Below are 54,111 nucleotides of genomic sequence, written 5' to 3' on the forward strand. Positions count from 1 at the left end.
GCGAAGCGTCGAACCTCCCGACGTACGCGCAACCGACCCAGACGATTAGCGGCGTCAACTTCACGACGACCCAACCGGGCCTCGGCGAGTCGTTCATCGAAGTCACCGGGTCTCACGACGGCAACAGCGACTTCGTCGGCGGGACGCCCATCGGCATCCAGCTCGGCGGCCAGACGGACGCCATCGAGAACATCCGACTGCCGCCATCGGCCACGAGCGGACAGACGTTCTCGCTCGGCTACAACATCACGCAGGCGGGTTCCTACACGGTCACGCTAGTCAATCGGCTGACTGGTAGTCAACTGGCCCAGCAGACCATCACGGTCCAACCCGGCGACCTCGTCGCCCAGTACACCGACCCGGGCGACGACGGCCTCGGTGCGGGCTACGGGTTCCCAGAGAGTCAGATGGGGTCGACGTTCCGGGACGGCGCGTTCGACCTCAAGCAGTTCACTATCTATCAGGACGAGACGAAGTACTACTTCCAGTACGACGTCGGGAACCTCTACGACGTGTTCGGCGGGGACTTCTCGCCGCACTACTTCGTGCTGTGGGTCCGCGACGGAACCCGCACTGGGGGGAGTCTCACGGAGAACGGCGACCTCGGCCTGCAGGCGAACTTCGCCTCGGCGTGGCACTATCGCATCGCAGTCAGCGGGTTCGGTTCCAGCGCCATCGACAGCGACGGGAACGACCTGACCACCGGAAGCGGTACGGTCAGCGTCGACCCGTTCGTCAATCGCGACAGCAACACCGTCATCCTCCCCGTGGAGAAGGCGGCTTTCGACGACCTCAACGCCGCAGACATTGAAGTCCTGCCAGTTGTCGGGTCCGAGCGGTTCGGCGGCTTCCGACCGGTCGTCAACAGCGTCGACGACGTCGGCTTCAGCGACCCCATCGTGGGGGCGAAAGACGGTGCCGTCGACAACGCACCTCGAGTCATGGACGTACTCGTTCCGCCGCGTTCGGACGAGACCCAGTCCGACCTTCTCTATTACGACGAGGAGACCCGCGCGACCCTACCGTTCACGCAGGTGTACCGCGCCGAACTCGGGACCAGCACAGAGCGAATCGCCACGCTGGAGGACGCCAGCGGCGACCCCTACGGGCCAGCGACGGCCGCCGACGGGACGAACGCGTTCACCTACCCTTCGACGAGTGACATCACGCCGGACGACTACGACATGGAACGGGTCCACGTCTACGACGACGGGACGAACTACCGCTTCCACGTCCACCTCCCGCAGGTACGCGACCCGTGGGGCGGCGACTACGGTTACTCCATCCAGCACATCCAGATATACCTCCGAGACACGGCCGCGAGCGGTGCCAACACCTACAGTCGAGAGGGCGTTCACGCGTCCGGCAGTGCGGAGAACGTCTTCGCAGAGAACTACCACCGCCGCATCGTCGCGCACGGCTACGCCACAGACACGAGCGTTCCGAACAGCACCGCGACGTTTCCGACCGTCGAGGATGGGAGTTGGAACGTAATCGCGGACGCCGACAGCGGCGCGAGCACCCGGGCGGTGGACGCGTTCAGCGCCATCGAAATCGTCGTCCCGAAGACGTCGATTCCATCCGGCATCCGCGAGTCGGACATCGTCCCGATGATGTTCAGTTACGACGGCTACGGCACCGCGGGCATTCGTCAAGTGCAGTCTAGTAGCGGCAGTTACGCGTTCGGCGGCGGGTCCAACGGAGACCACAACAACATCCTCGACATCGTCCTACCCGACGGCGTCTCGCAGGCCACCGTCCTCGACCCGACTGCCGAGGACATCACCGGGAACGACGACTACGACGGCTACGACATCCCGTTCGTCGACGGAACGACGGCCGCGAACAGCATCCGGGAGGCGCTGGCCGGCGCCGACGACGCACCGGTCTCCGTCGTCCACTTCGAGGCGGTGCAAGACGCCTACGACACCAACAGCGCCGTGCCCGGCACGGACGGGGTGGTTCCGGATTACGCTGACCTTCGCGAGTTCGCGCGGGAGGTGAACCAATGAGCGACGCTTCAGGGCGAGCGCTACTGGCGCTCGTACTTGCGGTGCTGACTGTCGCCGCGGCCCCCGCGGGACTGGTCGGGACGGTCGCCGCCTCCCACACCGGTAATGCCGGGAACACCGCCACGTGGTCCAGCTATCAGGCAGACACGAGCAACACCGGGAACACGACGTCGTCTACCCAGTTCGGCGGCCTCAACCCCGAATGGGGGACAGACAGCAGCGCCGGAACGGACATCGCGTCCGGTCCCGCCGTGGTCGACGGCACGGCCTACGTCGGTGACGACGGCGAGGTGCGCGCATACAGCACTGCCGACGGGTCCGTGACGTGGTCCGCGAGCGTCGACGGACAGGTGTACGGCACGCCCGCCGTACACGACGGTACCGTCTACGTGGCCACGGACGCGGGGAGCGTGTACAGCCTCGACGCCAGCGACGGCTCCGAAAACTGGCAGACGACCGACCCCGGCGGCGCCATCTACGGGTCGCCGGTCGTCGCCAGCGACGGGACCATCTACGTCGCCAGCAACGACGGGTCCGCGTACGCGTTCGGCTCCGGCGGGTCGGTGAGTTGGTCCACTGCCCTCGGTAGCCCCGCCGGGCGGACGACCCCCGCCCTCGACGAGTCCACCGGCACCCTGTTCGTCGGTGACCGGAGCGGGACGCTCCATCGCCTCGCCACTGCTGACGGCCGTCAGCAGTGGGAGGACGACGTGGCGAGCGGAGCTATCAACGCGCCAGCCGTCCACGACGATACTGAGACGGTGATAGTCACCGCGACCGACGGGACGGTCGCGGCCTACGACTTCGACGGCACCCAACAGTGGAGCGATACATCCACCTACGACGGCGTCTTCTCTAGCCCCGCTCTCCACAAGGGCATGGCAGTCGTCGGGTCTCAAAACGGGACCGTAGCGGCTCACGACATCGACTCCGGAGGCGCGACCGAGTGGTGGGCGGACTACGACACCGCCGGAACGCTCGGCATCTCGGTGACGACGGCGAACGAGACTGTGTTCGCCGCCGCCGACAACGGGAACCTGAGCGTCGTCGATGCGGAGAACGGTGGCCGACTGTTCGTCGTGAACCGGCAAGACGACGCCATCGCGACCGCACCCACCGTCGTCGGCACCGACGCGTACGTCGGCGCTGGAGACGGGACTCTCACGAAGTTCGCGGCACTCCGCGTGACTGGCATCAGCGTGCCCTCGAACGCGGACCAAGGCGAGACGGTGACCGTAGAAGCCACGATAGAGAACACGGGTTCGACGTCCGCGAATCCGTACTACAGCGTTCGAGTCGGAACCGGAACGGCGGACACAAAGACGGTTACCATCGACGCCGACGCGACGAGGACTGTCTCGTTCGACGCCACGTTCAACGGGTCCGGCGACACCACAGTCGGTGTCGGTCGACAGTCCGAGACGGTCAGCGTCGAACCGAAGCCGCTGTTCAGCGTGACCAGCGTCTCGGGGCCCGGAAATGTCCCGGAGGGCGACGACGCGACCATCACGGCCGACGTGCGGAACCGCGGTGACGCCGACGGCACTTACACCGCCGAACTGCGCGTCAACGGTACGCTCGTCGACTCGCAGGACGTCGCCGTCTCCGCAACGAGCACGGAGACGGTGACGTTCGAACACGCCTTCGAGTACGTCCGTGACAATCGGGTCAGCGTCGGGTCCCAGAGCATCATCGTCACTGTCACCGACAGCGGTGGGAGCAGTGGCGGTGCGACCGGTGGCAGTAGCACCGGTGACGACGCCGGCAGCGCCGTGACCGACACCGAGACTGAGACGGAGACAGAGACCGACTCCGAGACGGAGACCGAAAACACGGACGCCGAAACGGAGACGCAGACCGGGAACGCGGACACCGAAACGGACGCACCGTCCGAGACGGACACGGAGTCGGAGGACAGCACGACGGAAAGCGGCGACAGCGGAAGCGACGAAACAGAGACAGCCACCTCGGGCGACGGGCCCGGCTTCACCGCCGCCGGCGCTCTGCTCGCGGTCGTCGCCGCCGCACTAGTCGCAGCGCGACGCGACTAACGGGCGAGGGTCCCCTTCTTACCGTTCGGCTTTCTTTGCGCGCTCGTCGGGTGAGCGGCAGCTAGCACGATACGACCCCGGAATTTCGACGTCACGTGCAGTGACAGAGGCGTTCTATACACGAAAGTGTGGGCGACACGGACCGGACCGGCCACGTTTCCCTGTTATCGCCCGAGCGAAGGCCCGACGACGGCGACCAGTAGCGCCGCTTCGCCGCCGCGAGGGACCCACCCGTAGACGTGGTTCAACATGACGTACGTGACCAGTCCGAGAAAGAGGCTCAGCCCCCACGCGGCGACGGCGATGCGGCCGACGCGAGCGTGCGCGGTCTCGCGGAGCTCCGCGACGGAGTGGGAGAGACCGAGGACGACGGCGTGGACGACGACGGGGACGGAGATAGCCGACAGCAGGATGTGGACCGCCAGCATCACGATGTAGGCTCCCCAGACGAGCCCCTCGGCCTGAATCTCCTTCTCGAAGCCACCGCCGACCTTCAGGAGGTACATGACGAGGAAGCCGAGGATGAGGGCGAACGCCGTCAACATCGCCGCTCGATGCTTCCGAATCTGGTCGGTCTTGATGAAGTAGACGCCGGCGACGATGGCGCTCAACGCGGCGGCGTTGACGACGGCGATGGCGTCCGAGAGGAGGATGACGGTCTGGTCGCTGATACTCGGGAACGGGAGCACGCCCCCGAAGGTGGCGAACACCAGCGCGTATCCGACGACGGAGACGGCGGCGGTGACGAGCCTCGGCGACGCACGGGCGCGCGACTGGAGTCTGTCTGCGACGGCCATACAACCACTGAGAAAGCGAGCGGTTTCCGTGTTCTGGAAGCGAGCGGGACGTCGTCAGGCGAAGGTCCGAGAGACGTCCTCGTCCTCGGCCTCTTCCTGCTGAATCTTCTCCCACGCGGCGAGGAAGTCCCGCATCGTCACCTCGGTCCGGTCGTCGCGGATGGCGAACATCCCGGCCTCGGTACAGACGGCCTTCACGTCCGCCCCCGAAGCCTCTTCGACGTCTTCCGCGAGCGCCTCGAAGTCGACGTCGTCGGCGACGTTCATGCCGCGGGTGTGAATCTTGAATATCTCCTTGCGGCCCTCGAAGTCGGGGTTGGGCACTTCGATGAGACGGTCGAACCGGCCCGGGCGCAGGATGGCGCGGTCGAGCATGTCGAAGCGGTTCGTGGCCGCGATGATGCGAATCTCGCCCCGGTCGTCGAACCCGTCCATCTCCGAGAGCAGTTGCATCATCGTCCGCTGGACTTCGGCGTCTCCGCTGGTCTTCGACTCCGTGCGTTTGGCCGCGATGGCGTCTATCTCGTCGATGAAGACGACGGCGGGTTCCTCCTGCCGGGCGAGTTCGAACAGGTCGCGGACGAGTTTCGCGCCCTCGCCGATGAACTTGTGGACGAGTTCGGACCCGGCCATCTTGATGAAGGTGGCGTCGGTCTCGTTGGCGACGGCCTTCGCCAGCATCGTCTTCCCCGTCCCCGGCGGGCCGTGCAACAGGACGCCGCTCGGCGGGTCGATGCCGACTTCCTCGAACATCTCGGGGCTGACGAGTGGCATCTCCACCGTCTCGCGGACCTCCTCCATCTGCTCTTCGATGCCCCCGATGTCGCCGAAGGTGACGTCCGGCGACTGGTCGACCTGCATGACGCGAGCGCGAACGTCGGTTTCGTCGTCCAGTTGCTTGACGATAGAGAGAGAGTTGTTGACCGCGACACGGTCGTCCGGTTCGAGGCCGTCGCGCATCTCGTCGGTGACCTCGGTCAGCGCCTCCTGGTTGTTGCCGTGCTGTTTGATGATGACGCCGTCTTCGCTGAGTTCCTGCACCGTGGCGACGAACAGCGGGGACTGCTTGAGTTTCTTGTTCTCGTGGGTCAGTCGTTCGAGTTTCTGCTGGTACTTGTTGTTCTCGGCGTTGGCGTCCAGCAGTTTGTCGCGCATCTCCTCGTTCTGTGCTTCGAGCACCTCGAGTCGCTCCTGCAACGCCTCGATTTTCTTCTGCTGTGAGGCGTCCTCGTCGTAGGGCAGGTCCACCTCGTCGACGGTGTCGGTCATTACGCCGTCTCTAGTGGGTGAATCATTATGAGGCTTCGGGTAGTGCCAGCTACATAGACGGCACGTACAACACCCCTACGTGCGGTTCTCGGCCAGATGGCGGCGTCACTCCGAACCGGCAGGTTTCTGTTTCGGGGGGAGCAACCGCCGCCCATGTCCGAAGACCCGGAGTCCGTGGTCGTCGTCGGCGGCGGCGTCGCCGGCCTCTCCGCGGCGATTTACACCGCTCGTGCCGGCGTTTCGACCCGAATCGTCTCGACGGGAGAGTCTATCCTGAACCGCAACGCCCACCTAGAGAACTATCCCGGCTTTCCGGCCGGCGTCAACCCACGCCTCCTGTTGGAACTCGTCCGCGCACAGGCCCGGCGTGCGGGCGCGTGGTTCGTGGACGGCCGAGTCCAGCGAGTCACCGAGACCGAAGACGGGTTCGAGACGACTGTCGCCGACGGCGAGACGTTCGAGTCGGACTACGTCGTCGCCGCATCGTGGGCCGACGCGACGTACCTCGACGGCCTCGACGTGGACCTCGTCGATAGGGGAACCAAGGAGTTCGTCGGTGTCGACGACTGCGGCCGGACCGCCGTCGACGGCCTCTACGCTGCGGGCCGATTGGCCGAACAGCACCACCAGACCATCGTCGCCGCCGGCCACGGCGCGCAGGTCGGTCTGACGCTCATCGAGGACAGCGACGTGGACTTCTACCACGACTGGACCGCCCCGGAGGGGTACTTCACCGACCGCGACCGCGAGGTGCCACCCGGCTGTGAGGAAATCGACGAGGAGGAGCGCAAGCGTCGCGAGCAGGAGTCTCTGGAGGTGATGCGTCGGTACTTCGAGGAACCGATGCCCGGCGAACCGACGATGCATCCGAGCGTCGCCGACGACGAGTAGCTAGAGGTCGCCCGCCACGTCGCCCAGTCGTTCGATTCGCTCCGTCGTCGGCGGGTGCGAGCGCGTCTCGACGTAGAACTCGTCTTTCTCCGCTCCGTCCTCGAACCCGTGCGGGAGGAAACAGAGGCCGCGAACCCCGTCGTAGGCGGCCCGCTTGTCCGTCTCAGGGGTCGGCGTCGCGTCGGCGTCGAGCGTCTGGAGCGCCCGGACGAGCGCCGCCGGATTGCCCGTGAGTTTCGCGGCGCTCCGGTCGGCGGCGAACTCGCGGGCCCGGGAGAGCGAGCGTGCCAACACCACTACGGGAGCAGTGAAGACGCCGAGGACGACCCCCCCGAGAGTGACCGTGAGGCCGAACAGCACCAGAAATCCGGCGGTGAACGAGACGGACCCGAACGGGGCGTCGAGGAAGCGGGCGCTGAGGACGTAGGCCACCGCGACGCCGGCGGCCCCGACGAGGAGGCGACTCCCGCGGTCGCCCGGAAGCGCGTCGTCGATGGGCCCGTACTCCCCGTTGGTCAGCGCCGGCAGGAAACTGGCGAGCGTCATCACCGTGGCGTCGCGGTTCGCCACGTGCATCAGCTCGTGGGCCAGCACCGCGTCGAGTTCCGCCCCGTCGAGCGCCGCGAGGAGGCCCTCGCTGACGACGACGGTGGCGCTGCCGAGCGTCCCGACGGCGAAGCTGTTTGGGACGTCGCTGTCGGCCACCGCGAGAGTGGGCATCGCCACGTCGGCCTGCTGAGAGAGGCGTTGCACCCGGTCGTGGAGTTCGCGGTACTCCTCGCGAGTGACTTCTCGGGCGTCCGCCTCCGCGAGGGTCTGGGTGCGGGTGTAGCGCAACTGCGCCCAGACGAACGTCAGGACGGCTGGCAGGACGACGGCGACCCACCACGCGACGGTGGCGTCGACCGGGAGCGTCGCGGCGAGAGCGTCGCGGACCGGCGAGAGCCACGGGGTGAGGAGGTACGCTACCGTCGCGACAACGGCGACGTCGACGGCGAGCAACAGCGAGAGGGTCAGGAGGATTCGGCGTGTGAGGGTCCCCATAGGGCGTACGTCGAAATTGCTGTCAACGCGGCAAAATACTTCTGGTGAGTGAAGCGACGACCGGAGTAAGGACAATACTTTAGACTGGTTGGCATGAACTCGTTGGTAGTGCCTTCCAGCCTCATCCGCGCCGCTCTGGCCCTCCTCTGTGCCGGTGCCGTCATCTACGCGACGGCGCTGTTCCCCGCTGCGCTGGACGTCGACCTCCAGCAACGGGCCCCGGTCGAAGGGACGACACCGGCACCCACCCCGACGCCGGCACGCGATACGCCGGCCCAGACGCCGACCCAGACACCGACGCCGACGCCCACGGCGACACCTGCGCCACCCCCGGACCGCGGGGGCGGTTTCGGCGGGCTACCCGACCTGTCGTTCCTCCCCGCCTTCGTGGCGCTCCTCGGTCTCACCGCCGTCGGCTACGTCGGCGTCGTCCTCGTCCGAGCCGCCGAGGGCTACGACGCCACGAGCATCCACCTCCCGTGGCTCGGCCGCCTCTCGCTCCCCTTGGCCGGGGTAATCCAGCGGATTCCGCAGGTGACGACGGCCCTCCTCCTCACCGGGTCGGCGGGACTCGCACGGGTGGCGGCCGGTGTCGGGAGCGTCGTCCGGAGCGTGGGTACCGGCCTCTCGGCCGGTCTCGGTCCCTTCAGTCGGATGGCCGGCCGGTCGCTCGCCGCGCTCCCGAGGGCCCTCGGGCGGGTCGCCACCGCCCCGTTCCGGTCGCTCGCCGCGCTGACCGGTGGCGGTCTGATCACGTCCGTCGGCGGATTCGACCGCCCCGGGTTCCTCGAACCCGACGACCCGACGACAGAGGACGCCCGGTCGGCGTCCGACGGTCCGTCGACGGCGGGGTCGGACGACGACCCCGACCCGCCGTCGATACGCGAGGCGTGGGAGCGGCTGACAGACGCCGTGCCAGTTCCCAATCCCGCCGCGACGACTCCCGGGGAGTACGCACGCAAGGCCGTCGACATGGGTCTCCCGGCCGCCCCCGTGTGGCGATTGACGGACCTGTTCCGAGCCGTCGCGTACGGCGGGGAGTCGCCGTCGACCGACCGCACCGAGGCCGCGCGGGAGGCTCTCGACGGCATCTTCGGCGGAGGTGACGACTCGTGAGCGAGACGATGGCCGAGTCGACAGACGAGGACGTGACGGTCCCCGTCAGGAGGGTCGAGGAGACCGAATCGTCCGTGAGCGCGGCACAGACAGCCCGTGCGACCGTCGACACACGGACCGACGTGACCGGGCCGTCCCACGGGTGGCGCGTGTTCGTCGGCGTCGGTCTGGCGTCGCTCGCCGCCGCCGTCGTCGTCGCCACGGTGCCCGGCCTCGTCGATTCGGTGGCCGGTCCGGACCTCACGGAGACGCTCCGGACTGCCGTTCTCCCGGCGGCCGCCATCCTCGCGGTGGTGGGGCTCTACGGCGTCGTCGGTCGAGACGACACAGACGAGGAAGCCCCCGAGGACCCGGTCGAACTGCCGGCGACGAACCCCGAGACGGTACGCGGCCCCGGACAGACCGTCGTCGGCGACGACGTGGACGACCTGTTGGCCCGCATCGACGGGCGGGTCGACCCCTACGACGGCCTCGAAGCGAGTTACGCCGCCGACGTCCGCCGTCGCCTCCGAGAGACGGTCCACCGAACCCTCGTCCGGAACACCGACATGGGGGCGGAAGCGGCCCACGCCGCCGTCGAGCAGGGGACGTGGACCGACGACCGCCGCGCGGCGTCGTTCGTCGGCGGGGACGGCGTCCCCGACCCGCCGCTGGGCCTGCAGATACGCGACTGGGCGAGCGGCGAGGGATTCGACCGCAAGGTCGAGGCGACGCTCGACGAGGTGCGACGCGTCCGAGGAGGTGAGTCGACGTGACGGAGCGGCGACGCGCCCGCCGGGCGGTGGGCCTCTCGGTGGCGCTGGTGACCGGCGCCGTCGGCCTCGCGACCGGCAACGCCGCCGTCTTCGTCGCCTCGACGGTCGGGTTGGTCTACGCGGCCTACGAGAGTGCCACGCGGGACCCGGAACCGGAGCTGACGGTCGAGCGAACGCTCGAACCGGCCGCCCCGCTCCCCGGGGACGAGGTTGCCGTGACCGTGACGGTCCGCAACGACGGCCGCACCTACCTCCCCGACGTGCGCGTCGTCGACGGTGTCCCCGACCGCCTGGGGGTCGTCGAGGAGTCGCCGCGGTTCGGGACGAGCCTGGAAGCCGACGACGAGGCGTCGTTCACCTACACCGTCAGAGCACGTCGCGGCGAACATCACTTCGGCGAGACGACGGTGGTCTGCCGTGACCTCGCCGGGACCAGCGAGTGTCGGGAGACAGTGGGCGTCGAGACGACAATCGACTGTAGCGCGGACGTCGAATCCCTGCCGCTGACGGCGCGAAACCTCCGTCAGACGGGTCGGGTGAGGACGCAGGCCGGCGGGGACGGCGTCTCGTTCTACGGCATCCGCGAGTACCAGTCGGCCGACCCGATGCGACGCATCGACTGGAACCGTCTCGCCCGCACGAACGAACTGGCGACGGTCGAGTATCAGGAGACGGCGGCCGCGAGCGTCGTCCTACTGGTGGACACTCGCCACCCGGTCGCCCCCAAGGTTCGCGACCCGACGGCGGTCCAGTACTGCACCTACGCGGCGGAGCAACTGGCACGAACGCTACTGGCGGAGAACAACCGCGTCGGCGGTGCCACGTTCGACGCCTGTGCGTACCTCCGGCCGAGTACCGAGCGTGACCAGTTCCGGCGGCTTCGCGCGTTCCTCCTCGATGCATCGGGCGACGACGTATCGAGGGGGGCCGGCGAGTTCTCCGGCGACGCGAACGCCCATCGCCTGTTTCGGTCCGTCGCCGGACCGGACGGCGGCGGGGCGGTGGCCGACGGCGGCGACACGGTCCAGACGCTCGACCGTCGGTTCCCCGACGCCGCGCAAGTGGTCTTCTGCACGCCGCTGCTCGACGACCGGGCGGCCGACGCGGCGAAGCGCCTCTCCGCGCACGGCCACGACGTCACCGTCGTAAGCCCCGACGTGACAGACACGGGCACGCCGGGAGGAACCCTCGCCGGCTTCGACCGGGACGAACGCGTCCACGGCCTCCGGGGAACGGTCCGTATCGTCGACTGGACGCTGACCGCCCCGCTCGCCAAATCGCTCGCCCGCGCTACGGAGCGGTGGTCGGCGTGACCGCAGTCGACCGGCGTCCCGTCGAGCCGACGGCGGCCGTCGCCGGCACCGTCGCGGTGCTGGTCGCCCTCGTCGTCGGCCTCGGGGTGGGCGACCCGCTCCCGGCTCTGGCCGCGGTCGTCGGCGGGCTGACGGTCGCGGGCGGCGCGTGGGCGCTCGGTGGGGAATCGAACGGGCGCGTGGCCGCGGGGAGCGTCGCACTGCTCCTCGGCACGCTCTGTGTCGGCGCGGCGCTCTTTTTCGGCCTCCGGAGCTACGCTCTGCCGGTGTACGTGGGCGTTAGCACCGCCGTCGCCGTGGTCGCCGTCGACGCCACCACCGGACTCGCCGAGAGCGAGTCCCTCGGGACGGCGCTGCGCGAGAGCGGGAACGCCCTCCTCGTCGGCATCGTCCTCGCCGTCCTCCTGAACCTCAACGCGGAGTTCGGTCTCCTCACGAACCTGTTCGGTGCCGCCCTCGCCGTCGCCGTCGCGGACCCGCTCGGTGCGTTCGTCACGCTCCAGCTAGGGGTACTGGCCGTCCTCGCCCTGCTGACCCGCGTCGTGCCGATACTGGACGGCTGGCTCGCCGACACCGGCGGCGACGGGCCACTCGACGCCCTCGGGGACGTGGCCGTGCCGGTCCGCGACCTCCCTCGGTCCGTCTGGGCCGTCCTCGGCGTCGAGTTCCTCGTCGCGCTGACTCCCGCGGGCCGGGCGCTGTTCGCCCTGTTCCTCGACAGCGTGCCGGTCGTCGGACCGATGCTGGAGTTCGCGCTCAGTTGGCCGCTCCACCTCCTCGTCGGCCTCGTCGGCGTGGGGCTCTCCTGTGTGCTCCTCGCAGACGGCCTCCGACACTGGGTGGCCGATTGGCTGGGCGACGACCCCGCGCGGACGCTCGCCCTGCAGACCGGCGGCCTGCTGACCGTGGGCGTGACGCTCCTCGTGACGGCCCTCGGGTCGCTGCTCGGAACGCCGCTCGTCGCCGCAGGCGGGACGGACCTCTCGGCGGTCGTCGGGCCGGCCGCAGTCGTCCTCGGCGGGACCGTCTCCCTCTTGTTCGCCGTCGCCATCGTCCTTCGTGGTCCCGCGTTGCTGTCCGCGTACGGCCTCCTCGAGTCGTCCACGGCCGGGTTCGCCGTCGGGAGCGCGCTCCTGTTCGCGACGACGCTGGTCGCGGCCGAACTCGGTCTCGGAACGCCGCTGGTCGTCCTCGGCGTCGCGGGGTCGATACTCGTCTGGGATGCGGGCGCGCACGCGAGCAGTATCGGCCGCCAACTCGGTCGCGCCGCCGAGTCGACGGACAGCCAGTTCGTCCACGTCACAGGGAGCGCACTCGTCCTCGGCGGGGCCGCCGTCCTCGCCGTCGGCGCGCGCTACTTGCTGGTCCCGTTCCTCGCGCCGCCCGCCTCCTCCGCTGCAGCGCTCCGGTCGGCCGTCGCGCTCGGGTTGGTCATCGTCGCCCTGCTTGCGTTCGGGGCGGCCCTCACCCGCCGCGAACGCCCTCCGGCGACCGACTGAGGACGGACACTTTTAGTGGGTGACGGCGAAGGGCGAGCCATGTTGCAGGGAGTCAACGTCGTGCTGGGGGTTTCGGGCTCCATCGCCGCCGTCAAGACGGTGGAACTGGCCCACGAGCTACGCCGGCAGAGTGCGTCGGTCCGGGCAGTGATGACCGACGCGGCGACGGGCATCGTCCACCCGTGGGCCGTCGAGTTCGCCACCGAGGACGACGTGGTGACGGAACTGACCGGTCGCGTCGAACACGTCGACCTCTGCGGCGTCGACGGCTGGGGTGACGTTCTCTTGCTCGCGCCCGCGACGGCCAACACCGTCGGGAAAGTCGCGGCCGCGATAGACGACACGCCGGTGACGACGTGCGCGACGACGGCGCTCGGTGCCGGCCTGCCGGTGGTCGTCGCGCCGGCGATGCACGAACCGATGTACGACCATCCGGGCGTGTTAGACGCCATCGAGCGCGTCGAGTCGTGGGGCGTCGAGTTCGTCGACCCGCGGGTCGAGGAGGGGAAAGCGAAGATAGCCACCGAGGAGGCCATCGTGACTGCCGTGGCGCGGGCCGCCGGCGAACGGCCGCTGGACGGCCGCCACGTCGTCGTCACCGCCGGTGCCACCACCGAGTCCATCGACCCCGTCCGGACCCTCTCGAACCGGGCGTCGGGACGGACCGGCAGAGCGGTGGCCCAGGCCTGTTACGTCCGCGGCGCGGACGTGACGCTGGTCCACGACGGCCCCGACGTGCCCTACGCGAGCGTCGAACAGGTCGAGTCCGCCGCCGAGATGACCGCGGCCGTCTCGGCGGTGGCCGGCGACGCCGACGCTCTCGTCTCCGCGGCGGCCATCTCGGACTACACCGTCGAGCGCGCCGACGAGAAGATAAAGAGCGGGCAGGAAGACCTGACGCTGACCCTCGAAGGGACGCCGAAGCTCATCGACACCGTCCGCGCTGACCACCCCGACCTCCCCATCGTCGGGTTCAAAGTCGAGTCCGACGGCGACGACGAGACGCTCGTATCGCGGGCCCGCGAACTGCTCGACAGGGCTGGTCTGGCGTTCGTCGTCGCCAACGACGCGAGCGTCATGGGCGCGGCCGACGCCCGGGCGCTCGTGGTCCGGGCCGACGAGACGAGCGAGTACGTCGGCGACAAGCAGGGACTGGGGCTTCGAGTGGCGAGCGAACTCGCGGCCGTGTTGTCGGACCGAGACTGACGACGGCGTCCTAGAGGTATATCGTCTGTTCCATCGACCGGGTCTGCCCCAGCGGGATGCCGGTCTCGAACTGACTCTCGAAGACCACCTCGCCGGTGGCGTCCTTCGGAACCGCCGCCTCGAACGCGACGAAGTGCCCGGCCGAAGTCCCGCTACAGACGTTGACGCCGTGGGTGATTCGGTCCTCGCCCGTCGTCTGCTCGCCGTCCCACGCGTCGCAGTTCCCGGCCATCGTGTCGTAGATGTCGAGGAGGGTGATGACCGTCCCGGCCGTCCCGGCAAGTTTGCCGAGGCCCTTCGACATGTACGGTGCCCAGCGGCTCACCCAGTCCTCGTCGGTGAGTTTGTCGAGGACGAACCCCTCGGGCGTCTCCGGCGGCGCGAACAGAGCCTCCACCGTGGCGTCCGCGAGCGACGTCCGTTCGTCCGGGTCCTGCGTGGCGATGTCGCCGAACGTCCACAGGTCCGACTGCCGGGTGAAGGCATGGTGATGTGAGGACGGTCGGAGCGTCACGTCGCCCGTCGCGCGGACCGAGTACCGGTGGCCGGTGACGACGGCCGCCGGTACGTGGAGCGGGTACTCCTTCTCCAGAGCGACGTGTCCGTCGGGGTACTGACTCTCCATCACCTCGTAGTAGTGGCGACCGTTGCTGTCGAGGGCGTCCTTCCGGGCGCCCAGCACGTGGCCCCCGACGCGGAACTCGTGGCGGTAGTAGTCGCCCATGTCGTACTCGTTGGCCCAGATGACGTTCTGGGTCGCCGTCGCGTTGTACCGCCAGTCCGGGTCGCCCCACTGGGTCGTCTCGGTTCCGGGCTGACGCGACCCGTAGTACTCGACCGGGTCGTAGGCCATCGAGTCGGTGAGGTTGAGAATCGAGCCGTCGTCGTCACTGCCGCCGGACGGGTCGTCGGCGACGGCGGCGTCGGCCTCGCCGGTGGCGCTCGTGAACAGCGCCCCGCCGCCCACGATACCGAGTCCGGTCGAACCGAGCGACCTGAGGACGCTCCGGCGGTCACACGTTCGTGAGTCTGGACACCTGTCGCTCTGGCTGGAGGGGACGTCGCGCATCGGGGACACCTAGGTCGGCGGTTCTCGGAGGGCCTATAAATCCCTTCTGGCGACTCGCATCACTCACTCGGGCCGGGCGTACCACGACGGTCACCGGACTGCGACCGAGTGATTGCGAAATAGTTTTGCGTATCCCGTTGCTCGCTTTCCCTAACGACCGTATCGCACGTCAACCACCCCGATACAGGATTCTCACAAACTACCGTGACTGCATCCGACGCCCACCGCCTACTGGTGCCGGTCGACGACTCCGTGACGCTGAGGAACACCGTAGCGTACGTCGTCGAGGAAGCCGAGACGGCGGCCACAGACGGACCGGTCGAACTCCACTTCGTGGACGTGGCCAGTACACGTTCGGTCGACCCGGACGCACCGGAGGAACTCGGCGAAGCCACCGACCTCCTCGAACGCGTCGAACTGTGGGTCGAGGAGGACTTCGCCGAGGAGCGCCCGTCGAACGTCACCGTCGAGACGGCCGTCATCGGTGCCGACCGGTACCTCTTCAGCCCCGGCGACTACGCCGACGCGATACTCGAATACGCCAACGAACACGGGGTCGACCGAATCGTCTTGGACCCAGAGTACAGCCCCAGCGGCGCAACGCCGATGTTGCGACCGCTCCAGATGGAACTGACGCGCTCCGACATCGACGTGGAGGAGGCGCCCGTCGAGCGCCGGACGGAGACGACCGTCCTGACGCGGGCGGCCTCGCTCCCGAAGTACCTCACCGTCTTCGGCGCGTCGTACCTGTTCTACATGCTGTTGAGCGCGTGGAAACCGCTCGACTTCTTCACGGGCTTTCTCACCGCCACGCTCGTAGCGGTACTGCTGGCACCCATCGCTTTCAGCCAGCAGCCCTCTGTCGCTCGTGTGGGCAAACAACTCGCGCGACTGTTGCTGTTCGTCCCGTATCTCCTCAAGGAAATCGCCGTCGCCAATATCGAGATAGCGTACGTCGTCCTCCACCCGAATCTGCCCATCGACCCGGAAATCGTCGAACTCCGGGCGGCGGTGTGGGGCGACGCACCGGTGACGACGCTCGCGAACAGCATCACGCTCACACCGGGGACGCTGACCGTCAGCGTCTCCGACCGAGCGTTCGACATCCACTCGCTGACCGCCGGGTCCCGCGAGGACCTGTTCGACGGGGGGCTCGAACGCGCGGTCCGGTTCGTCTTCTACGGCCGCGAGGCGGCCGCCATCGCGTCGCCCCGCGAGCGCGGGGACGACGGGGAGGGACAGGATGGTTGAGTTCGCGACGGCGCTGCTAGCCATCGCGGCTGCCTTCGTCGTCTTCGCCGTCGTGGCCCTCTATCGGGTGGTGGTCGGTCCGACCATCCACGACCGGGTCATCGCGGTCAACGTCATGGGGACTAACACCGTCATCGCCATCGCCCTCGTGGCGGCGGCCTTCGAGGAGTCGGTGTTCTTAGACGTGGCACTCGTCTACGCCCTGCTGAACTTCCTGCTCTCGATAGCGTTCTCGAAGTTCAACGTCGAGCACGGGGGTGTGCTATGACGCCGCTGGAGTGGGGTATCGTCGGACTGGGGCTTCTGGGCGCTTTCTTCGGCGGCGTCGCGGCGCTGGGCATCGTCCGCCTGCCGGACGTCTACACGCGCGCCCACGCCGCCTCGAAGAGCGACACGCTGGGAGCCGTCCTCACCGTCGGCGCGGCCGCACTGGCATTGCAGTCCGACATCTCGACGGTGAAAGCCGTCTTCCTGCTGACGTTCATGTTCCTCACGAACCCGACGGCCGCCCACGCCATCACCCGGGCGGCACAGGACCAAGGCATCGACCCGTGGACCACCGACGACGGGGAGGGAGAGGCATGACCCTGTCACTACTGGAAGGGGCGTTGCTCCTCTTCGTCGTCGGCTGTGCCCTCGGGGCGGCAATGCTCCGGGACACGCTGGCCGCGGTGATGTCCTTCGCCGCCTATAGTCTCGGCGTCTCCATCCTGTGGCTCATCCTGCAAGCGCCCGACGTGGGCCTGACCGAAGCGGCGGTCGGTGCAGGCATCATGACCATCCTGTTCTTGATAGCGCTCGCGAACACGGTCACGCCGGACGCCGACCGACTGCTCGAACCGGTCAACTTCCGAACGCTGGCACTCGTCGCCGGGTTCGTCCTCGTCATGGGGGCGACGGTGCCCGCACTGCCGGCCATCGGTGACCCGAGTTCGCCCGTCGTTGCGGGCGAAGTGACGCAGTTCTACCTCGACAACGCCTACAAGCAGACCGACGTGAAAAACGCCGTCACCGCAGTGCTGGCGGCCTACCGCGGGTTCGACACGCTCGGCGAGGCCGTCGTGGTGTTCGCCGCGGGTGTCGCCGCACTGACGGTCCTCCGTCGGGAGGTGTTCGCATGAGCGTCGACGACCAGCCCGGTCTGTACGTCGAGAGTACCATCATCATGACGACGGTCCGGGTCGTCGCCCCGTTCGTCCTGACGTTCGCGCTGTTCATCATGTTCCACGGCGCAGACACACCCGGTGGCGGGTTCCAAGGTGGCGTCATCGCTGGCTCTGTGGTGATGATGCTCGCGTTCGCGTACGGCATCGAGTCCACGCGCCAGTGGGTAGACGTGCGTGTACTCGTGGCACTGGCCGCCGGTGGCGTCCTCACGTTCGCAAGCATCGGCTTGGGCGCCATACTGCTGGGCGGACAGTTCCTCCAGTACACCGAGTACGAGGTGCTGCTCTCACACGCCAGTAAGTACGGTATCGAACTGGTCGAACTGGGAATCGGCGCTATCGTCGCCAGCGTGGCAATCGGCCTGTTCTTCCTGCTTGCCGCTGGCTTCGGTCACGCCGTCGACGAGGAGGGCGGGACATGACTGGACCACTCCAACTGGACCTGTTGACGACGCACTACAACTACTACGCCGTCGTCTTGCTGCTCGGCATCGGCCTGTACATGCTCATCGAGTCCTCGAACCTCGTGAAGAAGGTCATCGGGATGAACATCTTCCAGACGGGTATCTTCCTGTTCTTCATCACGCTGGCCTTCCGCAGAGGTGGAAACCCCCCCGTCATTACCGACGGCGGCGGGCCCTACGTCAGCCCGCTTCCCCACGTCCTCATCCTGACGGCCATCGTCGTCGGGGTGAGTCTGACGGCAGTGGCGCTGGCGCTCATCGTCCGTATCTACTCGGAGTACGGAACACTCGACGAAGACAGACTGGAGCAACTCTACTATGATTGAACATCTGCCCGTCTTGCTGGTCGTGTTGCCTATCGTCGCTGGGAGTATCCCGCTGGTCGTGAGTCTGTTCACCGACCGGGGCGGGTGGTCACTCGCGACGCTGGCGGTACTGGGCCACACCGCACTGTCCGGCCTCCTCGGCTGGATAGTCTGGACCGACGGGGTCGTCTCCTACGCCGTCGGCGGGTTCGCCGCGCCGTACGGCATCGAACTCGTCGTCGACGGCCTCTCTGCGGCCGTCGTCGTCCTGATCAGCCTCGTCTCGCTGGGCGTCCTCGTCTACGCCCGACACGCCGGCCCCCACTCGAACGCCTTCTACAGCCAGTTCCTCCTGTTAATTACCGGCCTCACGGGTATGACCGTCACCGGCGACGTGTTCAACCTCTACGTATTCCTCGAAATCACGGGGCTGGCCGCCTACGGCCTCGTCGCCAGCGGGCGCGAAGCGAGTTCGGCCGTCGCGGCCCTGAAGTACCTCGTCATCGGCACCGTCGGCGCCTCGCTGTACCTTCTCGGGGTGGGCTACGCGCTGGCGGCGACGGGGACGCTGAACATGGCCGACCTCTCGGAGAAACTGGCGACGGTCGGCTACGACTCGACGCTCGTCCTGACCGCGTTCGGTCTGATGGTCGGCGGTCTCACGGTGAAGGTGGCGCTGTTCCCCCTCCACACGTGGCAACCGGACGCCTACGCGAACGCGCCCGACAGCGTCAGCGCGTTCATCTCCGCGCTCGTCTCGACGGTGTCGGCCTACGCGCTCGCTCGACTGCTGTTCTCGGTGTTCACCGTCGACTTCCTCGAGGCGGTGCCCGGCGCTCGGTGGGCACTGCTGGCCCTCGCCTCCGTGAGCATCGTCGCCGGGAGCACGCTCGCCGTCTCGCAGAACAGCGTTCAACGGATGCTCGCGTACTCGTCGGTCTCGCAGTTCGGCCTCGTCGTCGCCGGGTTCACCATCGCGACGCCCATCGCCGTCGTCGGCGCGACGGTCCACCTGCTGGGGCACGCCGTGATGAAGGGCGGCCTGTTCGCCGCCAGCGGCATCATCGAGCGTGAGACCGGTGCGACCACTCTCGGCGGGTACGCCGGGATGGCCGCACGGACGCCGGTCGCCGCCGGCTCCTTCGCCGTCCTCGCGCTGGCGATGGTCGGCGTCCCGCCGGCCGTCGGGTTCGTCGGCAAGTGGTACATCGTCGTCGGGGCCGTCGAGGCCGGCCTCTGGCCCGTCGTCGCCGTCCTGCTGGCGAGTACGCTCCTGACGCTGGCGTACTTCGCCCGGTTGGTCGAGCGCCTCTACTTCGCCGACCCCATCATCCGCGAGGAGACCGCCGTCGCGGACGGGGGCGCGAGCGTCTCGACGGGGATGATAGTCGTCGTCGTCCTCGCGGCCGTCCTCGCAGTCACGCTGACCGCCGCCGTCCCCACGCTGGAACAGTTGCTCGAACAGACGCTGCCACCGCTTCTGAACCAATGACAGACGTCGCATCCATCCGACCGTTACTCGCAGTGCTCGTGTCGGCCGTCGCCATCCCGATTATCCTCTCGCTGAAGGGGCGACCGAACGTCCGGGAGGGCGTCACGCTCACCGTCGCCGCGGCGAAGTTCGCCACCGTGGCGAGCATGGTTCCGGGCGTCCTCTCGGGGACGGTGTACGTCTTCTCGTTCGGCCAGTTCGCAACGGGCATCCAACTCGCCCTTCGAGCGGACCCGCTGGGTATCCTCTTCGCCGCGCTGGCGAGTCTGCTGTGGATAGTCACGAGTTTCTACTCCATCGGCTACATGCGCGGCCTGAACGAACACGCCCAGACGCGGTACTTCGCCTCGTTCGCGGCGAGTCTGGCCTCCGCGGTGGGCGTCGCCTTCTCGGCGAACCTGCTCACGCTGTTCGTCTTCTACGAACTGCTGACGGTGTCGACGTACCCGCTGGTCACCCACGACGAGACGGACGAGGCACGCGCGGCCGGCCGGAAGTACCTCGCGTACACCTTCGGCGGCGGCGTCGCCGTCCTCGGTGGCACGGTGCTCGTGTTCTTCCTCACCGGGACGACGGCGTTCACGCCCGGCGGCATCGAGGCGCTGGCGACGGCCGACCCGACGCTGGCCCGTGCGGCGTTCGCGCTGCTGGCCGCCGGGTTCGGCGTGAAGGCGGCGCTGATGCCCGTCCACTCGTGGCTCCCGGACGCGATGGTCGCGCCGACGCCGGTGTCGGGCCTGCTCCACGCCGTCGCCGTCGTCAAGAGCGGCGTGTTCGGCATCGCCCGCCTCGTGCTGGACGTCTACGGGACGGACCTGATGCGCGACCTCGGTGTCGCCCTGCCGCTTGCCGCCATCGCCGCGTTCACGCTCCTGACCGCGAGCGTCATCGCGCTCCGGCAGGACAACCTCAAGCGACGGCTGGCGTACTCGACTATCAGCCAACTCTCCTACATCGTCCTCGGACTCGCACTCCTAGAAGGCGACGCACTAATCGGCGGGTTGCTCCACATCCCCGCCCACGCGTTCATGAAACTCACCCTGTTCTTCTGTGCCGGCGCAATCCACGTCGAGACCCACACCGACGACATCAGCGACATGGCCGGTATCGGCACGCGGATGCCCCTGACGATGGCCGCCTTCGCCGTCGCAGCGGCGGGGATGGCCGGCATCCCCCTCGTGGCCGGGTTCGTCAGCAAGTGGTACCTCGTCATCGGCGCACTGGAGGGCGGCGGCCTCGTCTTCGCCGCCGCGCTGCTCGTCTCGGGCGTGCTCAACATCGCGTACTTCTGGCCCATCGTCTATCAGGCCTACTTCGAGTCGCCGGAGGCTCACGACGAGAAACCGCTCGTCGAAGCCGTCTTCGGGGGGCGCTCGATTCGCGCGGACGGCGGTGACGCCGAGACTGTCGAAGCACCGGGCGACGAGGACGACGACGAGATTCCCGACCCGCAACACGTCGACCACCTCGGGAAGCGTCACGAGGACGTCGAACACCACGGCGGCCCGCCAGCCAGTGGGTGGGACCAGTGCAACTGGCGCGGCGCCGAGAGCACGTGGTTCATGCTCGGGCCCATCCTGACGGCGGCGACGCTGTCGCTGTTGCTCGGCGTCGTCCCGCGCGGCGTCGTCTTCCTGCGCATCGTCGAGACTATCGTCGGGAACCTCCCGGGGGTGGCCCTCTGATGGCCTCCGCGCTGACGATGGTCCCGCCGGGCGTCGTCTTGCTGGCCGTCGCCGTCCTCGTCGCGTTCCTGCCTCGCCGTGCGGGCCACGCGCTCGGCGTCGCGGCGTCCGCGGCGGCCGTCGCGTGGGCGTGGGTCGTCCCCTCGGGCGCTCACATCCAGACGACGTTCCTCGGCTTCGAGGCCGTCTTGCTCAACGTCGACGAGTTCTCGCGGCTGATGGGACTGGTCTTCGGTCTCATCGGTGCCGTCGCCGTCCTCTACTCGTACGCCAGCGAGGCCGAGAACGTCCAGACGGCGTTCGCGCTGTCGTACGTGGCGACGAGTTTCGGCGCCGTCTTCGCCGGGGACTGGCTCACGATGCTGTTCTTCTGGGAACTGATGGCCGTCACCAGCACCCTGCTGGTGTGGCACTACCGCGGCGCGGCGGTCCGGGCCGGCTTCCGGTACGCGCTGTTCCACGGCATCGGCGGGACGCTCCTCATGGCGGCCATCCTCCAGACGTACGTCGCCAAGGGCACCTTCCTGTTCGCGTCCGTACCCGGCGGTCCGGAGACGGCGGGCATCACGTCCGGTCTCCCGGCCGCACTGGCCGCCGTCGGCATCGGCGTCAACGTCGGCTTCATCGGCCTGCACGCGTGGCTCCCCGACACGTATCCGCGGCCCCACATCGCCGCGAGCGTCTTCCTCTGCGTGTTCACGACCAAGACCGGCGTGTACGGGATGTACCGAGCGTTCCCCGACGGCAACGTCGCTATCGCGTACATGGGCGGTGGCATGGCCGTCTTCGGCGCGATGTTCGCGCTGTTCCAGAACGACATGCGCCGCCTGCTCTCGTACCACATCCAGTCGCAGGTCGGCTACATGATTGCCGGCGTCGGCATCGGCGGCGCACTCGCGCAGGCCGGCGCGTTCGCTCACGTGTTCAACCACATCCTCTACAAGGGCCTGCTGTTCATGACCGCCGGCGTCGTCGTCTACCGCACCGGCGAGGAGAGCCTGAAGAAACTCGGCGGCCTCTGGCGGGAGATGCCGATTACGGCGGCCGCGTTCACCGTCGCGGCCCTCTCCATCGCCGGGTTCCCCGGCTTCAACGGGTTCGTCAGCAAGGGCATCGTCATCGCCGCGAGCCACTACGACTTCGTGAAGGGACCGCTGTACGCGGGCGGCCGGACGACGCTCGAATGGCTCCTCCTCATCGGAGGCGTCGGCACCTTCATGTCGTTCATCAAGTTCGGCTACTACGCCTTCTTCCACGGCGAGTACGGCGACAGCGTGCGCGACGCCAACCGCCTGCAGAGCGTGGCCATGGTCCTCGTCGCCGTCCTCTGTGTGGCCTACGGTGTGTTCCCCGACGCGCTATTCGGCCTCCTGCCGTTCGACGTGACGGACGGGGCAGTCGTCTCGCACGTCTATCACACCTACACCGTCTCCCACGTCGTCGAGGGGCTGGCGCTCGCGGCGGCCGGACTGGCCGGGTTCGCGCTCACGAAGAAACCGCTCTCGAAACTCGGTCGCGTGCCGGACGTCGACTCGCTGTACAACCCCGCAGTGTTCTACGGGACCCGCGCGCTGGTCGTCGGCGTCACCGAACTGTACGCCGCCGTCGACCGTGCCGTCGTCGGCGCGACGGGCGCAGTCACCGCGGCGGTGACCGACCCGAACGCCACTTATCGTCGCGTTATCCGTGACACGTCCGACGGGGCCGAACACCCGCTTCGGGCGGGAATCGGGTTCAGCATCCTCGTCCTCGCCGTCTTCGTCACCCTCGCGCTCCTGTTGCTACCCTGATTCGACCCTGACGCTGAAGGGTATTTTCACAGCGGATAATTAGTGCTTTACCTTTATGTGTACACGCGCGCTGGTTAGGTCAAGGACACTGTGAGGCTATCGAGGCGGCTTCCCTCCGGTAGTCTTCGCGAGTGTCGGACACAAGACAAACCATGGACATCAAACGATTCTTCGACGACGACGACGCCGTCTCCCCGGTCATCGGCGTCATCCTGATGGTCGCCATCACAGTCATCCTCGCAGCGGTGATAGCCACGTTCGTGCTCGGCCTGGGTGACCAAGTCAGCAACACCGCGCCGCAGGCTAGCTTCAGTTTCGACTACGACACGAGTTCTTTCACCAGTGACGACTTCGGTACGAGCTCCGGTGATGGTCTCCTCACCGTCACGCATGATGGTGGTGATACTATCGAGGCAGGGAATCTGAGGCTCTCTGGTGGAGAAAGTAATGAAATTTGGAGCGACGCGTCTGGCGTAGGCGGCACCGCCTCCAAAGTTAGTGCTGGTTCGTCAGTTGAATACGCTGTAGCAGACGCTGACAACGTCCGCGTCACTTACAACAGTGACACGGGCGACAGCTCTGCGACGCTCGCCGAGTGGTCCGGTCCCGACGCGTAAGCCCTCACTCGCTTTTTCTTTCGACGCTCAACCCCGCGTAGTCGAGGGACCGCTGCGATTATTACGGTCGACTCTCATCACTGAGGTACATGGCACTGCCGGGTCCCGACCGCTGGGACGTGACGCACGCATGAGCCAACAGTCCCGTCCGTCGCCGGTCGACGACTCGGCCGACGCACTCTCGAAGGGCGAGATTTTCGACGTGCTCCAGAACGAACGCCGACGGTACGTCCTTCAGTACCTCCGTGAGAACGGGGGTCCCGTCGAACTGGGTGACCTCGCCTCCCACGTCGCGTCGCGGGAGTACGACTGCGAGGCGGGCGACGTCTCCAGCGCGCAGCGAAAGCGCGTCTACACCACGCTCCAGCAGACTCACCTGCCCCGGATGGACGAGGCGAACATCGTCGACTACGACGCCGACGCCGGCGTCATCACCACCGCCGCACAGACGGACGAACTGACGGTGTATCTCGAAATCGTCCCCGGGAGCGAGTTCCCGTGGCGCGAGTACTACCTCTCGTTCGGGGCCATCAGTCTCGCCGTCGTCGTGGTCCTGTGGGTCGGCGTCTACCCCTTCACGCTGATGCCCCCACTGGTCTGGGCGACGGTGATGGCCGTCGTGTTGACCGGGTCCGCGCTCTACCACACCTACCTCGGACGCGAGATGACCCTGACGGAGTTCGCCGACGACGAGGGCTGAATTGGCAAGCCCCCGATATTCAGCGCTGATAATCGGACGGTTCCGTCGGCCCGTTCGAACAATCGGCTGGAAAGGCCAGTTTCCGGCAGTACAGGTGGGTCTTGAAGGGTTTCAGGCCGGACTTGAAGCGCTAAAAGGTAGTGTAGGTATAAGTGTACCCACCCCATGGGGTTGAATCAGCACACCTTCACGAGCGATTCTCCCGTCCCGAGGTGGGGTTAAGCACGGGTTATCGCTGGTGCGGACACACTGCGGTGTGCGCGGAACACACACATGGACCTGAAACAACTCATTAACGACGACGACGCTGTCTCGCCGGTCATCGGGGTCATCCTGATGGTGGCTATCACAGTCATCCTCGCGGCCGTCATCGCGTCGTTCGTCCTCGGACTCGGCGACCAGGCACAGCAGACGACTCCGCAGGCGAGTTTCGCCTTCGACTACGACGAGAGCGTCGGCGCGGCCGACGAAGGTGTACTCTCCATCACGCACGACGGCGGGGACACAATCAGCGGTAACAGCCTCTACATCCGAGGGAGTGGTTGGATTGATGCGACCTCATGGGCCGCTGCTGCTCCATCGGTCGATATTGACAACAACGACAACACAGATGATTGGCTGACCGCAGAGGGTACTACCGAGGTTAGCGCTGGTACATCTATCGATGCAGGTCTGGCGGACGACTACGAAGTCCGCGTCGTCTACGAACCGCCGGAGGGCGACACGTCTGCAACGCTCGCCGAAGATTCCGGCCCCGAAGCGTAATCGACGCTTCGTTTCTCCATTTTTCGACGTACCAGCCACAGCACCGCCACGAAGCATTTATTTACACTACCACAGAGGAACGTAACGATGGACTACGCGCGCGCCGTCGTCCTCGGGGTGGCGAGCGTCGTCGTGCTGACGGCGGCCGTCTCCGGGCCGTTGGTTCCCGGTGTCTCGTTGACGCAGGCCCCGGACGTCGCCTACGGCGAGGGGAACGCGACAGTCGCGGAGGTCACCCTGCCCGACCGGGCGACTATCGAACCGGCGTCGTACGGACAGGGGGGGTCGTACCTCACCGTGCCGCCGGCGACGGTCCGTTTTTCGACGGTCACGGGGTCCCCGGTGCTCGTCTACCGCCTGCGCATCGACGGGTTGAACTACACTCGGTCGACCGTTCACTTCCTCTCGGACTCGGGCGGCCGGACCTACGACGTGACGATGCAGTCTGACACGTTCAATCCCGACAGGTTGACCCGCGAGACGTATTGCGGGACCCTCGCCGTCGTCGTCGAGGACTCCCGAAACCGTCGAGTCGTCGGCGAGCGAAACGTGACGGTGGAGGTGGTGGAGTGACTGCCGCCGACGTGGCCGACCGACTCCGGCACCGGACGCAGACGGCGGCCGTTCGGGAGACTGCCCGCGCCGTAGTGTTCGGTGACCGTCTGGGTCTGCTGGTGTTTCTCGCCTGCCTCTGCCTCTTCCCGGTGGTCTGGCGGACGACGGTCCTCATCACGGACACCTACACGCTAGTCAACGGCCTGTACAGTCTGTCGAACGGTCACCTCGTGTTGACCGAGGCGGCGTACGGGTCGGGGCTGGAAACCCCCGGCGCGGTGCCTTACGACGGCGACGTTCTCGCTCGAAACTACGGCGCAATCTTCCTCTCGCTCCCCTACTGGGCGGTGCTGGAGGGACTGAAACACGTCGTCGACCTCCGCATCGGACTCGTCGCACTGTGGTCGCTCGGTCTGCTGGCCCTCGTCGTGACGCTGGGTCGCCATCTGGACAGCGACGCGATACTCGTGGGTGGGAGCGCCCTCGTCCTCGCCGTCTTCGCGGCGAACGTGACGCTGGCGCGACCGCTCAACGGCGACGCGACGCACCTCTACGCGCTCCAGTTGTTCCACCTCACCGTCGCGGCCTTCGCGCCGGTCCTCTTGTATCGGCTCCTCCGGGGGATTCACGGGCCACAGAGCGGACTCCTCGGGGCTGCGGTATTCGTCCTCGGAACGCCGCTCTCCCTCTGGGCGACGATACCGAAGCGCCACGTCCTGACGGCGACAGTCGTACTGGGCATCGCGTACTGCCTCCACCGGAGTCGGACACCGACCGAGGGGGCACTTGCCGTACGACCGTCAACCTTCCGCGCGCTCGCATACGCACAGGTCGGCCTCTACGCGTGGGTCCACGCGCCAGAAGCCCTGCTCCTCGCCGTCGTCCTCGCAGCGGTAGACGTGCCGACCGCCCCCGACAACAGCCCGAAAACGCTTCTCCTGCTGACCGGGGCGTTCCTTGTCTCTCTCCTACCGTTCTTCGTGACGAACGTACTCGTCGCTGGGTCACCGCTCCGTCCGCCGCGACTACTCGCAATCGCGGCGTCTTCGAGTCAGACCGGGGCGGCCGAGAACGCCGGTGCGGCAGGCGGCCAATCAGGTGGGCCGGTCGCTCTCGTCCGCAAGGCTCTCGGCCCGCTGTTCGTCGCCGTCGAACCTGCGGTCCAACCGTTACTCCTCTTGGGGAGTGAACTCGTCGTCGGCGCGGAGTCGATAGTGGCTCGCCCGGGGGAACTCTACCACGCCACCGTTCGCTCGGGCCACACCACGGGGACGTTCGACATATCCAACGGACAGGCGGTCAACCTCACTCTGCTGGAATCAGCCCCGGTCCTCGTCGGTCTCTGTGCTGCCATCCCGGTGTTATTGCGGGGACGACGACCGTCGTGGCCCGCGTCGCGGGTTCTCGACGGGACCCGTCTCGTCGACCTGTTTGCTGTCGCGGTAGCGCTAACCGTGGCCCTCCAGTATGCGAGCCGTCTCCCGGTCTACGCCCAGATTACGGTCCGCTACCTGTTCCCCCTGTTTCCGCTGGGCGTCTATCTCCTTGTCCGAGTCCCGGTCGTTCGAGAGACGCTCACCGAACACTGGCGGCTGTTCGGCTGGTCGGTGGTTGTGAGTATCGCCATCGGCGGGCAACTCCTCGTCGTCGCCGTCGCGCTGACAGTAAACGGCCTCGGCGAGGCGTTCCAGCTCCACGCCCTGCTCTCGCTCGCTCTCGGGGTTCCGCTCGCGGGCTGGGCGCTCTCCGGTCGTTCGGACGGGTGGTTCGGCCGGGCCGGTGCCGTCCTCCTCGGCGTCACGACGGCCGCGCCGACGCTGTTCGTCCTGTTGACGGCCGTGGAGTACTACTCGCTAGGCGACAGCCACGCCCTGCCGATGGTCCGCGCGCTCGGTGAACTGCTCCCACTCCTGTGACTCGTTGACGACGAACTTTTGTACGGCCTCGCAGTACCGCCAGCATGGATCAGCTAAAGGAGTCGCTCCTCGAAGCGCCGATAATCGAGAAGGACGGGTACCACTACTTCGTTCACCCCGTCAGCGACGGCGTACCGATGCTGCGCCCGGAACTCCTCCGCGAAATCGTCATCAAGATCATCCGCAAGGCCGAACTGGAGAACGTCGACAAAATCGTCACGCCCGCGGCGATGGGCATCCACCTCTCGACGGCCGTCTCCCTGATGACGGACATCCCCCTCGTCGTCGTCCGCAAGCGCCAGTACGGACTGGACGGCGAAGTCGCGCTCTCACAGGTCACCGGCTACTCCGAGAACGAGATGTACGTCAACGACGTCTACGAGGGCGACCGGGTGCTCGTGCTGGACGACGTCCTCTCGACGGGCGGCACGCTCGCGGCCCTGACCGGTGCGCTCGAGGACATCGGCGCCGACATCTGCGACATCGTCTGCGTCATCAAGAAGGCCGACGGCGAGAACAAACTCGACGAGGCCGGCTACGACGCCAAGACGCTCATCAACGTCCGGGTGGAGGACGGCGAAGTCGTCATCGTCGACGAACGCGGCGACGGGTAACGCCACGGGGCCAGGGTTTCGGACGCCATCCACGCTCTCGCTCAACCCCGAACAGCACGGTTGCCGTAGCCCAGAGACGCTAGTCCGATAATCCTCCGACTACAACAGTGAACCAGAACGTAGTCGTCACCAGTTTGAGTGGCACAGCCGTTCAGACAGCATCACACAGGCTGAGAGAGGTCCTCTATCTCCGAAGCGACCGCTGTGTGACTCCAACCTTGGGCAATTCCCCCGCCTAGATGTAGATATCGGAGTGACTGTGTGACTAGGCTGGGCGCATTCCGGGGGCGCCTCGGCGGGGAGGCGACGATGGCAGATGCGCGAAACGGGCCGCAGCGTTCTCAGTACGCGGTCTGTCAGCCCTCGGTCCATTGCGTGGCTCTCGCCGTCGGCCGACACACCAGACAGCTTCCGGACTACTCAGTACTGCGGGCGCTCCAACCTTGCTGTCGTCGGCTGGTTTGGGTAACCTTGGAAAGTATTGGATTTCGGATAGATGAGCGTGATTACGTCGGCCGGCATCCCGTAGGGGCCCCGAACAGTGTCTCGCCGGCGGCCGCACAGACGTCTGTCTCGCCCACGGCAACGCACACGCTCCAAGTCCGAATCATCGATGCTACTCCACCTATTGGCGGCGCTTTTCGACAAGGTTGCACGATACTCAGCAGAAGTAGCGGGAGGTGAACTACGCCACCCCCTTTCAGAGAGATGGTGGTGTTTCCCGTAGCTTACTCAGACCGGTTTTAGCGGCTACTCGATTCTAACAACAAGTGTTCTGCTCGGTATCGTATTTGAATGAATGCACAGCGAAATCTGGCCTACACGAGGCGATAAAACTACGTGAGAAATCTTGCGACGGTCACTCAGTCAGAATTTTAGTAGCGGGAGGTAGATTTGAACTACCGATCTGCGGGTTATGAGCCCGCCGGAATCTCCTGGCTATCCCATCCCGCTACCTCTTCATACCCGAGGCCCCTCATTAAGGGTTGTGATTCGAGTGCCGTCCGTGAATTACTCACGCGCTACGCGGTGCCGTCGCGGTGGACCTGCCACGTGAACAGACTCTCGAAGACGTAGTTGACCAGCATCGCCACGGCGATGGCGAGAGGGCTGGCGGCGATGAACCAGAGGTCGGTGCCGAAAAGGAGGAGTTCGACGGTGAGGTACTGGGTCAGGAACCAGTAGACGACCAGTTGGACGGTGACGCCGCCGGAGCGGACGACGTGGGACTTCACCAATCGTTTCAGGAACGGTTTGGGGCCGGCGGCCCCCATCGCGGAGAACGTCCAGTGTTCGTTGACGAGGAACATCACGACGATGGCCGTCTCGATGCCGGCGGCCTTCGCCCAGAGGTCGGGGACGCCGAAGACGAGGCCGAGGACGGCCAGCACGGTGTTGTCGCTGATGGCACCGACGACACCGACGGAGACGAACTGGCCGAAGCGGACGCCGGAGACGAGCGACTCGAAGCGGTCGGGGAGGCGCCGTCGGATGCGGTCGCCCGGTCCGCTCATCGCTCTCGTTCGACGAGCGCCGTCGGGTCCTCCCGACGGGCGGCGATGGCGGTGTGGAGGCGGTCGTCGCTGAGTTGCTTCGCCCGGTGGCGGGCGGCCAGCAGCGCACGGAAGAGGGCGACGGAGTCCCGTACCGGCGAGACGGTCGACCCCGGTCGGTCCTCCCACGAGATGGGGACTTCGGTGACCCGGAGGTCCAACGCTCCGGCCATGGCGACCAGTTCGACGTCCCACGCGAATCCGGGTTCGTAGAGGTGGCTCCGGACCGTCGCCCACGCGTCTGCGTCGATGGCCTTCGCGCCGCACTGGTAGTCGTACAGGGAGACGTCGAGCAGGCGGCCGGCCAACCACGCGAAGGCGTCGCCGAGGAAGCGGCGGGCGAAGGTCTGGTGGCTGGCGACGGCCGCATCGGGGTGCCGGCGAGACCCGACGGCGAGGTCGGTGTCGCCGCGTTCGACGGGCGAGACCACTTCGGCCAGCGAATCGACCGGCGTGGACCCGTCGGCGTCGGCGAAGACGAGTACGTCCGTCGGGAGCGCCTCGAACCCGGCGGTGACGGCCGCGCCCTTGCCCCGTCGGTACGGCACCGTCTCGACGCGGACCGGGAGGTCGGCCAGTTGCTCGGGGACGCCGGCCTTCGGCGTGTCGAGTTCCACGACGACGGCGTCGGGGTCGAGGAACTCGCCGATGGCGGTGAGGTAGGTCCGCAACTGGGCGACGTCCGGGCGGTAGGCCGGGACGACGATACCGACGGAACGCGACATCGTGTTAGCTTCCTCCGTGAGCCAGTAAAAACGGTTCGAAGAAGCGCGAGGCGGCTGCGCGGAACGGACGGTGCAAAAGACGTATAGGCCAGCGTCGCACTTCCTCGGGTGATGGAGTACGGCCTCGTCGCCCTCTGGCTATCGCTCTACCTGCTGTTGTGTTACGTCGGCGCGACGGTCGCTGCCGTCCTGTTCCCGCGCTTCGCGAACCGCGGTGTCGCCTTCGGCATCCCGGTGGCGCTGTCGGTGCTGTGGCTGGTCACCTACTTCGTCGGCCGCCTCTCGCTGACCGCCGGCGTCTACCTCGGCCTCGCCGTCCTCGTCGCCACCGCCGTCGTCGCCGCCGTCCGCGGCGTCACCGTCGACGGGCGCGCCTACGCGGAGGTGGCCGGAGTGTTCACGCTCGCGTTCTGCTTTCTGGTCGCCGTCCGCGCCTTCGACCCCGCAATCGTCCCCATCGGCGGGGAGAAGTTCCTCGACTACGGTCTCCTGAAGTCGCTCCTGCGAGCGGACTCGCTCCCGCCGGAGGACATGTGGTTCGCCGGCGAACCGGTGGCGTACTACTACGGCGGTCACCTGCTTGCGGCCATCCTCACGCGGTTGACCGGCACCGCCGGCCAGTACGCCTACAACCTCGCGCTCTCGGGGTTCTACGCGACGCTCGTGACGGCGACGTACGGGCTGGCGGGCGCTATCGCCGCCGACAGGGGCGCGCCCCGGAAGATGGCCGCAGGGCTGTCGGCCTTCTTCGTCGGCATCGCCAGCAACCTCTCGACGCCCGCCCGCTTTCTCATCTGGTTGTCGCCCGAGGGCGTCGGGCGGTGGCTGGCCGAGACGGCCGGCTACGAGATGGAGGGGCTGGCGCTCGGTCCCGACCGGTTCAGCTACTGGGACGCCAGCCGCGTCATCACCGACGAGGCGGCGGACTTCGGGACCTACGAACCGGCGGCGGCCTTCGTCATCGACGAGTTCCCGCTGTTCGCGTGGCTCAACGGCGACATGCACGCCCACATGATGAGTACGGGCTTCCTCCTGCTCGCGGCCGCGCTGTGTTTCAGCTACTACCAGACGCCGGCCGTCGAGTGGCGCCGGCGACTGGCGCTCCTGTTCGGCGCGCTGCCCGCCGTGGCCGGTCTGATGGCCGTGACGAACACGTGGTCGTTCCCCTCGGTGGCCGGCCTCGCGATGCTGACAGTCGTCGTCGCGCCCGCCGACCCGACGACGCTCCTGCCCAACAGCCTGAGCGAGCGAATCAGAGCGGACGGACTGGCGCACGAAGGTATCCGAATCGGTATCGCACTGGCCGTCGCCGTCGGCATCGTCGCACTCGGACTCCTGTGGTCGCTCCCGTTCTGGCTGGGGGCCGCGAGCGGCCGGGAGCTAGCGGTCCTGCCCGACCGGACCTCGCTGCTGGAACTGCTCGCCGTCCACGGCGTGTTCGTCCTCCCGTTCGCCCTGTACTTCTACGCGCAGGCCGGGCGTGCGCTCGGCACCCGTGAGGCGCGGGCCGTGGGCCTCGGAACGGTGGGCATCGTCTTCCTCGGGGCGACGGTTGACCTCGCCGCCGTGGGTCTGCTCGCCCCGTTGCTGGTCGGGGCGTGGCTGTTCGCCCGGTCGCCGACCCTGAGTCGGTCGCTGGGCGCGGTACCGGCCCTGACCGACGGGGGCGACAGGACGGTCGACTTCGAGGTGGTCCTCGTATTGGCCGGCGCCGGACTCGTCCTGCTGGTGGAGTTCCTCTTCGTGAAGGAGAACATCGGTCGGATGAACACGGTGTTCAAGACCTACATGCAGGTGTGGGTGCTGTGGGCCGCGGCCGTCGGCCCGGTGCTGGCGTGGCTTCTGACCCGATGGCGACCCGACACGGCGACCCACCGACGGCTGACGACCGCGGGGACGCGGGGGCTCGTCGCGCTCCTCGTCGTCTCGACGTCCATCTACGGCGCGTTCGCGCTCTCGAACCACGTCGCCGCGAGCGAGGAGACGACGCTGAACGGGACGGCGTACCTCGACCGTGAACACCCCGGCGAGGCCGAAGCGATTCGGTGGCTCGACCGGACCGCCGAGGACCGACCCACCATCGTCACCGCGGCCCCGGCGGGGTACACGTGGGACGCCGCGGAGGGTAAGGGGTCGAGCGCGCCCGCGAGTCTGACCGGCCTCCCCACCGTCGCCGGGTGGTACCACGAGGCCCAGTACCGCAACGACACGGTGTACGAACGGCGCGTCGAGGACGTCCAGACAATCTACACCGGGAGCGCGAGTGAACAGCGGGCGCTCCTCAGAGAGTACGACGTCCGGTACGTCTACGTCGGGCCGGCGGAACGGGCACGCTACGGTGAGGTGACGGTCGACCACCTCTCGGGCGTGACAGTCGCGAAACGGGCCGGTGACGTGGTGGTCTACCGGGTCCACCCGGAACAACTGTAACGGCGCGGCAGAATTAGGCTTCGGCGTTCGGCGCGCCGCGTTCGCGGAGGACAGTGACGGCCTCTGCCTCTACGTCGTCGGTGTCGAGGTGCATCGGGATGTAGTCCTGTCGCTTGAACGTCTCCTCCTCGTCTTCTTGCCCCACCGTACACCACAGTTGCGGGCGGTCCGGGCCGTGCCAGTCGCCCTGTCGAGCCACGGCGAACACTTCGTACTCGTCGCCGTCGTACTCGATGCGGCCGCCCTTCCGGAGGCCGGGGTCCCCGTGGATGATGAGCTTCTTCATGGGGGTGACTTGGCAAACGGCGTACTTAGAAACTTCGAAGGGAGCGCGTGACGCTCCCGCACAGGGGGACGGCGCTCCGACTCCGAACCAAACGGGTTTTAAGCGGTCACACCAAATCGCTCCGTAAGGTCGATATCTATGGAGATGCCGCGACGCTTCAATACGTACTGTCCGCACTGTAACGAGCACAACGAACACGAGGTGGAGAAGGTCCGCTCCGGGCGCGAGACCGGGATGAAGTGGATCGACCGCCAGCGCGAGCGCAACTCCGGTATCGGGAACGACGGGAAGTTCTCGAAGGTCCCCGGTGGGGACAAGCCCACGAAGAAGACGGACCTCAAGTACCGCTGTTCGGACTGTGGCAAGGCCCACCTCCGCGAGGGATGGCGCGCCGGCCGACTGGAGTTCCAGGAGTAACCATGGCTGGAAGCTTCGTCACCGTCGCCTGTCCGGACTGCGAGAACGAACAGACCCTCTTCGAGAAGGCCGCGAGCGAGGTCTCGTGTGCCGTCTGCGGCCACACGCTCGCCCGCCCCACCGGCGGGAAGGCCGACATCGAAGGCGAAGTGACCGACGTCGTCGAGGCCCGATAGGATGAAATACAGCGGCTGGCCCGAACCGAGCGAACTCGTCGTCGGCAAGGTCGACGAGATCGAGGACTTCGGCGTGTTCGTCGACCTCGAGGAGTACGAGGGCAAGCGTGGCCTCTGTCACATCTCCGAGGTCGCAAGCGGATGGATAAAGAACGTCCGCGACCACGTCAACGAGGGTCAGACGGTCGTCGCCAAGGTGCTAGACGTCGACGAGAGCTCCCAGCAGATAGACCTCTCCATCAAGGACGTCAACGACCACCAGCGCAAAGAGAAGATCCAGGAGTGGAAGAACGAGCAGAAGGCCGACAACTGGATGGAACTAGCCTTCGGCGAGGACATCGGCGACGAGGCGTACGGTTCCATCGCCAACGCGCTGCTCGCGGAGTTCGGGTCGCTGTACGACGGCTTCGAGGCCGCCGCCATCCACGGCGCCGACGCCCTCGAAGAGACCGACCTCGAGGAGGACGAAGTCGAGGCCATCGTCCAGACCGCCCGGAACAACGTCTCGGTGCCATACGTCAACGTCACCGGCTACGTCGACCTGACGTGCCCCGCGAGCGACGGCGTCGACGTCATCAAGGAGGCGCTGAAGGCCGCCGAGGGCAACGGCGAGGTTCCCGAGGAGATTCAACTCGAAGTCACCTACGTCGGTTCGCCCGAGTACCGCATTCAGGTGCAGGCGCCCGACTACAAGACGGCCGAGGGCGAACTCGAAGAGAGCGCCGCCCGCGCACGGGCCGTCGTCGAGGAACACGGCGGTTCCGCCGGGTTCCACCGCGAGCGGACCGAAGACGACGAGTAGCGATGAAGTCCGACATCCGGGTGTGTTCGGCGTGGGACAGCGAACACGACGCCCCGATGTACACGCTCTCCGAGTCCTGTCCCGAGTGTGGCGCGGAGGCCGTCAACAGCGCCCCCGCGCCGTTCGACCCGACGGATCCTCACGGCGAGTATCGACGTTCACTTAAGCGCCGCAACCGCAGGTAAGCGGTATGGACGAATTCGACATCGAAGTACTCGCCGACCCGGACCTCGAGGACCCCGTCCTCGTCGAGGGACTTCCCGGTGTCGGCCACGTCGGCAAACTCGCCGCCGAGCACCTGCTGGAGGAACTGGACAGCGAACTCGTCCGGCGCGTCTACTCGACGCACTTCCCGCCGCAGGTCAGCATCGACGACCGGACGGCACAACTCGCGGCCGCCGAGTTCCACGCCGTCACGCCCGAGGACGGGCGGGACATGCTCGTCCTCTCCGGCGACCATCAGGCACAGGACAGCGAGGGCCACTACGGCCTGACCGACGCCTTCCTCGACGTCGCCGAGGAGTTCGGCGTCGAGGAGGTGTTCGCGCTGGGCGGGGTGCCCACGGGCGAACTCATCGACGAGTACGACGTGTTGGGCGCGACGACCACCGACGAGTTCGCCGACACGCTCGAAGAATCGGGCGTCGTCTTCCGCGAGGACGAACCCGCGGGCGGCATCGTCGGCGTCTCGGGTCTGCTACTCGGTCTCGGGAGCCGCCGCGGCATCCCGGCGGCCTGTCTCATGGGCGAGACGTCGGGCTACCTCGTCGACCCCAAGAGCGCACAGGCCGTCCTCGAAATCCTCCAGGACGTCGTCGGCTTCGACGTGGACTACGAGTCCCTCGAAGAGCGGGCCGACGAGATGGAGGAGGTCGTCCGGAAGATACAGGAGATGGAACAGCAGAACGCCCCGTCGCCGGCCGACGAGGACCTGCGGTACATCGGGTAGAGCGAGAATTTCTTTACCGCGCGGTCCCAATCACGGGCCGTGCAGGCAGACCCCGGAACGGTGCCAGAGTGGCTCCTCCTCGGCGTCCTGTTGGGCGCAGGTGGGAGCCTGCTGGTGGCCGGTCTCTTCGTCGTCGCGGCGAGGCTCTTCCCGGCCGAGCAACAGGCACGTCAGATGCGAGACGGCGGCGAGGAGCGCCGCCGCGCCGAACTCCGGGAGTACCTCCAGGCCATCGACGAGCAGTTCGCCGAGAACCACTTCGTCGAGGGCCAACACGTCGCCTTCTACCTCCCCAAGCGGGACGTGGCCATCACGTTCGATGCTCGGGCGTACTACCGCATCGAGCGCTCGCCGACGTGGCCGGTGCTGGTGGAACACGAGATGCCCGGCGTCCACCTCGGCGCGCGCCTCCCCTTCGAGACGCCGGAGGTGTCGCTCGGGCCGACCCCCGAGCGGTCGGCGGACCCGACGTTGCAGGCGTTCGCGGAGTTGGGGCTTCGACAGACGGCCACACTGTCGGAGGTGAAAGCCGCCTACCGCGACCGGGTGAAGGAAGTCCACCCGGACCACGGCGGCGACGAGGACGAGTTCAAGCGTGTGCGGGAGGCCTACACGATGGCGAAACAGCACGCCTCGTAGCCTCAGCGTTCGGGCGAGGGGTAGTTCCCGCGGCCCGTCTCGGTGTGGCCGGACGCTTCGACCCACCCGTCCTGTGGCCCGGTGGCGTTGGCGTGGACCCGGTCGAGGTAACTGTTGCCCGTCCACCCGCCGGTGAACCACTCGTTGGACCCGACGACCATGACGCTCGCGTCCACGCGGGCGTCCTCGGGGGCGTCGTAGGAGAGGTACACGGGCGCGTCGTAGGCGAAACACGCCGTCTCGTCGCGATACGGGAGCGGACAGTCGGTGAGCGACCGGGTCACCCCGTCCCCGTAGAGCGTCGGTGAAGCACCCACGGGCGTTCGCGTCTCGATGGGGTAGGTCGCGTCACGGAGGGTCGTCGCGGCGACGGTGCGACGCGTCCGGGCCACGTGGTCGGGGTTCTCCGGGTCGTACTCGGACTCGGCGATGCGCTCCTGTCGGCCGACCCCGTCCTCCTCGACGTAGCGGTAGTACCGTGTCTCGACGGTGAACTCGTCGGCGGTGAGTTCGAGCATCGGGCCGTACTCGGTGTCGACGACGCCGGCGGCGAACGCGCCCTCGAACGTGCCGTTCGGCGCGACGTCGGCCGCCTCGAACGTGGCGTTGCCGTCGACCTGTGGCAACGGCACGCGGATGGTGACGTTGCGGAGCGTCTCGTCGGCGTCGACGCCGACGCTGAGGTCGTAGTTGCTCGAATAGCTGTCCGGATTCGTGGCGAAAAACGAGCAGCCAGCGGTGAACAGCAGGCAGACGGTCAGCAACAGCAAGAGGGGGCGACGGGGCATTGTGAGTCAGCTCAGTGTCACGTCTGTTTCCCCGCAGTTCACAAAACCGTTCGGGGACTCCGGGGCTGTCACTGGCCACCGTAGGCGTCTCGCTCGGCCTCGTAGAGGTGGACCATCTCGGCGACGAACCAGAGTTTCAGCGTCATCGCGAGGGCCGTCGCGAGCGTCGTCTCGGCGGGGCGGCGGCGGACAGCGCCGTAGAGTGCGTACAGCGCCGCCGCCCCGTTGAGATAGTTCAGGACAGTCGGGTAGCTCAGCGGGTCGTGGTCCCGTTCGGTCCAGAGACGCTCGCCGTAGACGCCCTTCGTCATCCACGCGCTGTCGTCCGCCGGCGGGGCGAACAGGAACGGGTTGACTGCGACGAACGCAAGCGTCAGCGCGAGGCCGCGCCAGTCCCGACGATAGAGGCAGGTGATAAGCAGGGGGAGCGTCGGGACGCGCGACCACCCGCTCTTGGGGTTGGCGTGGCGCGCCCAGAAGTACCGGTCGAGCGCCGAGTCGTCGGTGGGATGCGGGGGGTGAGCCATACCGAACAGTCGACAGGCCCCGTCAAATCGCTACCGCCCTCAGATGCCCTGACTCATCAGGTGCGAGCGCAGGAGGTCGGCTTCCTTGCTCCCGGCCACGGGGTTGACCAGTACCACGTCGTCGCCCGCGGCGACGTCGCCCCGGTCGGCCAGCGTACGCACGCCGGCGACGGCGGTGCCGCCGGTCGCGCCGACTTCCGGCCCCATCTCACACCCGTCGACGGCGCCCTGCAAGACGTCTTTGTCCGACACCGCGACGGCGCCACCGTCGGTACCAGCGAGAGCGGCGACGGCGGCGGTCCCGGCGGCCGGGTCGGGCACTTCGAGGGGCCCGACGATGGTGTCGGGACGCTCGACGACGAGGGGGGCGCTCTCGCCCGCCCGGACCGCGTCGGCTATCGGGGCCGCGTTCTCGGGTTGGGCCGCGTAGATTCGGGGGACGGCGTCGACGAGGCCGGCCGACGCGGCGAGCGCGAACCCCCGTTCGAGTCCCACCACCGTCTCGCCGTGGCCGGTCGGATGGACGACGGCGTCCGGGGCCGACCACTCGCGGTCCGCGAGAAGTTCGAGCGCGAGGGCGGTGCCGCCGGCGACCCGGAACGGGTGGCCCGGCGCGACGGGGACGAACTCGTCGTCGCTGTCCTCGAATGCCCCGACGGCGTCCTCGTAGCGGCCCTCGACGACTCGCATGTCCCCGCCGTGGACGTTCACCATCGCCTTGTTGAGGAACGGACAGCGCGACGGGACGAACCCCTTCGAGTCGATGCCCGCGCGGGCGGCGTAGGCCGCGGCGGCCTGCGCGCCGTTGCCCGTCGAGGGGGTGGCGACACGCTCGGCCCCCTGCTGGACGGCCGCGGAGACGGCCAGCGCGAGTTTCCGGTCGGCGAGCGACCCGGTCGGGTTGCGGCCCTCGTCCTTGACCGCGACGCTCCCGACGCCGAGTTCGTCGGCCAGCGTCGGCACCGAGACGAGCGGTGTGGTCCCCTCGTCGATGCTGACGGCTGTCTCGACCGGGAACAGGCGGACGTCGTCAGGACTCGTCACCTCGTCGGCGTCGTACTCCGGTGCGAGGACGTCGCCGCAGTCGGGACAGCGCGCTCGGCCGGGGTCGGCCGACTCGTCACAGGCGGTACAGGAGAGACCACGGAACGCCGCTGTCGTCTGCATACTCGTCTCTCGGGACAGCAGCCACAAGTGTCGTCCGGTCCACTCCAGCACGCTCTTGGGCCATGCGTCCGAACCGGCGGCCATGACAGACGTCGTCGTCGCCGGCGGTGGCCTCGCGGGACTGGTCGCGGCCCGCCACCTCGCCGAGTCGGGGGTAGACGTGACCGTGTTCGAGGCGAACGACACCGTGGGCGGGCGGGTCCGGACCGCCCACGAGGACGGGTACACCTTCGACCGGGGGTTTCAGGTGCTGTTCTCGGCGTATCCGGCCGTCCAGCGGGAACTCGACGTCGAGGCGCTCTCGCCGCGGCCGTTCACGCCCGGCGCGACCATCGCGCGGCCGAACCACCGGTCGGTGCTGTCGGACCCGCTCCGGAACCCGACGGCCGCGCCGCAGACGCTGTTCAACACCGACGTTCGGACGGCCGACAAACTCCGACTCTTTGCGCTCCAGCGGGAACTGGCGGGACGGGACCCCGATACAATCCTCGACGGCCCCGGCGGCGGGCAGACCATCGCCGAGTACCTCGCGGAGGAGGGGTTCTCGAAGCGGTTCGTCGAGCGGTTCGCCGCGCCGTTCTACGGCGGCATCACGCTGGACCGCTCGCTGGGCACCGACAGCGCCGTCTTCGAGTACACCTACAAGATGCTGAGCGAGGGCGAGATATTCGTCCCCGCGGCGGGGATGCAGGCGATGCCCGAGCAACTGGCCGACCGGGCCGTCGCCGCCGGGGCGAGCATCGAGACGGGACGGGCCGTGACCGACGTTCGCGGCGCGGACGACAGCGACGAGGTGACCGTCGAGGCCGGCGCGGAGACGCTGACCGTCGACGGTGCCGTCGTCGCCACCGACCCCGCGACGGCCACCGAGTTGACGCGAGTCGACGCCATCCCCGGCGAGACGTTGGGGTGTGTCACGCAGTACTTCTCGCTGCCGACGAGCAAGGCCCCGAGCATGGGCAAGCGCATCGTCCTCAACGCGGCCGACGACCGGCCGAACACCGTCGCGCCGATGTCGGCCGTCGCCGCCGAGTACGCGCCGGAGGGGATGGAACTGTACAGCGCGACGTTCCTCGGAACCCCCGACGAGGACGACGAGTCGCTTGCGCGAGCGGTCCGGACCGCGCTGGCGTCGTGGTACCCCGCCGCCGGGTTCGACTCGCTCGAACTGCTCCGGACCGACCGGGTGCCGTTCGCGCAGTTCGCCCAACCGCCGGGGTTCCGGGCGACGCTCCCCGACCCCGAGGCACCCGCCGGAAACGTCGTGTTGGCTGGCGACTACACCCGCTGGTCGTCGATTCAGGGGGCGCTGGAGAGCGGACGAGTCGCCGCGGAGAAGGTGAACTGAACGGACGGCGTCGATTGGGGGCGGCGGACCTAGGCTGCCGGACCGCCGCTACTCGTGTTTCCCTCGTGGCCCTCCTCGTCTTCGAGGAGTACCGCCGAGACGTACTTTATCGTCGCGAAGTACAGCAACAGCAGGCAGAGCAGCGTTATCGCGATAAGCGCGAGTGCGGCACCAGTCTGAACCATGTCCGACCGTCCACCGCGATGGCCCAAATACCTACCGCTATACGCCGCGGTTTCTCGCGTCACCGCGCCGTTCGGGGGCGTCTCCCGGCGGTCGGCGTCCCTCGGCTACAGCATCCGGCGGAACTCGCCGAGCGGCGGGAACGACCGCGTCTCGCGGCCGCTCTCGTCCCAGACGACGGGTTCGAGTCGGTCGGCGTCGGTGACGAGCGGTGACTGGAACTCCGCGGCGGACATCTCGTTGACGACGACGCCGGCGTTGAGGCGGTTGAACGACGGGAGCATCACCACGTCGCTCCCCTCGTACTGGTCCGGCCCGACAAGATAGCACGGCCGTCGCTGGCCCTCGATGACGATGGTCGGGTGGTCGTGACCGACGACGTAGCGGTCGGCGTCGCCCTCGGGGGCCTCGTGACCGTGCAGGACGACGGTGTCGCCGACGGGGTACTCCCGTTCGGTCGGTCCGTCCCACACCGATTCGAGCATCGCGTCGTGGTTGCCGGGCGTGACGAGGAGGCGCGCACCACCGTCGCGGCACGCGGCCTTCAGGCCCGCCACGGTGTCCTCGACGGTCCGCGGCACCGTGCTGAACGAGTGTAGCAAATCCCCCGCGACGACCACCGTCTCGGCGGCGTGTCGCTCGACGAGCGAGCGGAACCGCTCGACCACGTCGGTACTCGACCCGACCGGAAACTCCAGATTACCCCCTGTGCCCCGGCCGACGTGGAGGTCCGCGACCACGAGCGTCTCGTCCAGCATGAGCGCGCGGTCGTCGTATCGAAGCGCCATCGGGTCCATCTCGGTGGTACGGACACATATCGCTGGCGTCCGCAGGACAGAGGTATTTTTAGCCGGGACACCGAGGGGCGTGTATGGTCGACGTCCTCGAAAACAAGCGGGCCGCGACGCGCTTTCGCATTCTCGTCGAGATAGCGGAGCGCCAACCCGCGGTCAGTCAGGGTGAGATAGCAGAGGCCGTCGGGGTGACGAGTCAGGCGGTCAGCGAGTACATCCGCGACCTGGTCGACGAGGACCTCGTGGAGAAGGAGGGGCGCTCGCGCTACCGGGTCACGAAGGAGGGGGTCGACTGGGTGTTCCAATCGGCTACCGACGTGCGCCGGTTCGTCGACAGGGTGACGGACGACGTCCTCGGGAGCGTTCAGGAGGACGCCGCCATCGCCGAGGCCGACTTGTCGGAGGGGCAGACTGTCTCGCTCTCGCTCTCGGAGGGGTTGCTCCACGCCGCGCCCGGCGACGCCGGCGAGGCGACGGGCGTGACGACCACCAGCGCCGAGGCCGGGTCGGTCGTCGGCGTCACCGGGTTCGAGGGCGTCATGGACCTCGAACCCGGCCACGTCAGCGTCGTGCAGGTCCCGCCGATTCGCTCGGGGGCAGTCGAGAACGCGACGGACATCGCCGCGGCCTGTGAGGACGTCCCCATCGTCACGGCGGCGGGCGTCGAGGCGGTCGCGGCCCTCCGCGAAGCGGGCGTCGAACCGACGACGTACTTCGCGTCGGGCGAGGTCGCCGCCGACGCCGCCTCTCGCGGGTTGGACGCCGTGGTCGTGGCGACGCAGGACTCCGTCGGTCGCGTGACCGACGCCCTCCGCGACGCGAACGTCGGCTACGACGTGACGCAGTAAATCGCCTCGGGGTCAAGTGGTTCGAGAGACGGAGTCTCTCGTCATCACGAGACGGCTGAGCCGTCTCGGATGACCCCGAGGCTTTCGCGTGGACTCCCGTTCTATGCCTCAATAGGGGCAGGGGGTACGTACTCCCCACTCACGTTCAGCGTCCCGCGATTCAGGCGCACATCTACGGGTGCGCCTCCGTCGCCTGCGTTTTGCCTGCGACGGAGATACTGCAATCCGATGTTCTTCGAGGCGTTGTAGTCGGCGTGGTTCTCGTACCCACACTGCTGACACTCGAGCGACTCTCCCACCCGATTATCCTCGTGGGTACATCCACACGTCGAGCAACGCTTCGACGTGTTACGCGGGTCAACCTGTACGACTTCGACACCGTGTTCTTCGGCCTTGTATTCGACGTACTCGTAGAGGCGCCGAAACGCCCAGACGTGTTGCCACGTCGCCTCTGGAATATTCTCCCGAATGTGGGTCAAGTCCTCGAACACGATGTGCGAACAATCGTTCTCGACGGCCTCCTCAATAAGTTCGTTCGCCACCGTGTGCAGGTATATCTCGAAACGCCCGTACTCTTTCCGACCGACGTTCTCGATGTTCTCGTGGGCATGGCGAGAGCCACACTGCTGGAGCGATCCACGACGCTTCTCGTACTCTCGACGCCAGTGGTTGAACTCGTCCGCCGACCAAAATCGTCCCGTCGAAGCAACCGCGAGGTTGTTGACACCCAAATCCACACCAAGGACTGTTCTGTGCTTGGACTCGGATTCAGACGGTTCCTCGTCTACTTCGACTTTCCGCATCGAGGCGTGGAGATACCAGTCACCGTCGCGGTACTGCAAGTGCGCCATCCGAAACTCGAAGTCCTCGTCGGAGACGTACTTGGTCGGCGGTGTCTCAGAGCCGTCGGGGAGGATGTAGTCGCACTCAACACGCCCGTCGACGGTCGAAAGGGAAACGTGGTCACGGTGGAACGTTGCGCTTCGCTTGTCGTACACCGCGCTGTCGGCGGAGAAATATGGTTGCGACGTGTTCTCGCCACGTTTGAGGCGTTCGACGCCGCTTTTGACGGCCTCGACCGCCCTGCGAATCCCTTTCTGGACGAGGTTGGCGGTCAGGTCGGTTTCGTCGCGGAGTTGGTCGTAGAGGGCGCGTTCGGCTTTGGCTTTCGAGGTGACGTGGTATCCGTCGTCGCCGTGCCAGCACCACTCGCTTGCGGTGTTGGCGCAGTGTTTGAACTGCTCGACAGTCTCTCGAAGGGAGGTGTCGGCTCCTTCGGGAGTGTCGAGTTTGATGACGGCGGTACGACGGTATTCCACTGTGTTTCACATATATGGCTGGTGTTAGGTATATATGGAGGAGTTGGCTTGCCATTCGTAGCGTGGTTTGTGTCATCGGTTGTCGTCTTCCTCCCCGACCTCAAGGGTCGGGGCATCCGCCTCGTACCGCCTGTGAAACTTTTCCTCGTCGACGGCCGTCGGGTCAGACATGAGCAACACCGACGACGATTCGGACGACGACGTGACGACGGCCGTCGAGACGTTCCTCGGCGAAGCCGACTCCGCCTACGAGGAGTACGACAAGGGCTACACCGACGCGGACGCCGTCCTCCGGCGTCTGGAGGTCGCAATCGAAGCGTTGCGCGACGCGACCGACGGCGACGACCAGTGACTGGCGGGCCACCCGTCTCGGGGCCAACAGTATTGTAGTCTCGGCGTCACGTCTCGGCCATGACCGACGTGGTCGTGGTCGACGGCGCTCGCACAGCACACGGAAGTCTCCTCGGGTCCCTCGCCGAGAAGTCGGCGACGGACCTCGGGCAGGCGGCCGTCGAGGGGGTGTTGGACCGCACCGGCGTCGGCCCCGGCCTCGTCGACTGGGTGTGTCTGGGCAACGCCGTGCAGGCCGGAGTCGGGCAGGTGCCGGCCAGACAGGTCGTCGTGGAGTCGCCGCTCCCCGACGACTGCCCGGCCACGACCACCAACGAGGCGTCCGGGTCCGGCCTGCGGGCCATCGCGAACGCCGTGGACCGCATCGACGCGGGCCGGGCGTCGGCCTGCATCGCCGGCGGGATGGAGTCGATGTCCAACGCCCCATATCTCGTCCGCGAGATGCGCGGCGGCCGCCGCCACGGTGACACGACGCTCGTGGACGCGATGATTCACGACGCCCTGTGGGACGCGAACTACGACGCCCACATGGGGACGCTCACCGACCGCATCGCCGAGCGCTTCGACGTCTCCCGGCAGGCACAGGACGAGTACGCCCGGCGGAGCAACCACCGCGCCGCCGAGGCCATCGAAGCGGGCCACTTCGAGAAGGAGATGGTCCCCGTCGACGTGGGCGACCACCTCGTCACCGAGGACGAAGGGCCGCGCCCCGAGACGACGACGGAGACGCTCGCTAGACTCCCGCCGGCGTTCGACGAGGACGGGACCATCACGGCAGGGAACGCCTCGAAACTCTCGGACGGCGCGGGCGCGGTGCTGTTGGCCGACGCCGAGACGGTCGACGAGGCCGGTCTGGGGCCGATGGCCCACGTCGAGGACTACGCCGTCGCCTACCGGGACCCCGCGGAGTTCTCGCTGGCGGTCTGTGACGCCGTCTCGAAACTGCTGGAGCGAAACGACCTCTCGGTCGACGACGTGGACCACTTCGACCTCAACGAGGCGTTCGCCGCCCAGATGGTGTACGTCGCCGACGAACTCGGCCTTCCCCCGGAGAAACACAATCCGCTCGGCGGCGCGGTGGCGCTGGGCCACCCCATCGGCGCTAGCGGCGGCATCCTCACGACGACGCTCGTCTACGCGATGGAACGGGAGGACCACGACAGAGGCGTGGTTGGGATGAGCGTCGGCGGCGGGGGCGCTATCGCTATGTCGTTGGTTCGGTAGCATCGCCCGGCGGCGAGGCGAGTGAGCGTCGGCGGCGGGGGCGCTATCGCTATGTCGTTGGTTCGGTAGCACCGCCCGGCGACCGACGAATCGCTCAAACCGTCGTCGAAGCCACCCCAAAGACTTCACCCCGACCGGACTATCGCTCGGACACGGATGCCATCGACCCGACGGACGCTCCTCTACGGACTCGCGATGGTTGGACTCGTCCTCGCCGCGGGCGTCGTCTCGGCGACGGCGGCCGAGCGACGTGCGCTCGCGACCGAGACGGCGTACGTGGAGGGGCACCTCGACTCCGCCGACTGCCTCTCCGACTGGGGGACCAACGAGGGCGCGGGGCCGTCACGTGACGCCCGCATCACGAGGGTCACCGCCAGCGGCGTCTACGTCGACGTGACGCTCCCGTACGCCTACACCGTCGGGACCGGCGACGACCGCGTGTTCGCCGACACGGCGTCGGAAGCCGTCTACCGGGTCACGCCCACGGGTGCGCACCGCGTGAGCGGCGACGACGTCACGGTCTGCTGACTGGCCGGCCGGTGGCGGGGCCGAATCGGGAAGAATTATCGGCCACCGGCCGAAGAGAACGAACATGACCGGATTCTCCAGTCGCGTCGAACAGGTTTCCATCTCGGGCATCCGCGAGGTGTTCGAGGCCGCGGGCGAGGACGCCATCAACCTCGGCCTCGGGCAACCGGACTTCCCGACGCCGGACCACGCCCGCGAGGCCGCCGTCGAGGCCATCCAGTCGGGAAAGGTCGACGCCTACACCTCGAACAAGGGGACGCGCAAACTCCGCGAGGCCATCGCCGCGAAGCACGACCGGGACAACGACCTAGAGGTCGACCCCGAGGACGTCATCGCCACCTCCGGCGGGAGCGAGGCCCTCCACATCGCCTTGGAGGCTCACGTCGACGCTGGCGAAGAGGTCGTCTTCCCCGACCCCGGATTCGTCTCCTACGACGCGCTGACCCACCTCGCCGGCGGGACGCCCAAACCGGTGGGCCTGCGTGAGGACCTGACGATGGACCCGGCCACCGTCGAAGACGCCATCACCGACGAGACGGCGGCATTCGTCGTCAATTCGCCGGCCAACCCGACCGGCGCGGTCCAGTCGCCCGAGGACATGCGCGAGTTCGCCCGCATCGCGAGCGAGTACGACGTGCTCTGCGTCTCCGACGAGGTGTACGAGCATCAGGTGTTCGAGGGTGAACACCGCTCCCCGGCGGAGTTCGACGAGACGGGCAACGTCGTCGTCGTCAACGCCTGCTCGAAGGCCTACTCGATGACCGGGTGGCGCCTCGGGTGGGTCACCGGGTCGACCGAACGCATCGAGCGGATGCTCCGGGTCCACCAGTACGCGCAGGCCTGTGCCTCCGCGCCGGCCCAGTACGCCGCCGAGGCGGCGCTGACCGGCCCCCAAGAGCCAGTCGCTGAGATGCGGGAGGCCTTCGAGGAGCGCCGCGACGTCCTGCTGGACGGCTTCGAGGAGATGGGCTTGGAGTGTCCCACGCCGAAAGGGGCGTTCTACGCGATGCCGAAGGTGCCCGAGGGATGGGTCGACGAGGTCATAGAGCGCGGCGTCGTCGTCGTCCCCGGCGACGCCTTCGGCGAGAACGGCGACGGCTACGCCCGCATCTCCTACGCGACGGACCTTGAGACGCTGAAGGAGGCCATCGACGTCATGGCCGAGGCGACGGCCGCCGTTCGCGAGTAGTCCCGAAATTGGTACAGTCTCGGGAGAGTGTTGTAAGAACGGTTTTGGCCGTGGCTAGCGTCCCTCCGCCCGAACTTGCCGTGGTCCACGCACACGACAGCGACCGGCGGGCGGCCCGTGAGCGGACCGCCGAGAGACAGACCTTTGAGACAGGCGAGAGCAGTAGTCACGGAAGAGGGATGGAGAAAGCGCTCTGGTACCTGCTGACGGCGACGCGCGGCGGTGCCAACAGAGCGCGCATCATCGACGCCCTCACGGAGCGACCGATGAACGCAAACGAACTCGCCGACGAACTGGACGTGGGCTACAAGACGATACGCCACCACATGGAGCAACTCGAAGAGCACGACGTCGTCGAGTCCGGCGACGAGGACTACGCCAAACTGTACTTCCTCACCGACCGGTTCGACCAGTACCGGGACACCTTCGAGGACATCGTGGAGCAGATGGACCGATGAGGGCGCTGACCGCCACCTGCGGGGAGGGTGCCGACTGATGGCGATGGGACCGCTCATCACCGCGGCCGCGGTGCTCGCCGGCATCAACGTCCTCCTACTGTTGCCCCTGCTCGGCGTCTGGATACGCAACTACGCCACCTTCCGGACCGGACTGGTCGCCGGCCTCGTGGCCTTCGCGGTGGCGATGCTCGCGGAGAACGCCGTCGCCGTCTACTTCTTCTTCTCGATGCAGAGCTTCTACGCCGGGGACCCACACGTCCAGCAGGCTGTCCTCGTGTTGCGGGCGCTCCAGTTCGTCGCCATCGCCGGCCTGAGTTACACGACGCTGCGGTAGACACCGTCGACGTTACGGCGGCCGAAGGGTCGATAGTGGTCCGGCACGTAACCCTATCCGATGGACCACCTCGCACCGTCTAACGTCCCCGTCTACGCGACGCCCGACGAGCAGCAGGCAATCTGGGAACGCTGTGCGAACCGCGGCCAGCCGGTCATCGCCGTGCGCGAGGCCACACGGGGCCACATCGTCCGCTACGACCTCCAACACCTCGACAGACGGCTCTCACCGGCGACCGTTCAGCGACTCCGCGACAGAGTGCGCTCGCGCCGGCCCTACCCCACCGGAACGGACCCCATCTCCGAGACGGAGGGAGTCGGCGGCGAGGCCGGCCCCGTCTCGGGGGAACTCCACAGTCCCACGGCGGAGGCGGGTCGCGAACTGGCGTCCCACATCTCCGAGTTCGTCCTAGACCGCGACAACTGGTGGTAGTCGCGACCTAGCCGCGGGAAGCGTACGAGACTTTTTGACACGCCGGGCCTTCTGTCGCCGTATGGCAGTCGCCCGACACGACACGGGGGCCGTCGCGGCGGGCAGAGCGCTCGCCTCGCAGGTCCACCCCGTGTTCATGCTCCCGCCGCTGGCGACGTCGCTGTTCGGTGCGCTCCTCGCCGGGGACGTCGCGCTCCCCGTGGCGGCCCTCCACGCGGCGGCGATGTTCTTCGCCGTCTACACCGCCCACGTCAAGGACGGCTACGTCGACTTCCACCTCCGGAGCGAGGACGACGACCACCCGCTGACCGTCGGTGGGTGTCGGGGCGCCCTCGTCGGTGCGGGCCTCGGCTTTCTGGGCTGTACCGTCGGCCTGTGGGTGCTGGTCGGACCGGGAGCGGCCCTGCTGACGCTCCCGACGTGGGTCATCGGCTACACGCACGCGCCCCAACTCGACCTCAATCCGGTCGGGGCGACGATGGGGTACCCCACGGGCATCGCGCTGGCGTTGCTGGGCGGCTACTTCGCGCAGGCCGCGGCGTTCAGTCCGCGCGTCCTCGGCCTCGCCGCCGTCTTCCTCGTCTTGCTGACCGGCATCAAGATAATCGACGACGAGAAGGACTACGACTACGACCGCTCCATCGACAAGCGGACCGTGGCGGTCGTGTTGGGTCCCGAGCGAGCGCGGCGACTGGCCCGGTCTCTGCTCCTCGCGGCGATGGTCGGCGTCGTCGGCCTCGCGCTCACACTGCCGGGCGTCCCCCCGAGCGCCGCCGGCGCGGCCGTCGCCTTCGGCCTCGTGGCCGCCGTCGCCCACCGCGCCGAGTCGGAACTGGCGACGAAACTCCTGATTCGGGGCTCGTACCTCTTTCTGGCCGTCCTCGTCGCCGCGGTGTGGTTCCGGCCCTTGGTCTAGTTCTCGCTGATTATCTTGACGACCGCCCCCTCCTCGAGTTCCGTCTCGTCGCTGATGCGGCGGTTCTCGCGGGCGTCGACGGCGTGGGTGTAGCCGTCCCCGATGTCCGAGTGGACGGCGTAGGCGAGGTCCTTCGGAGTCGAGCCCCGAGGCAGGAGGTGGGCGTCGGGGAGGACGTTCCCCTGTCCGTCGGTCCACTTCGTGTCGTTCTGGACCGGGTAGGCCGTGATGTGGTCGAGTAGGTCGTAGACGGCGGTGTCCATCGCCTGCTGGACGCCGGTGCCGCCGTACTCGGCCATGACCTCGCGGATGCGGTCGAGGCCCTGTCGTTGCTGGTCGCTCACGTCGCCGACGATGTCGAAGTCCGGGTCGCCGGGGTCGTACGCTATCACGCCCGCCTCCGCGGCCTTCCGGAGGGCGAGTTCCCCGTCGGCCGTCGCGGGGACGACGACGTCGGCGGCCTCTCGCAGGCGCTCGACGTTGCCCTCGGGGGCGGCGTCGGCCTTGTTGGCCACGACGACGATGGGTTTCGTCCGCTGGCGTATCTCGCGCGCGAGGGCCTCGCGGTGCTCGTCGGTCCACGCGATGGGGTCCTCTGGGTAGTCGAGTTCGCGGAGAGTGCGGGCCACGTCGAGTTCGCTCGCGCCGACGCCGGCCAACAGGTCCAACAGCGCCTCGTCCAAGTCGAACTCCGGCGACCGAGACTGGCGCTCGACGGACTCCCAGTTGCGGTCGACGATGCTCGCTAGCCAGAGGTCCATCTCCTCCTCAACGAAGTCGACGTCCTCGACGGGGTCGTGTTCGCCGACTTCGACCGGTTCGCCCTCCTCGTTCGTGCCGCCCGAGGCGTCGACGACGTTGAGGATGACGTCGGCGTTCGTGAGTTCGTCGAGGAACTGGTTGCCGAGGCCGCGGCCCTCGTGAGCGCCCGGAACGAGGCCGGCCACGTCGATGAGTTCGACGGGGACGTAGCGCTTGCCGTCCCGGCAGTTGTCGTCGCCACAGCGCTCCTCGCGGTCCAGACAGGGACACTCGGTCCGGACGTGGCTCACGCCGCGGTTGGCGTCGATGGTCGTGAACGGGTAGTTCCCCACGTCGACGTCGGCCATCGTCGCCGCCTTGTAGAAGGTAGACTTCCCGGCGTTGGGTTTGCCAGCGAGTGCGATAGAGAGCATGCTACCCCCTACCAGAGAGGGCGGAAAGGGGGTTTCGGTTCCGTCGGTCAAAGGTGAGTCGTACCCTCCCCGACCGTTATGCCCCCGGCGAGAGCACGGTAAGTATGCGTACGGACGTCCACCGCTCCGGGCCGCGCCGCCCGCTACGCGGACTGGTTCCCGCCCTCGCGGTCGTCACCGCCCTCGTCTACGTCGCCGAGTTCGTCATTCCGGTCGCCGCGTATCCCGCGTGGCTCTACGTCGGTCCGTTGACGCTCCCGACGGTCGCACTGTCACCGACCGCGCTCGCGGTCGCGGTGCTCGTGAACCGTGGCCGGCGCTTCCGGGCCGGTCCCTTCGGCGTCGGCGACGCCGCTATCGTCGTTCTCGCCGCACTGACCCTCCTCGCCGGCGTCTACGCCGTCGCGGACCTGAACCTCTCCTCCGGCGGCGTCTTCTTCTCGGGCGTCTGGGTCGTCGTGGTCGGAGCGGTGCTGACGGCCGCCGTCCTCGTCGGGGCCGGGCGCTCGCTTCTCCGCGGCGGCGCCACTCCGGAGTGAGTCGGTCGACCGTCCAAAAGGCGTCTCCGTTCAGTCGGTGGCCTCGGCCGCGTCCTCGTGGTCGTCGGCGTCCGCTCCGTCGACCGCCTTCTCGTCGGCGTCGTCCGCCTCCCGCTGCTCCGTGGACGCCGACCCGTCACCGTCGGCCGCATCCGCCGCGTCGTCCACCGTTTCGCCGTCTCCGTCCGCCGTCTCGCCGTCCTCGTCCTCACCGTCACGTTCGAGTTCCTCGGCCATCTCGGCCATCGCGGCGGCGGACTCGTCCGGCCGGTCCAGCACCTCGTCGGTGTGCATCCGCGTGCCGTCGCGGGCCCGAATCTTCCCGTCGACGGTGGCGTTCTCGTGGAGTTCGACGGTTCCACCGGAGATGTCGCCCCACACCTTCGCACCGGGGCCGACGCGCACGTCGCCGTTGCGGGTCGTCACGTCGCCCTTGATTTCGGTCCCCTTCCCGACGACCACGTCCTGTCGGGCGCGGAGGCTCCCGAAGACGACGTTGTCTCGGCCCACCTCCAGGGACTCGGCGCGGATGTTACCGTGGAGGCGGCAGTCGTCGCCGATGGTCGCCGGCGTGGAGACGCGCCACGCGTCGTCGGAGACGCTCGCCCCGCGCGGGATGAGCACCGGGTCGTGGTCGGCGGCGTCGTCTCCCAGCATCTCCTCGACGAGGTCCTGTGCGGCCTCGTCCTCGCCGATGCGCAGGAGTTGCGAAAGGTAGACGAACAGGAAGACGATTGTGGGCATCGGGTTGCGGATGACTATCCAGCCGTTGGCCTCGAACCCGTTCTCGATGTCCACGTCGTCGCCGATGTCGAGGTCGCCGGCCACCCGCAACTCGCCGCCGATGTGGACCCGTTCGCCGATGTAGGCGTCCTCGCCGACGAGGACGTTGTCCTCGACGTCACACCACATGTCGAGGCGGCAGTCCCCTTCGGCCTCGATGTGGCCGCCGAATCGGACGCGTTCGTCGGCGATGACCGAGCGACCACGGACGCCGAATTCGACCGTGCTCTGCCCGCCGATGATGACGTCGCCGTCGGTGACGAGGTCGTGTTCCTCGACGGTGGTCCCGTCGGGAATCGCGAGTTCGGAGAGCGGGTCAGAGCCGATTGGCACACCACGTAAAGCGGTTTCGACGGTCTTAAACCCTGAGGGCGCGCACGACGGGCGTCTGACGCTCGTCTGACGCACGCGTGTCACCACCCCTCACGCACCCTCCGAGAGACTACACTTTTACCCGAACCGCCCCTAAGCGTGGTCATGACTGTTCTCTCGTTCGACGAACACGGCGTCGACGTGGTCTACGACGGCACCGAGTTCCGACTGGAGAAGGCCCTCATCGAGGACGCCACGCAGAAGTCCTACCCCGACGTGACCGACCACGAGGTCCTCCAGATAGTCGAACCCGACCCCTCCCTCTCCGGAGAACCGCGGCGCATAGCCGAAATCGTCGACTGACCCGGTCGCCCCCTGCCGATTCTTTCGAGGGATTTAGCGCCGTCGTGAGAAAATGCCGAGCTTTTGTCAATACCGCCGCCGTCTTGCGTTCTCGGCCCGTCGAAATCGTGGCAAAATCACACACTGGCGGCAAGCATTTAAGAGTGCGGGGCCGACTGTGTGGTAATGTCAGACCCACGAGTCGCAGGGGCCAGCGTCACACAGTTCGGGAAACATCCCGAGCGAACCGGCCGCGACCTCTTCGCGGAGGCGGGGCTGGAGGCGCTGGACGCCTCCGGCGTCCCCTCGGCGGACGTCGACGCGCTCTACTACGGGAACTTCATGGGCGAACTGGCGGAGCATCAGGGCCATCAGGGACCGCTGATGGCAGAAGCCATCGGCGTCGACGCACCGGCGACTCGGTTCGAGGCCGCGTGTGCGTCGGCCGGTGCCGCCGTCCGAGCCGCCGTGAAGGACCTTCGCAACGGCGAAGCCGACGTGATAGTCGTCGGGGGCGCGGAGCGCATGACCAACATCGGCACCGCCGCGGCCACCGACGCCCTCGCCATCGCCGCCGACGACCTCTACGAGGTCCGCGCGGGGATGACGTTCCCCGGCGCCTACGCGCTGATGGCGCGGTCGTACTTCGACCAGTACGGCGGCTCCCGCGAGGACTTGGCCCACGTCGCCGTGAAGAACCACGAACACGCGATGGTCAACGAGCACGCCCAGATACGCAAGGAGATTACCGTCGAGGAGGCCATCGACGCGCCGACCATCGCCAGTCCCCTGGGCCTCTACGACTCCTGCCCCATCACGGACGGGGCCGCCGCCGCCGTCCTGACAACCGAGGACTACGCCGAGGAACACGGTCTCGACGCCCCCGTCGCCGTCACGGGGACCGGACAGGGCGGGGACAACCTCGCCTTGCAGGACCGACCGCACCTCGCACAGACGCCCGCCGCCGACAAGGCCGCAGCGGAGGCCTACGCGGACGCTGGCCTCGGTCCCGAGGATGTCGACGTCGCCGAAGTCCACGACTGCTTCACCATCGCGGAGGTGCTGGCCATCGAGTCGCTGGGCCTCTACGAACGCGGCGAGGGCATCTACGCCGCGACGAACGGCGAGACGGACCGCCACGGCGACATGCCGGTGAACCTCTCGGGGGGCCTGAAGGCGAAGGGCCACCCGGTCGGGGCGACGGGGGTCGCTCAGTTGGCGACCGTCGCGTGGGTCCTCGACGGGTCCCACCCACGAGCGGACGCCGTTCCGGACGGAACCGTCGGCGTCGCCCACAACGCCGGCGGCACCGTCGCCTCCACGACGGTCCACGTACTGGAGGTGAGAGGATGACCGACACCGCCCCGGACGGCCAGTACGACGCGTGGTTGGACGCCATCGAAGACGGCGAGGGCTACTACGTCGAGTGCGCGAACGGCCACGGGTGGCTCCCGCCCCGCCGCGTCTGTCCGGAGTGTGGGTCCCGAGACCTGACCGAGGAACCGCTCCCCGACAGCGGCGAAATCGCGACCCACACGACCATCACCGTCGCCACGCCGCAGTTCGAGGACGACGCCCCCTACGTCACCGCCATCGCCGACTTCGGGCCGGTGTCGGTGACGGGCCTCGTTCGCGGCGTCGACCCCGAAGAGGTGGAGATGGGGGCTATGGTCGGCATCGAAGTCGGTACCCGAGAGACCACGGGGGACCGAGCAGTCGTCTTCCGCCCGCGGTAACGGGGTTACTTCTCGACGCGGACTTCCGCCGCCTTGCCGCGAACCACGTCGACGAACTCGTTGGGGTGTTCGACGTGGGGGAGCAACAGCGAGTCGCCGAAGACCACCAGCGTCGCGTCCGCGCGTTCGGCGAGTTCGCGCCCGTCAGAGAGCGGCGTGATGTCGGCCTCCTCGCCCCAGACGAGCGTTATCGGGACGTCGAGGTCCGCCAGCACGTCCCCGAGGTCCTCTTCGGGGTCCAGAAAGCCCGAGAGGAACGACGACGGCGCGAACCGGGCACCGGGCTGATGGCCGGTCTGCCACTCGTAGTCGACTATCTCGTCGGTGAGGTTCGACAGGTCGTAGTACCCGTGGTCGTCGTGGAAGTAGCGGATGGACGCCTTCGAGGCGACGAGGTTGAACAGGGCCTGCCCGAGTATCGGTGCCCGGAGCAGCGACCGGACCCAGACGTTCCGGTTGCCCATCGAGGAATCCGTCGGGCAGACGAGAACCAGTTCAG

The 54,111-nt window shown here is 67.6% G+C and carries 60 protein-coding genes and 1 tRNA gene (2 of these 61 cut by a window edge); 44 read left to right on the forward strand and 17 right to left on the reverse strand.

From position 1 onward, the window contains the following. Together Hhyl6_RS02215 and Hhyl6_RS02220 are read left to right on the forward strand one after the other, a co-directional pair. Positions 1 to 2,012, forward strand: partial view of a glucodextranase DOMON-like domain-containing protein gene (locus Hhyl6_RS02215; RefSeq protein WP_483737592.1) — the end only. The gene continues 2,827 nt to the left of window position 1, outside the view; 2,012 of the gene's 4,839 nt are visible here — the last part of the coding sequence; its start codon lies beyond the left edge, outside the window; its stop codon occupies positions 2,010 to 2,012. Then, complete coding sequence (locus Hhyl6_RS02220) at positions 2,009 to 4,063, forward strand: outer membrane protein assembly factor BamB family protein (protein WP_483737593.1); 2,055 nt, start codon at positions 2,009 to 2,011, stop codon at positions 4,061 to 4,063. Before Hhyl6_RS02215 ends, Hhyl6_RS02220 begins: the two co-directional genes overlap by 4 nt. A gap of 164 nt (positions 4,064 to 4,227) precedes the next feature. On the opposite strand, the gene Hhyl6_RS02225 is transcribed toward Hhyl6_RS02220, so the two are convergent. Continuing rightward, positions 4,228 to 4,860 carry a DUF420 domain-containing protein gene (locus tag Hhyl6_RS02225; protein ID WP_483737594.1) on the reverse strand — a complete coding sequence of 211 codons (633 nt, stop codon included), beginning with the start codon at positions 4,858 to 4,860 and terminating at the stop codon, positions 4,228 to 4,230. Positions 4,861 to 4,914: 54 nt separating this feature from the next. Next, positions 4,915 to 6,129, reverse strand: a complete 1,215-nt coding sequence (gene pan1, locus Hhyl6_RS02230; protein WP_483737595.1) for a proteasome-activating nucleotidase Pan1 — start codon at positions 6,127 to 6,129, stop codon at positions 4,915 to 4,917. 153 nt (positions 6,130 to 6,282) lie between these two features. Between pan1 and Hhyl6_RS02235 the strand changes: the two genes are divergently transcribed. Continuing rightward, positions 6,283 to 7,020, forward strand: a complete 738-nt coding sequence (locus Hhyl6_RS02235) for an NAD(P)/FAD-dependent oxidoreductase (protein WP_483737596.1) — start codon at positions 6,283 to 6,285, stop codon at positions 7,018 to 7,020. Here Hhyl6_RS02235 and Hhyl6_RS02240 read toward each other — a convergent pair whose 3' ends face one another. Next, positions 7,021 to 8,064 carry a M48 family metalloprotease gene (locus Hhyl6_RS02240; RefSeq protein WP_483737597.1) on the reverse strand — a complete coding sequence of 348 codons (1,044 nt, stop codon included), beginning with the start codon at positions 8,062 to 8,064 and terminating at the stop codon, positions 7,021 to 7,023. A gap of 108 nt (positions 8,065 to 8,172) precedes the next feature. Between Hhyl6_RS02240 and Hhyl6_RS02245 the strand changes: the two genes are divergently transcribed. The 5 genes from Hhyl6_RS02245 to coaBC are packed head-to-tail and all read left to right on the forward strand — an operon-like array spanning position 8,173 to position 13,953. Then, complete coding sequence (locus Hhyl6_RS02245) at positions 8,173 to 9,180, forward strand: DUF4129 domain-containing protein (protein ID WP_483737598.1); 1,008 nt, start codon at positions 8,173 to 8,175, stop codon at positions 9,178 to 9,180. Further along, positions 9,177 to 9,935 carry a DUF7269 family protein gene (locus Hhyl6_RS02250; RefSeq protein ID WP_483737599.1) on the forward strand — a complete coding sequence of 253 codons (759 nt, stop codon included), beginning with the start codon at positions 9,177 to 9,179 and terminating at the stop codon, positions 9,933 to 9,935. Before Hhyl6_RS02245 ends, Hhyl6_RS02250 begins: the two co-directional genes overlap by 4 nt. Beyond that, on the forward strand, positions 9,932 to 11,248 hold the full coding sequence (locus Hhyl6_RS02255) for a DUF58 domain-containing protein (RefSeq protein ID WP_483737600.1): 1,317 nt from the start codon (positions 9,932 to 9,934) through the stop codon (positions 11,246 to 11,248). The genes Hhyl6_RS02250 and Hhyl6_RS02255 overlap by 4 nt, the downstream gene beginning before the upstream one ends. Then, positions 11,245 to 12,747, forward strand: a complete 1,503-nt coding sequence (locus tag Hhyl6_RS02260; protein WP_483737601.1) for a DUF7519 family protein — start codon at positions 11,245 to 11,247, stop codon at positions 12,745 to 12,747. Before Hhyl6_RS02255 ends, Hhyl6_RS02260 begins: the two co-directional genes overlap by 4 nt. A 39-nt stretch (positions 12,748 to 12,786) precedes the next feature. Then, the gene (gene coaBC / locus Hhyl6_RS02265) at positions 12,787 to 13,953 is read left to right on the forward strand and encodes a bifunctional phosphopantothenoylcysteine decarboxylase/phosphopantothenate--cysteine ligase CoaBC (RefSeq protein ID WP_483737602.1); all 1,167 of its coding nucleotides are present in this window, start codon (positions 12,787 to 12,789) and stop codon (positions 13,951 to 13,953) included. Between the two features lie 10 nt (positions 13,954 to 13,963). Here coaBC and Hhyl6_RS02270 read toward each other — a convergent pair whose 3' ends face one another. Further along, a complete protein-coding gene (locus Hhyl6_RS02270) occupies positions 13,964 to 15,031 on the reverse strand; it encodes a hypothetical protein (RefSeq protein ID WP_483737603.1) in 1,068 nt (355 codons plus the stop codon). 243 nt (positions 15,032 to 15,274) lie between these two features. Here Hhyl6_RS02270 and Hhyl6_RS02275 point away from each other — a divergent pair, with 243 nt between their 5' ends. The 15 genes from Hhyl6_RS02275 to hpt all read left to right on the forward strand — a co-directional run bounded on the left by Hhyl6_RS02275 (position 15,275) and on the right by hpt (position 28,342). Further along, positions 15,275 to 16,273, forward strand: coding sequence for a monovalent cation/H+ antiporter subunit E (locus Hhyl6_RS02275; RefSeq protein ID WP_483739658.1), 999 nt, complete (start codon positions 15,275 to 15,277; stop codon positions 16,271 to 16,273). Continuing rightward, positions 16,266 to 16,541: a cation:proton antiporter gene (locus Hhyl6_RS02280; RefSeq protein WP_483737604.1), complete on the forward strand. Its 276-nt coding sequence runs from the start codon at positions 16,266 to 16,268 to the stop codon at positions 16,539 to 16,541. Before Hhyl6_RS02275 ends, Hhyl6_RS02280 begins: the two co-directional genes overlap by 8 nt. Then, complete coding sequence (gene mnhG / locus Hhyl6_RS02285; RefSeq protein WP_483737605.1) at positions 16,538 to 16,858, forward strand: monovalent cation/H(+) antiporter subunit G; 321 nt, start codon at positions 16,538 to 16,540, stop codon at positions 16,856 to 16,858. Before Hhyl6_RS02280 ends, mnhG begins: the two co-directional genes overlap by 4 nt. Continuing rightward, positions 16,855 to 17,394, forward strand: coding sequence for a DUF4040 domain-containing protein (locus Hhyl6_RS02290; protein ID WP_483737606.1), 540 nt, complete (start codon positions 16,855 to 16,857; stop codon positions 17,392 to 17,394). The genes mnhG and Hhyl6_RS02290 overlap by 4 nt, the downstream gene beginning before the upstream one ends. Next, positions 17,391 to 17,861: a Na(+)/H(+) antiporter subunit B gene (locus Hhyl6_RS02295; protein ID WP_483737607.1), complete on the forward strand. Its 471-nt coding sequence runs from the start codon at positions 17,391 to 17,393 to the stop codon at positions 17,859 to 17,861. The genes Hhyl6_RS02290 and Hhyl6_RS02295 overlap by 4 nt, the downstream gene beginning before the upstream one ends. Beyond that, positions 17,858 to 18,229, forward strand: coding sequence for a cation:proton antiporter subunit C (locus Hhyl6_RS02300; RefSeq protein WP_483737608.1), 372 nt, complete (start codon positions 17,858 to 17,860; stop codon positions 18,227 to 18,229). The genes Hhyl6_RS02295 and Hhyl6_RS02300 overlap by 4 nt, the downstream gene beginning before the upstream one ends. Then, a complete protein-coding gene (locus tag Hhyl6_RS02305) occupies positions 18,222 to 19,700 on the forward strand; it encodes a monovalent cation/H+ antiporter subunit D family protein (RefSeq protein WP_483737609.1) in 1,479 nt (492 codons plus the stop codon). The genes Hhyl6_RS02300 and Hhyl6_RS02305 overlap by 8 nt, the downstream gene beginning before the upstream one ends. Then, positions 19,697 to 21,385, forward strand: a complete 1,689-nt coding sequence (locus tag Hhyl6_RS02310; protein ID WP_483737610.1) for a cation:proton antiporter — start codon at positions 19,697 to 19,699, stop codon at positions 21,383 to 21,385. Before Hhyl6_RS02305 ends, Hhyl6_RS02310 begins: the two co-directional genes overlap by 4 nt. Beyond that, complete coding sequence (locus tag Hhyl6_RS02315; RefSeq protein ID WP_483737611.1) at positions 21,385 to 23,175, forward strand: Na(+)/H(+) antiporter subunit D; 1,791 nt, start codon at positions 21,385 to 21,387, stop codon at positions 23,173 to 23,175. The genes Hhyl6_RS02310 and Hhyl6_RS02315 overlap by 1 nt, the downstream gene beginning before the upstream one ends. 152 nt (positions 23,176 to 23,327) lie before the next feature. Continuing rightward, a complete protein-coding gene (locus Hhyl6_RS02320; protein WP_483737612.1) occupies positions 23,328 to 23,792 on the forward strand; it encodes a type IV pilin domain-containing protein in 465 nt (154 codons plus the stop codon). Between the two features lie 130 nt (positions 23,793 to 23,922). Beyond that, complete coding sequence (locus Hhyl6_RS02325) at positions 23,923 to 24,492, forward strand: DUF7344 domain-containing protein (protein ID WP_483737613.1); 570 nt, start codon at positions 23,923 to 23,925, stop codon at positions 24,490 to 24,492. A 273-nt stretch (positions 24,493 to 24,765) separates the two neighbouring features. After that, positions 24,766 to 25,257, forward strand: coding sequence for a type IV pilin domain-containing protein (locus tag Hhyl6_RS02330; RefSeq protein WP_483737614.1), 492 nt, complete (start codon positions 24,766 to 24,768; stop codon positions 25,255 to 25,257). Positions 25,258 to 25,344: 87 nt separating this feature from the next. Further along, positions 25,345 to 25,830 (forward strand): hypothetical protein, encoded by a 486-nt coding sequence (locus Hhyl6_RS02335; protein WP_483737615.1) that lies wholly within the window; start codon positions 25,345 to 25,347, stop codon positions 25,828 to 25,830. Continuing rightward, positions 25,827 to 27,728, forward strand: a complete 1,902-nt coding sequence (locus tag Hhyl6_RS02340; protein ID WP_483737616.1) for a hypothetical protein — start codon at positions 25,827 to 25,829, stop codon at positions 27,726 to 27,728. The genes Hhyl6_RS02335 and Hhyl6_RS02340 overlap by 4 nt, the downstream gene beginning before the upstream one ends. A 44-nt stretch (positions 27,729 to 27,772) precedes the next feature. Then, entirely contained in the window at positions 27,773 to 28,342 is a 570-nt protein-coding gene (gene hpt, locus Hhyl6_RS02345; RefSeq protein WP_483737617.1) for a hypoxanthine/guanine phosphoribosyltransferase, read from the forward strand. A gap of 879 nt (positions 28,343 to 29,221) precedes the next feature. Here the strand turns inward: hpt and Hhyl6_RS02350 are convergent. The 3 genes from Hhyl6_RS02350 to Hhyl6_RS02360 all read right to left on the reverse strand — a co-directional run bounded on the left by Hhyl6_RS02350 (position 29,222) and on the right by Hhyl6_RS02360 (position 30,620). Next, positions 29,222 to 29,296, reverse strand: a tRNA-Met gene (locus Hhyl6_RS02350). A 68-nt stretch (positions 29,297 to 29,364) separates the two neighbouring features. Then, positions 29,365 to 29,856 (reverse strand): GtrA family protein, encoded by a 492-nt coding sequence (locus Hhyl6_RS02355; protein WP_483737618.1) that lies wholly within the window; start codon positions 29,854 to 29,856, stop codon positions 29,365 to 29,367. Then, positions 29,853 to 30,620 carry a glycosyltransferase gene (locus Hhyl6_RS02360; protein WP_483737619.1) on the reverse strand — a complete coding sequence of 256 codons (768 nt, stop codon included), beginning with the start codon at positions 30,618 to 30,620 and terminating at the stop codon, positions 29,853 to 29,855. Before Hhyl6_RS02360 ends, Hhyl6_RS02355 begins: the two co-directional genes overlap by 4 nt. Positions 30,621 to 30,731: 111 nt before the next feature. Between Hhyl6_RS02360 and Hhyl6_RS02365 the strand changes: the two genes are divergently transcribed. Beyond that, complete coding sequence (locus tag Hhyl6_RS02365) at positions 30,732 to 33,050, forward strand: DUF2298 domain-containing protein (RefSeq protein ID WP_483737620.1); 2,319 nt, start codon at positions 30,732 to 30,734, stop codon at positions 33,048 to 33,050. 13 nt (positions 33,051 to 33,063) lie between these two features. Here the strand turns inward: Hhyl6_RS02365 and Hhyl6_RS02370 are convergent, their stop codons facing one another. Then, on the reverse strand, positions 33,064 to 33,336 hold the full coding sequence (locus Hhyl6_RS02370) for an HAH_0734 family protein (RefSeq protein ID WP_483737621.1): 273 nt from the start codon (positions 33,334 to 33,336) through the stop codon (positions 33,064 to 33,066). A 138-nt stretch (positions 33,337 to 33,474) separates the two neighbouring features. Between Hhyl6_RS02370 and Hhyl6_RS02375 the strand changes: the two genes are divergently transcribed. Genes Hhyl6_RS02375 through Hhyl6_RS02400 form a run of 6 tightly spaced genes read left to right on the forward strand, consistent with a single transcriptional unit; the run spans position 33,475 to position 36,319 of the window. Continuing rightward, complete coding sequence (locus tag Hhyl6_RS02375; RefSeq protein ID WP_483737622.1) at positions 33,475 to 33,753, forward strand: 50S ribosomal protein L44e; 279 nt, start codon at positions 33,475 to 33,477, stop codon at positions 33,751 to 33,753. 2 nt (positions 33,754 to 33,755) lie between these two features. Continuing rightward, a complete protein-coding gene (locus Hhyl6_RS02380) occupies positions 33,756 to 33,929 on the forward strand; it encodes a 30S ribosomal protein S27e (RefSeq protein ID WP_483737623.1) in 174 nt (57 codons plus the stop codon). A 1-nt stretch (position 33,930) separates the two neighbouring features. Continuing rightward, on the forward strand, positions 33,931 to 34,731 hold the full coding sequence (locus Hhyl6_RS02385; RefSeq protein ID WP_483737624.1) for a translation initiation factor IF-2 subunit alpha: 801 nt from the start codon (positions 33,931 to 33,933) through the stop codon (positions 34,729 to 34,731). 2 nt (positions 34,732 to 34,733) lie between these two features. Then, entirely contained in the window at positions 34,734 to 34,916 is a 183-nt protein-coding gene (locus tag Hhyl6_RS02390) for an RNA-protein complex protein Nop10 (RefSeq protein WP_483737625.1), read from the forward strand. A 5-nt stretch (positions 34,917 to 34,921) separates the two neighbouring features. Then, positions 34,922 to 35,680 (forward strand): proteasome assembly chaperone family protein, encoded by a 759-nt coding sequence (locus Hhyl6_RS02395; protein WP_483737626.1) that lies wholly within the window; start codon positions 34,922 to 34,924, stop codon positions 35,678 to 35,680. Between the two features lie 39 nt (positions 35,681 to 35,719). Then, positions 35,720 to 36,319 carry a J domain-containing protein gene (locus Hhyl6_RS02400; protein ID WP_483737627.1) on the forward strand — a complete coding sequence of 200 codons (600 nt, stop codon included), beginning with the start codon at positions 35,720 to 35,722 and terminating at the stop codon, positions 36,317 to 36,319. Positions 36,320 to 36,321: 2 nt separating this feature from the next. Here Hhyl6_RS02400 and Hhyl6_RS02405 read toward each other — a convergent pair whose 3' ends face one another. The 3 genes from Hhyl6_RS02405 to Hhyl6_RS02415 all read right to left on the reverse strand — a co-directional run bounded on the left by Hhyl6_RS02405 (position 36,322) and on the right by Hhyl6_RS02415 (position 38,801). Continuing rightward, a complete protein-coding gene (locus tag Hhyl6_RS02405; protein ID WP_483737628.1) occupies positions 36,322 to 37,107 on the reverse strand; it encodes a hypothetical protein in 786 nt (261 codons plus the stop codon). Positions 37,108 to 37,175: 68 nt separating this feature from the next. Beyond that, entirely contained in the window at positions 37,176 to 37,634 is a 459-nt protein-coding gene (locus tag Hhyl6_RS02410; RefSeq protein ID WP_483737629.1) for a DUF6653 family protein, read from the reverse strand. Positions 37,635 to 37,673: 39 nt separating this feature from the next. Further along, a complete protein-coding gene (locus tag Hhyl6_RS02415) occupies positions 37,674 to 38,801 on the reverse strand; it encodes a threonine synthase (RefSeq protein ID WP_483737630.1) in 1,128 nt (375 codons plus the stop codon). 82 nt (positions 38,802 to 38,883) lie between these two features. Here Hhyl6_RS02415 and Hhyl6_RS02420 point away from each other — a divergent pair, with 82 nt between their 5' ends. Further along, on the forward strand, positions 38,884 to 40,149 hold the full coding sequence (locus Hhyl6_RS02420; protein ID WP_483737631.1) for an NAD(P)/FAD-dependent oxidoreductase: 1,266 nt from the start codon (positions 38,884 to 38,886) through the stop codon (positions 40,147 to 40,149). A gap of 29 nt (positions 40,150 to 40,178) precedes the next feature. On the opposite strand, the gene Hhyl6_RS02425 is transcribed toward Hhyl6_RS02420, so the two are convergent. Both Hhyl6_RS02425 and Hhyl6_RS02430 read right to left on the reverse strand, forming a co-directional pair. Beyond that, positions 40,179 to 40,334, reverse strand: a complete 156-nt coding sequence (locus Hhyl6_RS02425; RefSeq protein WP_166969185.1) for a hypothetical protein — start codon at positions 40,332 to 40,334, stop codon at positions 40,179 to 40,181. A gap of 105 nt (positions 40,335 to 40,439) precedes the next feature. Further along, a complete protein-coding gene (locus Hhyl6_RS02430; RefSeq protein WP_483737632.1) occupies positions 40,440 to 41,120 on the reverse strand; it encodes a metallophosphoesterase in 681 nt (226 codons plus the stop codon). 83 nt (positions 41,121 to 41,203) lie between these two features. Here Hhyl6_RS02430 and Hhyl6_RS02435 point away from each other — a divergent pair, with 83 nt between their 5' ends. Continuing rightward, positions 41,204 to 41,974, forward strand: a complete 771-nt coding sequence (locus tag Hhyl6_RS02435; RefSeq protein WP_483737633.1) for a DUF7839 domain-containing protein — start codon at positions 41,204 to 41,206, stop codon at positions 41,972 to 41,974. Between the two features lie 101 nt (positions 41,975 to 42,075). Here the strand turns inward: Hhyl6_RS02435 and Hhyl6_RS02440 are convergent, their stop codons facing one another. Then, positions 42,076 to 43,293: an RNA-guided endonuclease InsQ/TnpB family protein gene (locus Hhyl6_RS02440; RefSeq protein WP_483737634.1), complete on the reverse strand. Its 1,218-nt coding sequence runs from the start codon at positions 43,291 to 43,293 to the stop codon at positions 42,076 to 42,078. A gap of 169 nt (positions 43,294 to 43,462) precedes the next feature. Here Hhyl6_RS02440 and Hhyl6_RS02445 point away from each other — a divergent pair, with 169 nt between their 5' ends. From Hhyl6_RS02445 to Hhyl6_RS02480, 8 genes are all read left to right on the forward strand, one after another. Continuing rightward, entirely contained in the window at positions 43,463 to 43,645 is a 183-nt protein-coding gene (locus Hhyl6_RS02445; RefSeq protein WP_483737635.1) for a hypothetical protein, read from the forward strand. A 59-nt stretch (positions 43,646 to 43,704) separates the two neighbouring features. After that, complete coding sequence (locus Hhyl6_RS02450; protein WP_483737636.1) at positions 43,705 to 44,868, forward strand: thiolase family protein; 1,164 nt, start codon at positions 43,705 to 43,707, stop codon at positions 44,866 to 44,868. Positions 44,869 to 45,024: 156 nt separating this feature from the next. Then, on the forward strand, positions 45,025 to 45,396 hold the full coding sequence (locus tag Hhyl6_RS02455) for a hypothetical protein (protein ID WP_483737637.1): 372 nt from the start codon (positions 45,025 to 45,027) through the stop codon (positions 45,394 to 45,396). Positions 45,397 to 45,460: 64 nt separating this feature from the next. Next, positions 45,461 to 46,585 (forward strand): pyridoxal phosphate-dependent aminotransferase, encoded by a 1,125-nt coding sequence (locus Hhyl6_RS02460; RefSeq protein ID WP_483737638.1) that lies wholly within the window; start codon positions 45,461 to 45,463, stop codon positions 46,583 to 46,585. A gap of 179 nt (positions 46,586 to 46,764) precedes the next feature. Next, the gene (locus tag Hhyl6_RS02465; protein WP_166972989.1) at positions 46,765 to 47,043 is read left to right on the forward strand and encodes an ArsR/SmtB family transcription factor; all 279 of its coding nucleotides are present in this window, start codon (positions 46,765 to 46,767) and stop codon (positions 47,041 to 47,043) included. Between the two features lie 37 nt (positions 47,044 to 47,080). After that, positions 47,081 to 47,377: a DUF8036 family membrane protein gene (locus Hhyl6_RS02470; protein ID WP_483737639.1), complete on the forward strand. Its 297-nt coding sequence runs from the start codon at positions 47,081 to 47,083 to the stop codon at positions 47,375 to 47,377. Between the two features lie 60 nt (positions 47,378 to 47,437). Beyond that, positions 47,438 to 47,809: a hypothetical protein gene (locus Hhyl6_RS02475; protein ID WP_483737640.1), complete on the forward strand. Its 372-nt coding sequence runs from the start codon at positions 47,438 to 47,440 to the stop codon at positions 47,807 to 47,809. Between the two features lie 61 nt (positions 47,810 to 47,870). After that, entirely contained in the window at positions 47,871 to 48,725 is an 855-nt protein-coding gene (locus Hhyl6_RS02480) for a UbiA family prenyltransferase (protein ID WP_483737641.1), read from the forward strand. Here Hhyl6_RS02480 and Hhyl6_RS02485 read toward each other — a convergent pair. Further along, positions 48,722 to 49,900, reverse strand: coding sequence for a redox-regulated ATPase YchF (locus Hhyl6_RS02485; RefSeq protein WP_483737642.1), 1,179 nt, complete (start codon positions 49,898 to 49,900; stop codon positions 48,722 to 48,724). The two genes, Hhyl6_RS02480 and Hhyl6_RS02485, sit on opposite strands and share 4 nt — an antisense overlap. 104 nt (positions 49,901 to 50,004) lie before the next feature. On the opposite strand from Hhyl6_RS02485, the gene Hhyl6_RS02490 reads away from it, so the two are divergent. After that, on the forward strand, positions 50,005 to 50,439 hold the full coding sequence (locus Hhyl6_RS02490; RefSeq protein WP_483737643.1) for a hypothetical protein: 435 nt from the start codon (positions 50,005 to 50,007) through the stop codon (positions 50,437 to 50,439). Between the two features lie 30 nt (positions 50,440 to 50,469). Here the strand turns inward: Hhyl6_RS02490 and Hhyl6_RS02495 are convergent, their stop codons facing one another. Next, the gene (locus tag Hhyl6_RS02495) at positions 50,470 to 51,555 is read right to left on the reverse strand and encodes a polymer-forming cytoskeletal protein (protein WP_483737644.1); all 1,086 of its coding nucleotides are present in this window, start codon (positions 51,553 to 51,555) and stop codon (positions 50,470 to 50,472) included. A 144-nt stretch (positions 51,556 to 51,699) separates the two neighbouring features. On the opposite strand from Hhyl6_RS02495, the gene Hhyl6_RS02500 reads away from it, so the two are divergent. The 3 genes from Hhyl6_RS02500 (at position 51,700) to Hhyl6_RS02510 (ending at position 53,612) form a co-directional block, all read left to right on the forward strand. After that, positions 51,700 to 51,897, forward strand: coding sequence for a DUF5800 family protein (locus tag Hhyl6_RS02500; RefSeq protein WP_483737645.1), 198 nt, complete (start codon positions 51,700 to 51,702; stop codon positions 51,895 to 51,897). A gap of 165 nt (positions 51,898 to 52,062) precedes the next feature. Then, positions 52,063 to 53,229, forward strand: coding sequence for a thiolase C-terminal domain-containing protein (locus Hhyl6_RS02505; protein WP_483737646.1), 1,167 nt, complete (start codon positions 52,063 to 52,065; stop codon positions 53,227 to 53,229). Beyond that, complete coding sequence (locus tag Hhyl6_RS02510; protein ID WP_483737647.1) at positions 53,226 to 53,612, forward strand: Zn-ribbon domain-containing OB-fold protein; 387 nt, start codon at positions 53,226 to 53,228, stop codon at positions 53,610 to 53,612. Before Hhyl6_RS02505 ends, Hhyl6_RS02510 begins: the two co-directional genes overlap by 4 nt. A gap of 5 nt (positions 53,613 to 53,617) precedes the next feature. Here Hhyl6_RS02510 and Hhyl6_RS02515 read toward each other — a convergent pair whose 3' ends face one another. Next, on the reverse strand, positions 53,618 to 54,111 hold the 3' portion of the coding sequence (locus Hhyl6_RS02515) for an alpha/beta fold hydrolase (protein ID WP_483737648.1). Its footprint extends 448 nt past the window's final position; 494 of the gene's 942 nt are visible here — the last part of the coding sequence; its start codon lies off the right edge, out of view; the stop codon is at positions 53,618 to 53,620.

The sequence above is a fragment of the Haloarcula sp. H-hyl6 genome (assembly GCF_056934455.1).

Excerpts from the sequence above, each read along its gene's own strand:
- Hhyl6_RS02330 (WP_483737614.1), top strand. The coding sequence starts at position 24,766 with ATGGACCTGAAACAACTCATTAACGACGACGACGCTGTCTCGCCGGTC.
- Hhyl6_RS02380 (WP_483737623.1), top strand. The coding sequence starts at position 33,756 with ATGGCTGGAAGCTTCGTCACCGTCGCCTGTCCGGACTGCGAGAACGAA.
- pan1 (WP_483737595.1), bottom strand. The coding sequence starts at position 6,129 with ATGACCGACACCGTCGACGAGGTGGACCTGCCCTACGACGAGGACGCC.
- Hhyl6_RS02395 (WP_483737626.1), top strand. The coding sequence starts at position 34,922 with ATGGACGAATTCGACATCGAAGTACTCGCCGACCCGGACCTCGAGGAC.
- Hhyl6_RS02335 (WP_483737615.1), top strand. The coding sequence starts at position 25,345 with ATGGACTACGCGCGCGCCGTCGTCCTCGGGGTGGCGAGCGTCGTCGTG.
- Hhyl6_RS02360 (WP_483737619.1), bottom strand. The coding sequence starts at position 30,620 with ATGTCGCGTTCCGTCGGTATCGTCGTCCCGGCCTACCGCCCGGACGTC.
- Hhyl6_RS02240 (WP_483737597.1), bottom strand. The coding sequence starts at position 8,064 with ATGGGGACCCTCACACGCCGAATCCTCCTGACCCTCTCGCTGTTGCTC.
- Hhyl6_RS02325 (WP_483737613.1), top strand. The coding sequence starts at position 23,923 with ATGAGCCAACAGTCCCGTCCGTCGCCGGTCGACGACTCGGCCGACGCA.
- hpt (WP_483737617.1), top strand. The coding sequence starts at position 27,773 with ATGGATCAGCTAAAGGAGTCGCTCCTCGAAGCGCCGATAATCGAGAAG.
- Hhyl6_RS02460 (WP_483737638.1), top strand. The coding sequence starts at position 45,461 with ATGACCGGATTCTCCAGTCGCGTCGAACAGGTTTCCATCTCGGGCATC.
- Hhyl6_RS02310 (WP_483737610.1), top strand. The coding sequence starts at position 19,697 with ATGACAGACGTCGCATCCATCCGACCGTTACTCGCAGTGCTCGTGTCG.
- Hhyl6_RS02280 (WP_483737604.1), top strand. The coding sequence starts at position 16,266 with ATGGTTGAGTTCGCGACGGCGCTGCTAGCCATCGCGGCTGCCTTCGTC.
- Hhyl6_RS02375 (WP_483737622.1), top strand. The coding sequence starts at position 33,475 with ATGGAGATGCCGCGACGCTTCAATACGTACTGTCCGCACTGTAACGAG.
- Hhyl6_RS02385 (WP_483737624.1), top strand. The coding sequence starts at position 33,931 with ATGAAATACAGCGGCTGGCCCGAACCGAGCGAACTCGTCGTCGGCAAG.
- Hhyl6_RS02500 (WP_483737645.1), top strand. The coding sequence starts at position 51,700 with ATGACTGTTCTCTCGTTCGACGAACACGGCGTCGACGTGGTCTACGAC.
- Hhyl6_RS02220 (WP_483737593.1), top strand. The coding sequence starts at position 2,009 with ATGAGCGACGCTTCAGGGCGAGCGCTACTGGCGCTCGTACTTGCGGTG.
- Hhyl6_RS02295 (WP_483737607.1), top strand. The coding sequence starts at position 17,391 with ATGAGCGTCGACGACCAGCCCGGTCTGTACGTCGAGAGTACCATCATC.
- Hhyl6_RS02445 (WP_483737635.1), top strand. The coding sequence starts at position 43,463 with ATGAGCAACACCGACGACGATTCGGACGACGACGTGACGACGGCCGTC.
- Hhyl6_RS02405 (WP_483737628.1), bottom strand. The coding sequence starts at position 37,107 with ATGCCCCGTCGCCCCCTCTTGCTGTTGCTGACCGTCTGCCTGCTGTTC.
- Hhyl6_RS02305 (WP_483737609.1), top strand. The coding sequence starts at position 18,222 with ATGATTGAACATCTGCCCGTCTTGCTGGTCGTGTTGCCTATCGTCGCT.
- Hhyl6_RS02455 (WP_483737637.1), top strand. The coding sequence starts at position 45,025 with ATGCCATCGACCCGACGGACGCTCCTCTACGGACTCGCGATGGTTGGA.
- Hhyl6_RS02355 (WP_483737618.1), bottom strand. The coding sequence starts at position 29,856 with ATGAGCGGACCGGGCGACCGCATCCGACGGCGCCTCCCCGACCGCTTC.
- Hhyl6_RS02485 (WP_483737642.1), bottom strand. The coding sequence starts at position 49,900 with ATGCTCTCTATCGCACTCGCTGGCAAACCCAACGCCGGGAAGTCTACC.
- coaBC (WP_483737602.1), top strand. The coding sequence starts at position 12,787 with ATGTTGCAGGGAGTCAACGTCGTGCTGGGGGTTTCGGGCTCCATCGCC.
- Hhyl6_RS02510 (WP_483737647.1), top strand. The coding sequence starts at position 53,226 with ATGACCGACACCGCCCCGGACGGCCAGTACGACGCGTGGTTGGACGCC.
- Hhyl6_RS02235 (WP_483737596.1), top strand. The coding sequence starts at position 6,283 with ATGTCCGAAGACCCGGAGTCCGTGGTCGTCGTCGGCGGCGGCGTCGCC.
- Hhyl6_RS02290 (WP_483737606.1), top strand. The coding sequence starts at position 16,855 with ATGACCCTGTCACTACTGGAAGGGGCGTTGCTCCTCTTCGTCGTCGGC.
- Hhyl6_RS02365 (WP_483737620.1), top strand. The coding sequence starts at position 30,732 with ATGGAGTACGGCCTCGTCGCCCTCTGGCTATCGCTCTACCTGCTGTTG.
- Hhyl6_RS02490 (WP_483737643.1), top strand. The coding sequence starts at position 50,005 with ATGCGTACGGACGTCCACCGCTCCGGGCCGCGCCGCCCGCTACGCGGA.
- Hhyl6_RS02225 (WP_483737594.1), bottom strand. The coding sequence starts at position 4,860 with ATGGCCGTCGCAGACAGACTCCAGTCGCGCGCCCGTGCGTCGCCGAGG.
- Hhyl6_RS02370 (WP_483737621.1), bottom strand. The coding sequence starts at position 33,336 with ATGAAGAAGCTCATCATCCACGGGGACCCCGGCCTCCGGAAGGGCGGC.
- Hhyl6_RS02465 (WP_166972989.1), top strand. The coding sequence starts at position 46,765 with ATGGAGAAAGCGCTCTGGTACCTGCTGACGGCGACGCGCGGCGGTGCC.
- Hhyl6_RS02425 (WP_166969185.1), bottom strand. The coding sequence starts at position 40,334 with ATGGTTCAGACTGGTGCCGCACTCGCGCTTATCGCGATAACGCTGCTC.
- Hhyl6_RS02470 (WP_483737639.1), top strand. The coding sequence starts at position 47,081 with ATGGCGATGGGACCGCTCATCACCGCGGCCGCGGTGCTCGCCGGCATC.
- Hhyl6_RS02480 (WP_483737641.1), top strand. The coding sequence starts at position 47,871 with ATGGCAGTCGCCCGACACGACACGGGGGCCGTCGCGGCGGGCAGAGCG.
- Hhyl6_RS02450 (WP_483737636.1), top strand. The coding sequence starts at position 43,705 with ATGACCGACGTGGTCGTGGTCGACGGCGCTCGCACAGCACACGGAAGT.
- Hhyl6_RS02300 (WP_483737608.1), top strand. The coding sequence starts at position 17,858 with ATGACTGGACCACTCCAACTGGACCTGTTGACGACGCACTACAACTAC.
- Hhyl6_RS02415 (WP_483737630.1), bottom strand. The coding sequence starts at position 38,801 with ATGCAGACGACAGCGGCGTTCCGTGGTCTCTCCTGTACCGCCTGTGAC.
- Hhyl6_RS02390 (WP_483737625.1), top strand. The coding sequence starts at position 34,734 with ATGAAGTCCGACATCCGGGTGTGTTCGGCGTGGGACAGCGAACACGAC.
- Hhyl6_RS02315 (WP_483737611.1), top strand. The coding sequence starts at position 21,385 with ATGGCCTCCGCGCTGACGATGGTCCCGCCGGGCGTCGTCTTGCTGGCC.
- Hhyl6_RS02475 (WP_483737640.1), top strand. The coding sequence starts at position 47,438 with ATGGACCACCTCGCACCGTCTAACGTCCCCGTCTACGCGACGCCCGAC.
- Hhyl6_RS02420 (WP_483737631.1), top strand. The coding sequence starts at position 38,884 with ATGACAGACGTCGTCGTCGCCGGCGGTGGCCTCGCGGGACTGGTCGCG.
- Hhyl6_RS02505 (WP_483737646.1), top strand. The coding sequence starts at position 52,063 with ATGTCAGACCCACGAGTCGCAGGGGCCAGCGTCACACAGTTCGGGAAA.
- Hhyl6_RS02320 (WP_483737612.1), top strand. The coding sequence starts at position 23,328 with ATGGACATCAAACGATTCTTCGACGACGACGACGCCGTCTCCCCGGTC.
- Hhyl6_RS02430 (WP_483737632.1), bottom strand. The coding sequence starts at position 41,120 with ATGGCGCTTCGATACGACGACCGCGCGCTCATGCTGGACGAGACGCTC.
- Hhyl6_RS02410 (WP_483737629.1), bottom strand. The coding sequence starts at position 37,634 with ATGGCTCACCCCCCGCATCCCACCGACGACTCGGCGCTCGACCGGTAC.
- Hhyl6_RS02435 (WP_483737633.1), top strand. The coding sequence starts at position 41,204 with ATGGTCGACGTCCTCGAAAACAAGCGGGCCGCGACGCGCTTTCGCATT.
- mnhG (WP_483737605.1), top strand. The coding sequence starts at position 16,538 with ATGACGCCGCTGGAGTGGGGTATCGTCGGACTGGGGCTTCTGGGCGCT.